The 56,444-nt window shown below is 42.5% G+C and carries 60 protein-coding genes and 2 pseudogenes (1 of these 62 running past the window's edge); 21 read left to right on the top strand and 41 right to left on the bottom strand.

The window, feature by feature from the left end:
• From ABMY41_RS06940 to bioH, 3 genes are all read right to left on the bottom strand, one after another.
• Positions 1-27, bottom strand: the start of a protein-coding gene (locus ABMY41_RS06940) for a putative metalloprotease CJM1_0395 family protein (protein WP_175083000.1). 840 nt of this gene lie to the left of the window's left edge; only the first 27 of its 867 coding nucleotides appear in the window; its start codon is at positions 25-27; the stop codon falls past the left edge of the window.
• A gap of 5 nt (positions 28-32) precedes the next feature.
• Entirely contained in the window at positions 33-341 is a 309-nt protein-coding gene (locus ABMY41_RS06935; RefSeq protein ID WP_054554434.1) for a hypothetical protein, read from the bottom strand.
• Between the two features lie 101 nt (positions 342-442).
• Positions 443-1,180, bottom strand: a complete 738-nt coding sequence (bioH, locus tag ABMY41_RS06930) for a pimeloyl-ACP methyl ester esterase BioH (protein WP_289097516.1) — start codon at positions 1,178-1,180, stop codon at positions 443-445.
• A gap of 58 nt (positions 1,181-1,238) precedes the next feature.
• On the opposite strand from bioH, the gene ABMY41_RS06925 reads away from it, so the two are divergent.
• Positions 1,239-1,955: a phosphoribosyltransferase family protein gene (locus ABMY41_RS06925; RefSeq protein ID WP_287243941.1), complete on the top strand. Its 717-nt coding sequence runs from the start codon at positions 1,239-1,241 to the stop codon at positions 1,953-1,955.
• 6 nt (positions 1,956-1,961) lie between these two features.
• Here the strand turns inward: ABMY41_RS06925 and ABMY41_RS06920 are convergent, their stop codons facing one another.
• Positions 1,962-4,514: a M14 metallopeptidase family protein gene (locus ABMY41_RS06920; protein WP_349274385.1), complete on the bottom strand. Its 2,553-nt coding sequence runs from the start codon at positions 4,512-4,514 to the stop codon at positions 1,962-1,964.
• A 144-nt stretch (positions 4,515-4,658) separates the two neighbouring features.
• On the opposite strand from ABMY41_RS06920, the gene nfuA reads away from it, so the two are divergent.
• Together nfuA and ABMY41_RS06910 are read left to right on the top strand one after the other, a co-directional pair.
• Positions 4,659-5,234 carry a Fe-S biogenesis protein NfuA gene (nfuA, locus tag ABMY41_RS06915; RefSeq protein ID WP_054554437.1) on the top strand — a complete coding sequence of 192 codons (576 nt, stop codon included), beginning with the start codon at positions 4,659-4,661 and terminating at the stop codon, positions 5,232-5,234.
• 14 nt (positions 5,235-5,248) lie between these two features.
• A complete protein-coding gene (locus ABMY41_RS06910; protein WP_251603595.1) occupies positions 5,249-5,518 on the top strand; it encodes a hypothetical protein in 270 nt (89 codons plus the stop codon).
• Between the two features lie 15 nt (positions 5,519-5,533).
• Here the strand turns inward: ABMY41_RS06910 and dinF are convergent, their stop codons facing one another.
• A complete protein-coding gene (gene dinF, locus ABMY41_RS06905; RefSeq protein WP_349274384.1) occupies positions 5,534-6,868 on the bottom strand; it encodes an MATE family efflux transporter DinF in 1,335 nt (444 codons plus the stop codon).
• Between dinF and ABMY41_RS06900 the strand changes: the two genes are divergently transcribed.
• On the top strand, positions 6,845-7,876 hold the full coding sequence (locus ABMY41_RS06900; protein ID WP_289097512.1) for a polysaccharide deacetylase family protein: 1,032 nt from the start codon (positions 6,845-6,847) through the stop codon (positions 7,874-7,876). The two genes, dinF and ABMY41_RS06900, sit on opposite strands and share 24 nt — an antisense overlap.
• On the opposite strand, the gene ABMY41_RS06895 is transcribed toward ABMY41_RS06900, so the two are convergent.
• From ABMY41_RS06895 to ABMY41_RS06835, 13 genes are all read right to left on the bottom strand, one after another.
• Positions 7,863-8,897 carry a chemotaxis response regulator protein-glutamate methylesterase gene (locus ABMY41_RS06895; RefSeq protein WP_289097510.1) on the bottom strand — a complete coding sequence of 345 codons (1,035 nt, stop codon included), beginning with the start codon at positions 8,895-8,897 and terminating at the stop codon, positions 7,863-7,865. The genes ABMY41_RS06900 and ABMY41_RS06895 overlap by 14 nt on opposite strands.
• An 8-nt stretch (positions 8,898-8,905) precedes the next feature.
• Entirely contained in the window at positions 8,906-9,523 is a 618-nt protein-coding gene (gene cheD / locus ABMY41_RS06890) for a chemoreceptor glutamine deamidase CheD (RefSeq protein WP_063702436.1), read from the bottom strand.
• Positions 9,520-10,338, bottom strand: coding sequence for a protein-glutamate O-methyltransferase CheR (locus ABMY41_RS06885; RefSeq protein WP_289097509.1), 819 nt, complete (start codon positions 10,336-10,338; stop codon positions 9,520-9,522). Before ABMY41_RS06885 ends, cheD begins: the two co-directional genes overlap by 4 nt.
• Positions 10,339-10,403: 65 nt before the next feature.
• Entirely contained in the window at positions 10,404-12,731 is a 2,328-nt protein-coding gene (locus tag ABMY41_RS06880) for a methyl-accepting chemotaxis protein (RefSeq protein ID WP_289097508.1), read from the bottom strand.
• Between the two features lie 29 nt (positions 12,732-12,760).
• Entirely contained in the window at positions 12,761-13,246 is a 486-nt protein-coding gene (locus ABMY41_RS06875) for a chemotaxis protein CheW (protein ID WP_054562868.1), read from the bottom strand.
• Complete coding sequence (locus ABMY41_RS06870) at positions 13,243-15,324, bottom strand: chemotaxis protein CheA (RefSeq protein ID WP_289097506.1); 2,082 nt, start codon at positions 15,322-15,324, stop codon at positions 13,243-13,245. The genes ABMY41_RS06875 and ABMY41_RS06870 overlap by 4 nt, the downstream gene beginning before the upstream one ends.
• Before the next feature lie 15 nt (positions 15,325-15,339).
• Positions 15,340-15,702 (bottom strand): response regulator, encoded by a 363-nt coding sequence (locus ABMY41_RS06865; protein WP_054562870.1) that lies wholly within the window; start codon positions 15,700-15,702, stop codon positions 15,340-15,342.
• Between the two features lie 9 nt (positions 15,703-15,711).
• Positions 15,712-15,984, bottom strand: a complete 273-nt coding sequence (locus ABMY41_RS06860; RefSeq protein WP_054562871.1) for an STAS domain-containing protein — start codon at positions 15,982-15,984, stop codon at positions 15,712-15,714.
• Between the two features lie 168 nt (positions 15,985-16,152).
• On the bottom strand, positions 16,153-16,770 hold the full coding sequence (locus ABMY41_RS06855; protein ID WP_239962335.1) for an SCO family protein: 618 nt from the start codon (positions 16,768-16,770) through the stop codon (positions 16,153-16,155).
• The gene (cyoE, locus tag ABMY41_RS06850) at positions 16,767-17,675 is read right to left on the bottom strand and encodes a heme o synthase (protein ID WP_175079384.1); all 909 of its coding nucleotides are present in this window, start codon (positions 17,673-17,675) and stop codon (positions 16,767-16,769) included. The genes ABMY41_RS06855 and cyoE overlap by 4 nt, the downstream gene beginning before the upstream one ends.
• Positions 17,676-17,684: 9 nt before the next feature.
• Positions 17,685-18,674 carry a COX15/CtaA family protein gene (locus ABMY41_RS06845; protein WP_054562874.1) on the bottom strand — a complete coding sequence of 330 codons (990 nt, stop codon included), beginning with the start codon at positions 18,672-18,674 and terminating at the stop codon, positions 17,685-17,687.
• A 20-nt stretch (positions 18,675-18,694) separates the two neighbouring features.
• Positions 18,695-19,189: a transmembrane cytochrome oxidase associated protein gene (locus ABMY41_RS06840; protein ID WP_287242762.1), complete on the bottom strand. Its 495-nt coding sequence runs from the start codon at positions 19,187-19,189 to the stop codon at positions 18,695-18,697.
• The gene (locus ABMY41_RS06835) at positions 19,170-19,919 is read right to left on the bottom strand and encodes an SURF1 family protein (RefSeq protein WP_063527545.1); all 750 of its coding nucleotides are present in this window, start codon (positions 19,917-19,919) and stop codon (positions 19,170-19,172) included. Before ABMY41_RS06835 ends, ABMY41_RS06840 begins: the two co-directional genes overlap by 20 nt.
• A 14-nt stretch (positions 19,920-19,933) precedes the next feature.
• Here ABMY41_RS06835 and ABMY41_RS06830 point away from each other — a divergent pair, with 14 nt between their 5' ends.
• The gene (locus ABMY41_RS06830; RefSeq protein ID WP_349274383.1) at positions 19,934-20,245 is read left to right on the top strand and encodes a DUF2909 domain-containing protein; all 312 of its coding nucleotides are present in this window, start codon (positions 19,934-19,936) and stop codon (positions 20,243-20,245) included.
• Here ABMY41_RS06830 and ABMY41_RS06825 read toward each other — a convergent pair.
• The 5 genes from ABMY41_RS06825 to lexA form a co-directional block, all read right to left on the bottom strand.
• Positions 20,145-21,020 carry a cytochrome c oxidase subunit 3 gene (locus tag ABMY41_RS06825; protein WP_054562877.1) on the bottom strand — a complete coding sequence of 292 codons (876 nt, stop codon included), beginning with the start codon at positions 21,018-21,020 and terminating at the stop codon, positions 20,145-20,147. The two genes, ABMY41_RS06830 and ABMY41_RS06825, sit on opposite strands and share 101 nt — an antisense overlap.
• Before the next feature lie 36 nt (positions 21,021-21,056).
• Positions 21,057-21,587: a cytochrome c oxidase assembly protein gene (locus ABMY41_RS06820; protein WP_287242765.1), complete on the bottom strand. Its 531-nt coding sequence runs from the start codon at positions 21,585-21,587 to the stop codon at positions 21,057-21,059.
• Complete coding sequence (gene ctaD / locus ABMY41_RS06815; protein WP_054554455.1) at positions 21,587-23,182, bottom strand: cytochrome c oxidase subunit I; 1,596 nt, start codon at positions 23,180-23,182, stop codon at positions 21,587-21,589. The genes ABMY41_RS06820 and ctaD overlap by 1 nt, the downstream gene beginning before the upstream one ends.
• The gene (gene coxB, locus ABMY41_RS06810) at positions 23,182-24,324 is read right to left on the bottom strand and encodes a cytochrome c oxidase subunit II (protein WP_054562878.1); all 1,143 of its coding nucleotides are present in this window, start codon (positions 24,322-24,324) and stop codon (positions 23,182-23,184) included. The genes ctaD and coxB overlap by 1 nt, the downstream gene beginning before the upstream one ends.
• A 437-nt stretch (positions 24,325-24,761) precedes the next feature.
• On the bottom strand, positions 24,762-25,379 hold the full coding sequence (lexA, locus tag ABMY41_RS06805; protein WP_054554457.1) for a transcriptional repressor LexA: 618 nt from the start codon (positions 25,377-25,379) through the stop codon (positions 24,762-24,764).
• Positions 25,380-25,540: 161 nt separating this feature from the next.
• Here lexA and ABMY41_RS06800 point away from each other — a divergent pair, with 161 nt between their 5' ends.
• Positions 25,541-25,978 carry a hotdog fold thioesterase gene (locus ABMY41_RS06800; RefSeq protein ID WP_289097499.1) on the top strand — a complete coding sequence of 146 codons (438 nt, stop codon included), beginning with the start codon at positions 25,541-25,543 and terminating at the stop codon, positions 25,976-25,978.
• A gap of 7 nt (positions 25,979-25,985) precedes the next feature.
• Here ABMY41_RS06800 and ABMY41_RS06795 read toward each other — a convergent pair whose 3' ends face one another.
• Positions 25,986-26,366, bottom strand: a complete 381-nt coding sequence (locus tag ABMY41_RS06795; protein WP_054554459.1) for a hypothetical protein — start codon at positions 26,364-26,366, stop codon at positions 25,986-25,988.
• 158 nt (positions 26,367-26,524) lie between these two features.
• Between ABMY41_RS06795 and ABMY41_RS06790 the strand changes: the two genes are divergently transcribed.
• Positions 26,525-27,250 (top strand): hypothetical protein, encoded by a 726-nt coding sequence (locus ABMY41_RS06790; protein WP_349274382.1) that lies wholly within the window; start codon positions 26,525-26,527, stop codon positions 27,248-27,250.
• Here ABMY41_RS06790 and ABMY41_RS06785 read toward each other — a convergent pair.
• Complete coding sequence (locus ABMY41_RS06785; RefSeq protein WP_349274381.1) at positions 27,225-27,578, bottom strand: VOC family protein; 354 nt, start codon at positions 27,576-27,578, stop codon at positions 27,225-27,227. The genes ABMY41_RS06790 and ABMY41_RS06785 overlap by 26 nt on opposite strands.
• 116 nt (positions 27,579-27,694) lie before the next feature.
• Between ABMY41_RS06785 and ABMY41_RS06780 the strand changes: the two genes are divergently transcribed.
• From ABMY41_RS06780 to ABMY41_RS06770, 3 genes are all read left to right on the top strand, one after another.
• A complete protein-coding gene (locus tag ABMY41_RS06780; RefSeq protein WP_287242770.1) occupies positions 27,695-28,348 on the top strand; it encodes an endonuclease in 654 nt (217 codons plus the stop codon).
• 100 nt (positions 28,349-28,448) lie between these two features.
• Positions 28,449-30,071, top strand: coding sequence for a S41 family peptidase (locus ABMY41_RS06775; protein ID WP_289097494.1), 1,623 nt, complete (start codon positions 28,449-28,451; stop codon positions 30,069-30,071).
• Entirely contained in the window at positions 30,064-30,438 is a 375-nt protein-coding gene (locus ABMY41_RS06770; RefSeq protein WP_289097492.1) for a hypothetical protein, read from the top strand. Before ABMY41_RS06775 ends, ABMY41_RS06770 begins: the two co-directional genes overlap by 8 nt.
• 33 nt (positions 30,439-30,471) lie before the next feature.
• Here ABMY41_RS06770 and hmpA read toward each other — a convergent pair whose 3' ends face one another.
• Together hmpA and ABMY41_RS06760 are read right to left on the bottom strand one after the other, a co-directional pair.
• The gene (gene hmpA / locus ABMY41_RS06765; protein ID WP_349274380.1) at positions 30,472-31,635 is read right to left on the bottom strand and encodes an NO-inducible flavohemoprotein; all 1,164 of its coding nucleotides are present in this window, start codon (positions 31,633-31,635) and stop codon (positions 30,472-30,474) included.
• 20 nt (positions 31,636-31,655) lie between these two features.
• Positions 31,656-32,888: an NnrS family protein gene (locus ABMY41_RS06760; RefSeq protein WP_289097488.1), complete on the bottom strand. Its 1,233-nt coding sequence runs from the start codon at positions 32,886-32,888 to the stop codon at positions 31,656-31,658.
• A 156-nt stretch (positions 32,889-33,044) separates the two neighbouring features.
• Here ABMY41_RS06760 and norR point away from each other — a divergent pair, with 156 nt between their 5' ends.
• Positions 33,045-34,607, top strand: a complete 1,563-nt coding sequence (norR, locus tag ABMY41_RS06755) for a nitric oxide reductase transcriptional regulator NorR (protein ID WP_289097486.1) — start codon at positions 33,045-33,047, stop codon at positions 34,605-34,607.
• Here norR and ABMY41_RS06750 read toward each other — a convergent pair.
• Entirely contained in the window at positions 34,604-35,497 is an 894-nt protein-coding gene (locus tag ABMY41_RS06750; RefSeq protein WP_054562888.1) for a LysR family transcriptional regulator, read from the bottom strand. The two genes, norR and ABMY41_RS06750, sit on opposite strands and share 4 nt — an antisense overlap.
• Positions 35,498-35,627: 130 nt before the next feature.
• Here ABMY41_RS06750 and ABMY41_RS06745 point away from each other — a divergent pair, with 130 nt between their 5' ends.
• Positions 35,628-36,197 carry an NAD(P)H-dependent oxidoreductase gene (locus ABMY41_RS06745; protein WP_054562889.1) on the top strand — a complete coding sequence of 190 codons (570 nt, stop codon included), beginning with the start codon at positions 35,628-35,630 and terminating at the stop codon, positions 36,195-36,197.
• 23 nt (positions 36,198-36,220) lie between these two features.
• On the opposite strand, the gene ABMY41_RS06740 is transcribed toward ABMY41_RS06745, so the two are convergent.
• Positions 36,221-36,667, bottom strand: coding sequence for a TerB family tellurite resistance protein (locus ABMY41_RS06740; protein ID WP_055198598.1), 447 nt, complete (start codon positions 36,665-36,667; stop codon positions 36,221-36,223).
• Between the two features lie 127 nt (positions 36,668-36,794).
• Here ABMY41_RS06740 and ABMY41_RS06735 point away from each other — a divergent pair, with 127 nt between their 5' ends.
• Positions 36,795-37,160 (top strand): hypothetical protein, encoded by a 366-nt coding sequence (locus tag ABMY41_RS06735; protein WP_055198597.1) that lies wholly within the window; start codon positions 36,795-36,797, stop codon positions 37,158-37,160.
• Between the two features lie 2 nt (positions 37,161-37,162).
• On the opposite strand, the gene ABMY41_RS06730 is transcribed toward ABMY41_RS06735, so the two are convergent.
• The 7 genes from ABMY41_RS06730 to fabR form a co-directional block, all read right to left on the bottom strand.
• Complete coding sequence (locus ABMY41_RS06730; protein WP_349274379.1) at positions 37,163-37,756, bottom strand: hypothetical protein; 594 nt, start codon at positions 37,754-37,756, stop codon at positions 37,163-37,165.
• Between the two features lie 90 nt (positions 37,757-37,846).
• Positions 37,847-38,833, bottom strand: coding sequence for an SRPBCC family protein (locus tag ABMY41_RS06725; protein WP_287242780.1), 987 nt, complete (start codon positions 38,831-38,833; stop codon positions 37,847-37,849).
• Between the two features lie 109 nt (positions 38,834-38,942).
• A complete protein-coding gene (leuD, locus tag ABMY41_RS06720; protein ID WP_054562894.1) occupies positions 38,943-39,542 on the bottom strand; it encodes a 3-isopropylmalate dehydratase small subunit in 600 nt (199 codons plus the stop codon).
• A complete protein-coding gene (leuC, locus tag ABMY41_RS06715) occupies positions 39,542-40,942 on the bottom strand; it encodes a 3-isopropylmalate dehydratase large subunit (RefSeq protein ID WP_063702498.1) in 1,401 nt (466 codons plus the stop codon). Before leuC ends, leuD begins: the two co-directional genes overlap by 1 nt.
• A 58-nt stretch (positions 40,943-41,000) precedes the next feature.
• Positions 41,001-42,077 (bottom strand): 3-isopropylmalate dehydrogenase, encoded by a 1,077-nt coding sequence (gene leuB, locus ABMY41_RS06710; RefSeq protein ID WP_289097482.1) that lies wholly within the window; start codon positions 42,075-42,077, stop codon positions 41,001-41,003.
• The gene (gene leuA, locus ABMY41_RS06705) at positions 42,074-43,621 is read right to left on the bottom strand and encodes a 2-isopropylmalate synthase (protein ID WP_063528590.1); all 1,548 of its coding nucleotides are present in this window, start codon (positions 43,619-43,621) and stop codon (positions 42,074-42,076) included. The genes leuB and leuA overlap by 4 nt, the downstream gene beginning before the upstream one ends.
• Positions 43,622-43,978: 357 nt before the next feature.
• Positions 43,979-44,608 (bottom strand): HTH-type transcriptional repressor FabR, encoded by a 630-nt coding sequence (fabR, locus tag ABMY41_RS06700; RefSeq protein WP_054562898.1) that lies wholly within the window; start codon positions 44,606-44,608, stop codon positions 43,979-43,981.
• A 116-nt stretch (positions 44,609-44,724) separates the two neighbouring features.
• On the opposite strand from fabR, the gene ABMY41_RS06695 reads away from it, so the two are divergent.
• Both ABMY41_RS06695 and sthA read left to right on the top strand, forming a co-directional pair.
• Positions 44,725-45,858, top strand: a complete 1,134-nt coding sequence (locus ABMY41_RS06695) for a fatty acid desaturase (protein ID WP_058586121.1) — start codon at positions 44,725-44,727, stop codon at positions 45,856-45,858.
• Positions 45,859-45,871: 13 nt separating this feature from the next.
• Entirely contained in the window at positions 45,872-47,302 is a 1,431-nt protein-coding gene (gene sthA / locus ABMY41_RS06690) for a Si-specific NAD(P)(+) transhydrogenase (protein WP_175079399.1), read from the top strand.
• 321 nt (positions 47,303-47,623) lie between these two features.
• On the opposite strand, the gene hemE is transcribed toward sthA, so the two are convergent.
• Positions 47,624-48,688 carry a uroporphyrinogen decarboxylase gene (gene hemE / locus ABMY41_RS06685; RefSeq protein ID WP_287244466.1) on the bottom strand — a complete coding sequence of 355 codons (1,065 nt, stop codon included), beginning with the start codon at positions 48,686-48,688 and terminating at the stop codon, positions 47,624-47,626.
• A gap of 612 nt (positions 48,689-49,300) precedes the next feature.
• On the opposite strand from hemE, the gene ABMY41_RS06680 reads away from it, so the two are divergent.
• A complete protein-coding gene (locus ABMY41_RS06680) occupies positions 49,301-49,771 on the top strand; it encodes an Rsd/AlgQ family anti-sigma factor (protein ID WP_054562902.1) in 471 nt (156 codons plus the stop codon).
• A gap of 141 nt (positions 49,772-49,912) precedes the next feature.
• Positions 49,913-50,959, top strand: a complete 1,047-nt coding sequence (locus ABMY41_RS06675) for an LD-carboxypeptidase (RefSeq protein WP_349274378.1) — start codon at positions 49,913-49,915, stop codon at positions 50,957-50,959.
• Between the two features lie 54 nt (positions 50,960-51,013).
• Here ABMY41_RS06675 and fkpA read toward each other — a convergent pair whose 3' ends face one another.
• Positions 51,014-51,769, bottom strand: coding sequence for an FKBP-type peptidyl-prolyl cis-trans isomerase (gene fkpA / locus ABMY41_RS06670; RefSeq protein ID WP_054562904.1), 756 nt, complete (start codon positions 51,767-51,769; stop codon positions 51,014-51,016).
• Between the two features lie 200 nt (positions 51,770-51,969).
• Between fkpA and ABMY41_RS06665 the strand changes: the two genes are divergently transcribed.
• Together ABMY41_RS06665 and ABMY41_RS06660 are read left to right on the top strand one after the other, a co-directional pair.
• Positions 51,970-52,968 carry a hypothetical protein gene (locus tag ABMY41_RS06665; protein ID WP_063529198.1) on the top strand — a complete coding sequence of 333 codons (999 nt, stop codon included), beginning with the start codon at positions 51,970-51,972 and terminating at the stop codon, positions 52,966-52,968.
• Positions 52,955-53,167, top strand: a complete 213-nt coding sequence (locus tag ABMY41_RS06660; RefSeq protein ID WP_054554490.1) for a SlyX family protein — start codon at positions 52,955-52,957, stop codon at positions 53,165-53,167. Before ABMY41_RS06665 ends, ABMY41_RS06660 begins: the two co-directional genes overlap by 14 nt.
• A 42-nt stretch (positions 53,168-53,209) precedes the next feature.
• On the opposite strand, the gene ABMY41_RS06655 is transcribed toward ABMY41_RS06660, so the two are convergent.
• Positions 53,210-53,413 carry a YheV family putative zinc ribbon protein gene (locus ABMY41_RS06655; protein WP_054562906.1) on the bottom strand — a complete coding sequence of 68 codons (204 nt, stop codon included), beginning with the start codon at positions 53,411-53,413 and terminating at the stop codon, positions 53,210-53,212.
• Positions 53,414-53,542: 129 nt separating this feature from the next.
• On the opposite strand from ABMY41_RS06655, the gene ABMY41_RS06650 reads away from it, so the two are divergent.
• Both ABMY41_RS06650 and ABMY41_RS06645 read left to right on the top strand, forming a co-directional pair.
• Positions 53,543-55,462: an ATP-binding cassette domain-containing protein gene (locus ABMY41_RS06650; RefSeq protein ID WP_289097475.1), complete on the top strand. Its 1,920-nt coding sequence runs from the start codon at positions 53,543-53,545 to the stop codon at positions 55,460-55,462.
• Positions 55,449-55,865, top strand: coding sequence for a TIGR02444 family protein (locus ABMY41_RS06645; RefSeq protein WP_287244473.1), 417 nt, complete (start codon positions 55,449-55,451; stop codon positions 55,863-55,865). Before ABMY41_RS06650 ends, ABMY41_RS06645 begins: the two co-directional genes overlap by 14 nt.
• A 284-nt stretch (positions 55,866-56,149) precedes the next feature.
• On the opposite strand, the pseudogene ABMY41_RS06640 reads toward ABMY41_RS06645, so the two are convergent.
• Both ABMY41_RS06640 and ABMY41_RS06635 read right to left on the bottom strand, forming a co-directional pair.
• A pseudogene (locus tag ABMY41_RS06640) lies at positions 56,150-56,236 on the bottom strand (elongation factor Tu); the annotation flags it as partial.
• Positions 56,237-56,357: 121 nt separating this feature from the next.
• Positions 56,358-56,444 (bottom strand): annotated as a pseudogene (locus tag ABMY41_RS06635) (elongation factor Tu); the annotation flags it as partial.

Below are 56,444 nucleotides of genomic sequence, written 5' to 3'. Positions count from 1 at the left end.
CGAAGGAAACGGAGTGACGATATTCATAAGTACTAAACTTTAATATCTATTAATGTACCCAGCACTTCATCAGCAGTCTGAATCGTGTTGATATTAGCTTTTGCATTAAACTCTTCAACTTTTAAATTAACAAGCGACTCATCGATTGGGGCAGGTTGTGAAACTGGCGGAGTTACAGCTTCATTTGGAGTTGCCGCTTGTAATTGGCGTTGTTGAGCTAATTGGGCATCATCTTGCTGATCAATTGAGGCACGGCTAATCTCAGCGCTCGCCTTTTCGATACCTTGGCTTGCACGGTTATAACCTTCTACCGCATTATTAAAAACAGAACTGATTGGCATAACACCCTCCAACAGTGAGATCTACCCGTTAAGTATCGCTCATAAAACGAGCAAAATAAAGCTAAATCCCGCTATTTTTCTGGCCTCTCAGCGAGTTTTGCTTAACACATTGATTTCAGTGCTGATATAAATGCCGCTTTATGTGAAATAAAAGGCGCGTGTGAGGCCTTATCTAAAACTTCATATTCAAACTGAGGTTGTAAGGCATGCATTTTTTCAATCGCTCGATAAGGTACTAATGAATCTAAGCGACCGAAAATACCACGCACAGGTACGCTAAGGTTAGCGAATAGCTCACGTAAATCATCCTGCTGTAAAATGTCTAAGCCCGCACTTAAAGCTTGCTCTTGAGGCGCTGGGTATTGGTTCAAAAGTGCTTTTAATTGCTTAATGTCATCTCGCGCTGATTCACTGCCCATCGCTTGTATCGCCAAAAACCGTTCTATCGTTTTTTCTCTATGGCTAACCAGCTGATCTTTAAATGCATTTAATACGTCAGGTTTGATACCCGGCCATTCATCGGTTTGCGCAAAAAAGGGGGTTGAGGCAACCAATACAACCTTTGCGACTTTGTCAGGCCAATGTGCTGCAATATACAAGGCAAAAAGCCCGCCCAACGACCAGCCAACAAGAATAGACTTTTCATTTAGCTGTGTACTTAGTTGCTCAGCTGCATCGTGCAAAGTGTAAGGTGTGGGAATAGACTGTGCGTTACCAAAGCCAGGTAAATCGAGGCAACGGACTTCACCATCATGAAAAAACTCAAGCTCAGGTTTGATCACTTGCCAAACCCCTTGGTTCATTCCCCAGCCATGTAATAGCACCATCTCATTTTGCATATTTTGTATTTCCCAACCACACTTAGCGCTCATAATAGCGTTTAAAGGAATGAATGCAATGTCTCACTTACCTCACACCTTAAAACTAGGGCTAGACGCACTATTCCCCAACTTTTGCATTAGCTGCCAGAATCACATACAGGCTGATCAAGCTTTGTGTCAGTATTGTTTAGATGACCTCAATTTATTTGACCTTACACACCATCCAAACCTGTTACATCGACCTGATATCTGTGATGCATTTCCTGATAGTAATTTTGATCATCTAATTGCCTGTGCTTGGTATCAAGCGCCTTTTAAACTTTGGCTCAAGCAATTGAAGTTTAATGACCAGCAATATTTTCGTGTGGCGCTACAACAAGTAATACAGAGGCAGCTGCAGTTAGCTCATCAAGTTAATTCAAGTTGGCCCGATCTTTTTATTGTGCTACCACTGCATAATCAACGCTTTTTAGCGCGCGGCTTTAATCAGGTAAGCCAAACTTGGCTGCCTGTTTTGAAAAACCAGCAATGTACTGTTAGCTCAGCTCTTTACAAGCAAAAAGCAACCAAAGCGCAATCACAGTTAAGTAAAGCGAAAAGAGTTAAAAATCTACAAAATGCCTTTGTTTGTCAGCAAGATTTAACAGGAAAAACCGTGGCGATTATTGATGATGTGATGACCTCTGGCGCAACCATAAATGCTGCGACAGAAGCCATAAAACATGCAGGGGCAAAGCAAGTATGGGCTATGCTCACTTGCCTAACGGGGTTAGGCAATCTGCATTATGATTAATTGTGATTACTTATCACCAGAGGCATGAAAGGCATTACCAAAAAATAAGGCATTGCTTAGTAATCGACTCGTGCCGTACCAGTAACCACGGAATACAGGGTTATCTGTCATGCCTATCACACTGCCTTTGCCATATGAATGCGCAATGAGGCCTGCCGCGCCCGCGACTTGCTCTACATTTACGTCATCAGTAAAGCCAGCTAGAAGCGGTTTATCTGTGTAAGTAAGCACATTAACAAATGGGGCATCTGACTTCTCAAGTAGCCAAGTGCTATTCTTAAATACAGGTAATGTATTACGGTTAATCGAATACGTAAGTGGATGAGATAAATCCACTGAGGTATTAAAAATTGCACCGGCAATACGCTGACGACCTGCTAAGTCATCTTTATCAGCATAAGTAAGTCCTGTTGTATCAAAGGCACTGGCTACATCGCGACGAGATAAGTAGTTTGCTTTTAGTAGCTGCTGATCAGCTAAGAACTTAGCACCACCTTTATGACCCCAAATAACACCGCCTTTACGAACCCACGACTTAATAGCCACTTTAGTCGCATCATCAAGGCGATTGAAATTTCCGTGCGCTAAAATAATATGGCTGTAGTTCTCAAGGTCGATGTTACCTAAGCGCTCCATTTCGATAATGCTTGGCGCGGTGCCAACAAAACGATCTAAGTAATACCACACTTCACCAAGCTCATACTGGCTAGTTCCTTGACCACCCACGAGTAATACTTTAGGCGCTTTCACAACCGCCATTGCACGAGAACCTAAATCAGCACCTTTAACCGTTAAGCCCGAACTAATTGGCGTAATTTCAATGCCAAACTCATTCTGTGCTTGGTTTAAATAACTAACCCAGTTGCTATCAGTTTGCAGACCAGCAGGAACAAGAATACTACCTGGTTCAAACGCTATTTCACCTGATGGCGTTTTTGCTGTAAGTGGGCTTAATGCCACGCGTGCTTTCACACCTTGTTCAAGCAAGCTATTAAGCATTTTTGGCGCTAGGTAATCATCCCATTTAAATGCATAGGCATAGCTTTGCGGTAATGCTGCAAAGCTTGACTTAACACTTTGTTGCCAAGGCATTTTAGCCACATTTAAGCCCCAGTTGCTGCTTACCTTTGCAAATTCTAAATTAAAGGCATGAGCAAGTGTCCAGCCAGATACATCATAAAAGGTATTATCAACAAAACGCTGTTGCTCACTGAAAATTGCTTTAATTAAACGAAATTGTGGCTGTGCTAATGGCACATAATAGCTCTGCTCAGAAAAGCTTTGCCCGTTTACTTTTAGCGGCTCTTCTAACATGTACGCATTGATTTGATGTTGTCTAAGTAAATCAAGGAAGTATTGCATGCGGCTTTGATCAGCGCCGCCTTTAACTACATAACCTTTAAAGTCTTCATCACCAGCAAGATCAACTGCTTTGTTGTAAAATTTTGCTTGATAATCAAGTAAGTCTGTACGGTTATCAATCGCCGCTTGGAACGTCGATAAGCTTGTTAATAACTGATTTTTAATCGTAAACGGGAAGCTTAACGGGCCGTTAATAGTTTCTTGTAAGTGACCACGCGAACTCGCTTGTTCAAATAAGATGCCTACACCGCCATTTACGTCTGGGTAAGTTGAGCCTTTACCATAGTAAAAGTCATCAAAGCTTTCTTCTGTGAAGTAAAGTGCATTGTGCTCATCAAGTGTTTTTGCATGATAGTTTGCAATGGCTTTTGTCAGCGTGACATTTTCTTCAGGCGTAATTGGGTGCTTACGAGTTGGGATCCCTGGTTGGAAAAAGTAAGTGCTGTTTGGGCCCATCTCATGAAAGTCAGTTAGGATATTCGGTTTCCATTGGTGAAACTGTGCAATGCGCGCACGCGATTCAGGGTGCTGCAGTAACAACCAGTCACGGTTTAAATCAAACAAGTAATGGTTAGTACGACTACTTGGCCAACTTTCGATATGCTCGCGAGTTTGTGGATCTGATGATAACTTCATGCCACGGTTGCTGTTTGCCCAATTTGCAAAACGCGCTAAGCCATCTGGGTTTAATGATGGGTCTAGTAAAATAACCGTGTTGTTAAGTAAGGCGTCGATTTCTGGCCCCTGTGCGGCTGCAAGGTAATACGCAACGAGAAGCGATGCGTTGCTGCCTGATGATTCATTACCGTGAACACTGTAACCCATCCAAACAACCGCAGGCTGTTTGCTTGAGTCACTTTCCCCACCATTTAGGCGAGCTAAATGCGCCTTGCGGATTTGCTCAACTTGGCCAAGTTTGTCGGACGCTGTAACCGTTAGCATCACCAGTGGACGCTGCTCATGAGTGCGACCGATTACTTTAAAATTCATTCGGTCACTTTTTTCAGCAAGAATTTGCATATATTGCACAAGTTGATCGTGACGTACATGCCACTCACCCACTTCGTAGCCTAACACCTGCTGAGGAGTCGGAATACTTGGGTCAAATTTCACATCTTGTTCAAAGTAATAAGAAAGAGGTTTTGCTAATGCGCTAACGCTCACTAGCATGGTTAATATTGTTATTATGAAACGCATAGATAGCACCCGTAATTATTTGATGTTTTAACGCTACCATTCGATAAAATAGATGCAACTTTTTACGCTCAACACTGGCGACAACACGATGAGCGGAGTATGATACACAGTATCCGAGTAATTTAGTCAAGTATAGTCCGTTTTATGATCTCTATTTCTGAATCTGCACAATCTCATTTTGCTAAACTTTTAGCAGACCAAGCTGAACAAACAAACATTCGTGTGTTTGTAGTAAACCCAGGTACTTCGCAGGCTGAGTGTGGTGTTTCTTACTGCCCAGAAGACGCCGTTGAAGCGACTGATATTCGTCTACCATTCAATGGTTTTGATGCCGTTGTTGATGCAGAAAGCGCCCCTTTCTTAGAAGAAGCTGAAATCGATTTTGTAACTGACAAAATGGGTACTCAGTTAACGCTTAAAGCACCTAATGCAAAAGCACGTAAACTTAGCGATGATGCATCACTACAAGAGCGTGTTCAACACATGCTTGAAACCGAAGTTAATCCTCAGCTCGCTAACCACGGCGGTCAAGTAAGCCTAGTAGAAATTACTGCTGACGGTATCGCGGTACTGCAATTTGGCGGTGGCTGTAACGGTTGTTCAATGATTGACGTCACACTTAAAGAAGGCATCGAGAAAGAAATGATCGCCAAGTTTGACGAAATCAACGGTGTAAGAGACATTACTGATCACCAATCTGGTGAACACTCTTACTACTAACCGGTATCTAAAGCATGCTTAAAAAATGGGTATTTCGCTTAGGCAGCGATCCCAAGTTAAGCTTAAAACGCTTTCTTCGCGGCCTAGCACTGTTTGTGCTAGCCGTGATTTTTATTGCCATAGGTTACTATGGACCCGCACTATTTCAATTAATTGGCCTAGTCATACTAGCTGTGGCTTTATTCTTTGCTGGTTGGGGCTACTTAGGTATTTTTGCCAACCGTTTTGCACAAGTTTTAGAGCGCTCATCCCCAAAAGATCACGACCCCGATCTTTGGAAATAAATCTTCAGCGATAATTTACTCTAATAATTGCTGGTTGTTGACAATTTTACGGTAGCGAAACCACAGCGTTAATCCGCGTATCAGCATAAAGCTGGTCATCGCAAACCATAAACCATGATTTTGCCAGCTACTCACTACCCAAAACAGTCCAAAAAAGCCCACTAGAGCACTAAATAGCATAGTATTACGCATGTCTTTAGCACGGGTTAAACCGACAAATACGCCATCAAATAAAAAGCAGCCCATCGCCGCAATAGGCAATATAATCACCCAAGGAAGATAAACCGTTGCAAGGCTGATAACTTCAGGCACATCGGTAAGTAAGCGAATAATTGCCTCACCAAATAATAAAAATATAAGGCTATAAAACAACGCAAATAACCCGCCCCAAAACAAGCTCAAATTAACCCATAACTTAATCTGCTTAGCGCTGTGCTCACCTTTCGCTTTACCGACCTTTGCCTCACTTGCATAAGCAATACCATCAAGCGCAAAGCTCACCAACATTAAAAAGTTTAGTAACACGGCATTAGCCGCTAAGGTTGTTTCGCCGATACGTGCGCCATAAAAAGTCATAAAGCTAAAACATAGCTGGAGTGCTAATGAGCGAATAAAAATATCGCGATTTAAGCTTACTAAATCAAGTAACTTAGCAACACTTAACCAGGCTTTCACAGCAAGGTTAACACCTTGTTTTTTAGCGAGCTGTGCAACTAACAGAAGTGCAAAAGCAAGGGCGATATAATCAGCGATTAAAGACGCCCACGCAGCTCCAGCCACACCCCAATCAAGAAACACCACAAAATAAATATCAAGCACAATATTGGTTATATTGGTGATAAGTAATAAATAAAACGGCCCTCGACCATAATGAACACCTAGCATCCAACCAAGTAAAACCAAGTTACACAAAGCAGCGGGTGCACTAAAAATACGAATCGAAACATAGCTATTTGCTTGTTCTAAAACAGCTTCATTCGCATTTGATAAATATGCCATTAAGGATTGAATAGGTATACTCAGCGCTATTAATAACAGCGCTACCGCTGTTGCTAGTAACAAGCTGCGCTTTAATAGCTCAGCAAGTAAGGTGTGATCGCTTTTACCATAGGCCTGGGCAACTAATCCTGTGGTGCTCATGCGCAAAAAGCCTGCTAGCCAAAATAATAACGAGATAACTGCTGAACCGAGCGCTATACCAGCTAAATAGTGAGCGCTTCCTAAGTGGCCGATTACAGCAGTATCAACTAAACCTAACATTGGCACGGTAATATTTGATAAAATCATCGGACCGGCTAATAACAGTAAACTTTTATGGTGTGCCTTATGACGTTTAAGAAAATGTTTCATTTAGTATTTGCAGTCCTGTTAGGTTTATCTTTGCGTGCCCATGGCGCAGTCATTCTACAGTATCACCACGTCAGTGAAAGCCTTCCTGCGGTAACCAGTGTCAGCAGCGAAACATTCACTGAACACATGCAATATTTAAAAGATAATAACTTCAACGTTATTCCACTAGATGAACTCATTACCTCGTTACAAGCAGGCCAACCGCTAACAGATAAAACCGTCGCAATAACCTTCGATGATGGCTACAAAAATAACTATGAAGAAGCTGCGCCCATCTTAGAAAAATTTGACTATCCGTACACTATTTTCGTAAATCCCGAGCTAATTGATGAAGGCAAAAGCTATGTGATGACATGGCAGCAATTAAAAGAGCTAGCAAATAAAGGGGCGTTAATTAGCAACCACACGCAAATTCATAATTACTTGCATCGCAAACAGCCAGGCGAAAGTGAAGAAGCATGGCTTGCACGTACTAAAGAAGACATTTTATCTGCCCAGCAGCGCATTAAAGAAGAAATTGGCCATGATTACAAATACCTTGCTTACCCTTATGGCGAGTTTAATAATTCACTGCAACAACTAGTAAAATCGCTAGGATTTGTTGGTATAGGTCAGCACTCAGGGGCTGTAGGTATCCATTCTGACTTTACCCGGTTACCACGCTTTCCGGCATCGGGCTTTTATTCAAAGCTTGATACGCTTGCCACTAAACTCGACTCTCAAGCATTCACTATCAAACAGCTCACCTATTCAGATAGCGTGACGGACGAAAACCCGCCAAGTTTAAGCATTCAATTTGATATGCAGGACTTTCATAAAAGCCAGTTTGCTTGTTATGTATCAGGTATTGGTCAAGCTGATTTAACCTGGCTTAGTAAAGATACGGTGAAGATCACATCACCTGAAAAGCTGAAAAAGGGCCGCTCTCGCTTTAACTGCACGGCCCCTTCTATCGCGAAGAAAGGCAGCTATTATTGGTTCTCTCAACCTTGGGTTATTGTACCTTAACGGCTTGTTTTAGCATTTGCGCTGTGACTTTATCTAGGCGAACCACTTCATTAGCCGCATTAAGCTCTACAGCAGCTTTTGGCATGCCCCATACCACAGACGATAATTCATCTTGCGCTATGGTGTAGGCTCCTGCTTGATTTAATGCTAATAAGCCTTGCGCGCCATCACTGCCCATACCGGTCAATAACGCCGCTACTGTCGCTTTAGGGCAAGCAACAACGAGGGAGTTAAATAGCACATCAACTGCTGGACGATGGCGATTAACCAGCTCGCTCGAATCAAGCTGGCAAAACAAGCCGCCTGCTTTTTTTACAACACTCAAATGCTGATCGCCCGGTGCAATATACGCCCAGCCTGGTTGTAGCTTATCGCCATGCTCAGCTTCTTTTACGTTGATTTTGCACGTTCTATCCATGCGCATTGCAAACGAGGTACTAAAGACCGGCGGAATATGCTGTGTAATAACAATCGGTGGGCAGCTTTCTGGCATGCGCACGAGTACTTCTTTAATTGCCTCGGTGCCACCCGTTGAAGCCCCAATGGCTAGTACGCTATTGGCCTTAAATTGCAATGTAGCTAAGGCGCTGTCGTCTTCAACTTTTGTTTCTTTAAAAGCTCGCACTCTTGCACCAGCTGCAGTACGCACTTTTTGATGTAATAAATGGGCATAACGCTGAAGATTTTCAGTGACATTGATAGTTGGCTTAGCAATAAAGTCAACAGCACCAATTTCGAGGGCTTCCAGTGTGATTGGTGAACCTTTTTGAGTTAATGTTGAAATCATTACCACTGGCATAGGTCGCAGGCGCATCAAGTTTTTCAAAAAACTTAACCCATCCATTTTCGGCATTTCGATATCTAATGTTAAGACATCGGGATTAAGGCGCTTAATTAAATCTCGGGCTTGATAAGGGTCTTCTGCCGCACCAACGACTTGAATGTCTTGCGCTTGCTCGAGAACTTCCTTGAGTAAACCACGGATCAGAGCAGAATCATCAACTATGAGTACTTTGATCATATGCTCTCCTAAAATAATTCAATATCCGTTTCTGCATCTTGCTGCTCAATATCGTGTAAGTATTTAATTTCACGTTTTTCGAGTTTATCAGAGTGCAATTCACGCATTTTTTTGACCTGAGCCTTGCCTGTTTGCGGATCAAACATCACCTTACGTGGCCAAGGTCCGCCAACATCATGGGATACTAAATCCAAACCCTCTTCAAGTACATAGGCATTTGCAAAACGAATGTTGCCAACACCAATATCTGTCATTGAACGGATTATTTTCCCGCCGCCAAACAGCTTTACTTTGAGGTTGCGTCTAGAAGCACCATTTTTTAGGATTTCATTGATCAAGTATTCCATTGCCCAGTTGCCATAACGACAGTTAAGGCTGTGTGCGTTGCTCGGATCAACGCCTTTTTCTGCTGGCAGCATAAAGTGATTCATCCCACCAATGCCTAATCCTTCATCGTAAATGCATGCAGCAATACACGAACCTAACACAGTTGTGATCAATTCATCAGACTTAGACACATAAAATTCGCCTGGTAATACTTTAGCAACCACTTTATGGCGCTTGCCATCCCAAAACCGCTTAACGTGATCAAAACCGGGAAGTACAGGTTTAAAATGACTACTCATAGACCACCTTTTTGATAGATAGTTTGGCCTAAATTCTTAAACTCTTTATGGTCCTTACCCAGTGTTTCGGAATGCCCCAAGAATAAATGACCTGAATCGGTCAACAAATCGTAATAACGTTTAAATAGAGTATCTTTCGTCGGCTTATCGAAGTAGATAACTACATTGCGACAAAAAATAACATCAAACGGCCCTTTCATAGGCCAGCTTTGTAATAAGTTTAGACGTTTAAAGAAAATATTCTTTTGTAGTTCGGGTTTTACTTTATATAACTGACCGTCATGGCTTTTTAGAAACCAGCGCTTAAGTTGGCTTTTGTCTAAACCATTCACATTGGCAGCGGTATAGGTGCCAGCCTGTGCTTTAGCAAGCACATTTGAGTCTAAGTCAGTAGCTAGGATTTTCACATCCCAGCCAGATGGAAATAGACTGCTTAAGGTCATAGCAATGGTATAAGGCTCTTCGCCGGTCGAGCAACCAGCAGACCACACCCTTACACGCTTTTGTTTAGCATTACTAATCAGCAGTTTGGGGACTATGGTATTTTTTAGATAACTAAAGTGATGTGGCTCACGAAAGAAAGAAGTCAGATTAGTGGTTATGGCATTAATAAACTCACTAAACTCTTGCTCTTTATTCTCTTCAAGAAAGTCTAAATATTCTTTAAAGTTCTTAAGCTTATGTTGGCGAATACGTCTTGCTAAACGCGAGTAAACCATCTCGCGTTTGTGTTCTGCTAAGACAATGCCGCAAGCATCGTACACTTGTGACGAAATAGCTTTAAAATCACTATCCGTTAATAAAAACTCTTTCATGAGCCTGACCCTGCAGCTGTAACATTAGATGCAATTAACTAGTTAGAATTTAGTTGGGAAGAGTTTTAAAACTCTTCCCACTCATCACTAGGGTCAACAAAGTTATTGCCTTTTGGCGCTGAACGCACAGGTGAGCTTGGCGTTTTAGGAGCTGGGGCTGAACTTGCGCGGCTTGTAATATCCATCTCGTTATTTGATAACGAGAAGAAGTTTAATAAGCGGCTCATATCATTCGCTTGCTCAGCCATTGATTCACCTGCGGCAGATGCTTGCTCAACTAAAGCAGCATTTTGCTGAGTCATTTCATCCATTTGAGCAATGGCTTTATTAACTTGTTCAATACCAGAGCTTTGCTCTTCAGAAGCTTGAGCAATATCAGAAATCATTGCTGTAACTCTTTGCACCGCCGTAACAATTTCTTGTAATGTTGAACCCGATTCATTAACCAGTAATGTACCATCCTCAACTTTGCCAACACTGTCTCGGATCAATTCTTTGATTTCTTTTGCTGCAGCAGCTGAACGTTGCGCTAAATTACGAACCTCACCAGCAACAACCGCGAAACCTCGGCCTTGTTCACCTGCTCGTGCAGCTTCGACAGCGGCATTCAGCGCAAGTAGATTTGTTTGGAAAGCAATTTCATCAATGACACTGATGATGTCTGCAATCTTCTTACTTGATTCATTAATTGCTGACATACTGATTACAGCGCGATTTACAACTTCGCCACCTTTTTGTGCTTTAGTACGTGTTTCTTCAGCAAGTTCATTTACTTCTTTAGCATTATCAGCATTTTGACGAACTGTACTGGTCATCTCTTCCATGCTTGATGCTGTTTCTTCAAGTGATGAAGCCTGCTCTTCTGTACGTTGACTTAAATCAGCATTACCTTGCGAGATTTCTTCTGCACCACTAGCAACCAGCGTTGCTGAGGTATTAATGCGATTAATCACTTCAGTAAGCTTATCAGCCGTGGCATTTGCATCACGTTTTAACTTATCGAATGAACCTTGATAGTCTTGCTCAATACGTTTTGATAAGTCACCGTTCGCCATAGCATCAAGCATATTGCCTGTATCTTTTACTGCATCATCAACAATGCTGACAAGGCTATTTAAGCCCTGTGCCAGGCGTAAGAAGAAACCTTGTTTACCCGCTTCTTCTACACGGGCTTCTAAGTCACCACTCCCCGCAGCAGCAACCAGACCCGCAATTTCTTTTTCAATCGCCACTTCAGCAGTTCTGTCTTCCCACTCCACAACCGTACCAATACGTTCGTTTTCTGGGGTGAAAATAGGGTTTGCAACCAAGCCAAAAGTACGACCGCCAACTTGAATTTCCGTGCTGTAAGTATCACTTAACTTAGCCAGCATGTTGCGCTGATGTGCTGGATTTTTATGGAACACATCGATATTTTGACCCACTAGATTATTACTATTGAAGTTAGGTAAGTCTTTACGTAAATCACTTTCAGCAATTTTCATCATGCTCAGAACAGCGTCGTTCATATAAATAATGTTGTTGTTAGAGTCAGCAATCATGGTATTAGTTGCCACACGGTCTAACGCGCGTCGAACACGAAGATTCTCTTCAGCTTCACGTTTTTCCGCTTCAGCTTTATTTACGCTATCAGTAATATCTTGCCACTCAACAATAGTACCTAAACGCTTACCCGAAGCGCTCACCCAAGGAGTCGCAATCAAGCTAAAAATAAGCCCCGCCAAACGCAATGTGGTTTTGTATGGTTCAGATAATGTTTTGAGTAATTCACGTTGGTGTGATGGTTGTTTATGAAAATCATCAACACACGTACCCACTAAATTCGCCACAGAGAAGCCAGGTAGCACTGTTTGTAACGCTGATTCGCGAGCTTGCAGCATTTGCTTTACTTGCTCATTAACGAAAACAATTTTTAAATCATTATCGGCAATCATCACATTTGCTTGGCAAACACGCAGCGCATTTGATAAATCGGCATCTCGTTTTGACTGACGTTCAAGTTCTTTTTGCGGTGTAATGTCAGTCGCAAATTTGATAACTTTAGTGACATTGCCATTGCTATCAATAATTGGGTTATAGGTACCTTGGATCCAAACTTGTTTGCCATTTTTACCGAAACGCTTAAATTCATCAACAAAGAACTCACCGCTGCGTAATCGCTGCCAAAACTGTTGATACTCTGGGCTTTGCGACTCTTGTTCAGCAACAAACATAGAGTGGTGTTGCCCTTGGATCTCTTCGAGTCGGTAACCCATGGTGTTTAAGAAATTAGCATTGGCAGTTATGATCTGCCCCGACGGTTGAAACTCAATCATCGCTTGCGACTTTTTAAGCGCCGCAATAACTAAATCACTTTCCGACTCAACATTTTTAGGACTGCTAAACCATCCCATACCCTTCACCTTCTTGTTAATCTACCCAGTTAAATGTCCATTGTTTTTTGTAGGTCAAGTAATGCGACCATTTTCTCACCCACATTGACTAAACCCGCAACAAATTGCGCGTTGTCTGAGTCAGACAAATGTGGCACTGCCTTCGCTTCATGCTCAGCAATGCTATAGACATCCGAGACGGCATCAACGGCGATGCCCATAATTTTACATGTATTTTCAAGCTGTACTTTTAGAACAATCACAACGGTTAACGGCCCGTATTCGATGGCTGAAATACCAAAACGAAGCCTTAAATCAATAATAGGCACTATAGTGCCGCGCAGGTTGATAACCCCTTTGACGAAATCTGGTGAATTAGGGATCACCGTAATTTCTTCCCAACTGCGAATTTCTTGCACCGTTAAAATATCAACACCATACTCTTCTTCAGCCATGAAGAAGGTTAAAAACTGTTTTACATCTTGATCTTGTTCAAGGTTTAGCTTGTTATGCAGGTCGTCGTGCTGTGCAATCATGACGCCTCCAAATTCGCTTTTGATTCAATAATCAATTCTTGGCTCCCAGGCTTTCTAAGCCCAGATAATTTAATCAAACCACTAATATCAACAATCAAAGAAACACGACCATCCCCTAGAATTGTCGCCCCCGAGACACCATCAACTTTTTTATAATTGGCCTCTAAGCTTTTGATTACCACTTGCTGTTGCGACAATAAGTCATCAACTAATAAACCTACTTTTTGGTTGTCACTCTCAACGACAACCAACAAGGTTTTATCAAGCGTTTCAATCGCCCCTTTATGATTGAAAATATTATAAAGCCTTAAGATTGGAATATATTCATCACGTAAGCGCAGCACATCTAAGTCTTTGCCTACCCGACTCACTTTACTAATATCGATTTGCAATGATTCAATTATCGAAATCAGCGGGATGATGTAAGTATGCTCAGCAATTCGGACTAACTGCCCATCTAAGATAGCCAGCGTTAGCGGTAAGCGAATTGTAAATGTCGAACCTACGCCTGGTGCAGAAGCCACTTCAACAGAGCCACTAAGTGCTTCGATATTTCGCCTTACTACATCCATACCAACGCCACGACCTGATAAGTCGCTGACTTGATCGGCTGTAGAAAATCCTGGTAAGAAAATAAGCTCGTTGATTTCGTTATCAGACAACTCATCGGTTTCTGAAATTAGGCCGTTTTTAATTGCCTTTTCACGAATTTTAGTGGTATTCAGGCCCTGACCATCGTCCATAATTTCGATAACGATATTGCCACCTTGATGAAACGCATTGAGCGTTACAGTACCAACAGGGTCTTTTCCCGCTGCAACGCGTTTATCAACGGTTTCTAAACCATGATCTAAGGAATTTCTCACTAGATGCACCATAGGATCAGAAAGCTTCTCCATCACCGTTTTATCTAGTTCGGTTTGTTCACCAAGTAATTTAAGCTCAACTTGTTTATCAAGCTTTTGCGAGATATCGCGTACTAAGCGAGGAAAGCGACTAAACACAAAGCTGATAGGCAACATGCGAATACGCATGACATTTTCTTGTAAGTCACGGGTATTATGTGCCAGTTGTGCTAAGCCCTCTTGTAATGAGGCTATAGTTGCTTCAGTGATCTCTTGCTCACCCAATTGACTTAACATCGCTTGGGTAATCACTAATTCACCCACCATGTTGATCAATGAATCAACTTTGTCGATACCAACCCTGATTGAGGTTGATTCTGCATTGGCTGTGGTTGCTTTAACTGGCGCTGGCTTTTTCGTATCAGTGATTGGTTTAACTGCTGCTGGTTCAGCCTCTTGCGCTGGCGCAGCCTCTTCAGCAACAGTTTCAACAGCGGCAACCTCTTCATCACCAAACAAACCACCACATAGCGTAATAGTGATATCAGCATCATCTTCAACCCACTCGAAAATTTCTTCGATGCAGCTTTGCTCTTTGTCTGTGGTTAAGAAAAAGCGCCACGACAAAAAACAATCTTCAGGGGCAAGGTTAGTAATATCGGGCACATCATCTTGAAAGGCTTGTGTTTCAAGTTCTCCCAATTCCGCTAATTCACTGATCATGTACAGTGGTTCATTACCGGTTTTAAATAAATGATGGTGTGGTTTGAAATCGATTTGATAGGTGTTAAAGCTGCTTTCGCTAACAGCTTCTTGCGTTGGCTCTGGTGCTTTACTTGTAGCACGCATACCAAGAATTTCTTCAAATTTAATACGCAATTCATCAGCTTCAGTTAGATCTGGCTGCTGCTCAGCTTGTAAAGTTCTGAGTAAAGCCCGTAAACAGTCAACTGATTTTAAAAGTAAATTTACATGCTCAGCAGTAAGATCTCGTGAACCTTCACGAATTTGATCTAAAAGGGTTTCGAGAACATGAGTAAAGTCTGCAACAGCACTAAAACCAAAGGTACCGCTGCCTCCTTTTATTGAATGCGCAGCGCGAAAAATTGTATTTATGGTCTCTAAGTCTTCTTCGCCAGGCACTAAGTTTAATAACTCAGCCTCCATAGCGTCGAGTCCTTCGAAGCTTTCTTCGAAGAATACTTCAAAAAATTGGCTTAGATCTATACTCATGCCCCGCTCCTATTATTAGCGAATCACTTTTTTCAATACCGCTAACAATTGCTCAGGATTAAATGGCTTAACAATCCAACCAGTTGCACCAGCAGCTTTACCTTCAGACTTTTTATCAAGACCCGACTCTGTGGTCAGCATCAGTAAAGGTGTGAACTTATAATTAGGTAAGCTACGTAATTCACGAATAAGGGTAATACCATCCATTACCGGCATATTCACATCAGAAATAACAGCATCAAAGCCTTGTTGTTTTGCGATATTTAAAGCTTCGCTGCCGTCTTTCGCTTCTGTCACATCAAAGCCAGCTTTTTTAAGCGTAAAACCAACCATTTGGCGCATAGATGCAGAATCGTCTACTGCTAAAATTCTTTTCATAAAAACCTCTTAATTGGCATTCTCAAGCACAAGATAATGGCTTAAGCCCAAACTATTAATTGCCTGTTGCAACGGCTTACTCTCGCCAACCCAAATAATTTTGTGTTGCACCGAAAGCAAATGCTTCTGTAATGCACATAAAAGCTGAATTGATGCTGTGTCAGCACGGGTCACTTCACTGATATCCAAACAGATATCATCATTTGCTGATAACTCTTGGAGCAAATCTTGATGGAGTGTTTCAACCTGACTAATAGCTAATTCTGTAGGGAGCTTTAACATTACTTATACCTTCCCTGCTTTAAACAATTCATAACAAAAGCTTAGACTGACTAAATAAAAATGCCATAATTTGAATCAAAAAATAGTAAAATTTTTTAGTAGCTTAGACATTTATATCAAAAAAGGAAGCTTTTCTTTTGCGGAAAATGACTCCTTAACCAAGAAAGTTTACTTTGCGTAATAATCTGCTATTTTTTTGAACTCTTCAGTCAAAGTTGTGGCGTTTATTAATGGCACGCTGCCTTGTTTAAATTCAGGCTTAAAAATCGCACGTACCGAGCCATCGCCATCAACCATCACTACCGACGCGCTATGATCAACGGCATACTCTTGCTCATCACTATCGTTAATTGCGTAAATTAAGCCAAGCTCTCTAACAAATGGAAAAAGTTGCTTGTGCGGACCTGACACAGCAAGAAAGTCGGGATTGAAGTAATCAATGTAGGCTTTGCGCTTTTCGGTTGTATCACGTTTTGGATCTACGGCAACAAACCATACTTGCACTTTGTAATCTTGGCTTAGCTGCTTTTGCACTGCAGTTAACTTCGCCAGTGTCATTGGACATATATCAGGGCAACTGGTATAGCCTAAAAAGACCAAATTCCAATGCCCCATAAACTGACTGTTATCAGCGGGCGCACCATGTTGATCGGTTAATAAAAACGGACTAATCGGCTTTGCCTGCTCATAAACCAGTGCTTCGACTTCAGGTGCGCTGTTGTTTTTACCACAACCGGTTACAAACAATACCGCACTGAAACATAAAAAAGCGACGATTCGCGTCATAAAACTAACCATTTATCAATGAATAAGGCGATAAAGAGTAGCATTAAATGCACGATTGAAAAACGAAATAAGTCCATTGCTGTATCATCTTTTGGGGCAATTTTTAGTTTTAACGCTTTATAAATGAATATCGCGTTTAAAACGCTTGCACCTAATAAGTAAATTAGCCCTGACATGCCAATTAAATAAGGCAGCACACATACCAAAGCAAGCAAAATGCTGTAGCCAACAACGCAAGTTTTACAAAATTCGATACCGTGAGTAACAGGCAACATAGGAATTTTTGCCCGCTCATAATCGCTTTTACGTGCAATCGCTAATGCCCAAAAATGTGGTGGGGTCCAAGTAAATATAATCATCACTAACAGCCAAGGAGCCGCAGCCATATGGCCTGTTTCAGACACCCACCCTAACAGGGGGGGCATAGCACCAGCCAAACCACCAATAACAATATTTTGCGGTGTAGCACGCTTTAAAAATGAGGTGTAAATAAAGGCATAGCCGACAAGCGCAAACAAAGTAAGAATGGCTGTGAGTGTATTCGCCCATACCATAAGCATAACAAAACCTAGCACACCAATAGTCGCTGCAAAGCTCAAAGCATGTTGTTTACTGAGCCGACCTTTTGCCACAGGACGATGACGTGTACGTGCCATTTTACTATCGATTTCACTATCAACAACATGATTGATCACGGCAGCAGCAGCCGACAGCAAGCCAATGCCTAGCAAACTTGCAAGCTGCACAAATATCCCTCGCCCAACATCGGGAGCTAATGCCAAACCAACCCAAGCAGTGAGTACAAGCATAGCAACTACTTTAAACTTACTGATAGCTAAGTAATCTTTAAGTAACTCTGAGCTTTGAATAAATAATGATTTTTCTGAGCTTAGTAATAATGCCATCACAGCCTCCTAGGTTCTTATTTTTAAGTGGAAGCATAGTCTTACCATGCTAAGCAGTAACAATGCGGCCATTAGGTTGTGCGCAAGCGCAACACTTAATGGGAAGTGCCAGTGCACAACAGCTAGGCCTAAACAGATTTGGCACAACAAAGCGATTAACACAGTGACTGTGCAGTGCTTAATTTTTCGTGAGTAACAGCGTGAATATATGCGCCACATGATCAGTGCTAACACCACACAAGTAACCAGCGCCCAAATGCGATGCAGTAAGTGAATAGACATACGCGCTTGCTGCGATAAAACGCCATATTCATAGGTACTGTGCTCAAGCGGTAGCTGAAACACACTCTTCAAAGAAAACGGTTGTCCGTAGCTACACAGCGGTAAGCCATTACAATGCGGAGCGGCGTAATTTGCTGCAAGCCAGCCACCCAACGCAATTTGCAGTATTAGTACCACCAAGCCCACCAGCGCTAACTGATAATATGGCTTTGCGCCGCTATCACTGCTAGCAACAGGGTCAGTCTTTAAACGTAGATACAATAAAAACAGCAACGACAAGATACTAAAACCGCCGAGCAAATGCCCCATAACAACCAAAGGCTGTAGGTTCATAGTGACAGTCCACATGCCCAATACGGCTTGGAATACCACCAATAATAATAGTGCTAATGGCAGTTTAACCGGCGTATTTGGATATTGGCGTTTTAACCAGGCAAAAACAAACAAGGCTAAAATAAGTAAACCAAGGGCACCGGCAAAATAGCGATGGATCATTTCTTTCCATGCTTTCGCTGCTTCAAACATCATATCAGGGTAGTTTTGTTCAACATGTAACAGAGCAGTTTCATGTTTTGGCACAGTTAAAAATCCATAGCAACCAGGCCAGTCAGGGCAACCAAGCCCAGCATCACTCAGCCGTGTATAGGCACCAAGCCCAACAACTAAGATAGAGAAGAAAACCGTAATTAAGACTAAATATTTATAATTTTTATACATCTTTATCCCCTTAATGAGGTTTAACTTGAACGCGCATAGTTAAGTAGTTTCTTTAAGTCTTTAAGTAAGCCTTTTTGAATCAGTCTGTTTTGTTCTGGCTCAGCCGTGTAGGGGTAATGCAATACCACTAAGCCCATGTGATCAACCAAGTATAAGTCTCCCGCTTTGAGCGCTGGACTTACTGCTAATTGACGCCAATTTGCCGATACCAGCTGTTGATTTGTCAGTACCGCCACATCCACTTTTTGCTGATTTTTACCTAAAGCGACATATAGGTTATCTAGACTGGCTAATTGGTTTGCACAAACTTCACTGCACTCTTTTGGATAATTAAGCGCAATTGTCCATTGTTTAGGATCGCCTTGTTGCCAATCAGCTAATTTAACTTCTTCGCTTAAAAGCTCACCATGATTACTCGAACCACTCGGTAACCACTCAAGCTTTAATGCTGCATAAGCAAGTGCCAGCGGCACAAAACAGCATAAAACGAATAAACTAAGCGGGTTTATTTTCATAACCTCTCCTTCTCATCGCAAAATAAGCAATAACAACACACGCTAAGCCGATTAATAACCACTGCACGGCATAGGCGTAATGTTTATCTGGCCCCATCACGACACTCTGGTAATGCGGGGTTGCAATACCATCTGCTTCATTGCGATAACCAATAAAGTCTTGTAAGGGCTTTGCTAATTGAGCACTAAAAATTGCTAAGTCGATGCCTTGAATACGCTTAGGCCAGCCTTGCTCTGCACCAATCTCATCGGCAAGTGTGAAGCCTTGTAAGTTGCCTTGTTTCAATTGCACAGTAGCCGTAAAGCTTGTTGATTCTGGCCACACAACGGTTGGCAACTGGCTACGGTTTGTTGGAGCTTTTAGCCAACCAAAGTTAACGATTAAAGGCACGCTTTCACCTGCAATTGTCATCGCTACTAGTAAGTCATAGCCCACTTGCCCCTGATAAATTTGATTATCAAGCAGCCAGTAATGTTGTTTATTTACCTCGCCAGAGACTTTGACTTGCAAGCCCGTTTTGTTCAGCTCACTAGGTAAATTTTGCAGTTCTTGCCAGCTCAAAACGCCTTGCTCTTTCGAAACGGCTAACTGGCTTAGTTGCTGCTGCTTTTGCTCGCCTCGCTGGTATTGCCAAACGCTTAGTCGCAAACAAATAAGCACTGCAAGTATCACAACGCAAATTGCGATAATTGAGCTAAGCTTTTGTTTACGCCATAAAATTAACTGCATTTGGAATACCTAATATGATTAAAATCATTATTGTTTTGTTATTACTTTATATTCTGTTCAACCTATTTAGAGCGCTGTTTGTGATGATGTCAGCAAAAGAGCACTCGAAACCTATGTCGCATTACTTAGGTCGTCGAGTGCTGTTTTCAGGTATTGTGCTGGTGCTCATCATTGCCGCAATGAAATTGGGCTTTATTCACACCAACCCGTCGCCGCTTCACAAAACTACAGCACGTACACAAACACAAATAAACACAACCACACCACATCAACAAAGTGCCAATACCAAGCAGCTGCTTGAAAGGCAAAATGCTTTTCACTCGTGAAGTGGCCTTTAAAAATTCTCAGCAGCACCACAAATAAAATAATGGTACCTAGTGTCACGTGCATACCGTGAAAGCCCGTTAACAAGAAAAAGGTATTCCCATAAACGCCCGCATCTAAGGTCAAACCTAAATCTTGGTAAGCATGCATATACTCGTAAACTTGTAAGCCAAGGAAAATCACACCTAATAGCACGGTTAAAGATAAAAATACCTTTAGGGCGCCGCGCTTATTGTTTTCTATCGCAACATGAGCAAAGTGAATTGTGACCGATGAGGTAAGCAGAATAAGCGTGTTGATCAGAGGTAGACCTTGCCAGCCCATAGCCTGCGTGGTCTCGCCCGCTGGCGTAGTTAATAGCGGCCATACGGCTTCAAAGGTTGGCCAGAGCACTTCATTGGTCATAGCGTTATTACCAGCGCCACCAAGCCAAGGCACCGAAATCATACGTGCGTAAAAAAGAGCGCCAAAAAACGCCATAAAGAACATAACCTCAGAGAATATGAACCAGCTCATACCTTGTCTGAATGAGCGGTCCATTTGTGCTGAGTAAAGCCCTTTATGAGACTCTTCAATAACGTTTCTAAACCAGCTAAAAACCATATAAATTAATATGGCAATGCCTAGATACAAGACATATTGGCCACTACTGCCCTCACCACTTACTTGCATCACAGTTAAACCAGCACCAACAGCAATTAAAAACATCGCGATGGCACCAACTATTGGCCAAGGACTCTCGGCTGGAACATAGTATTTTTCATAATTTTGATTCATTTGTTTGCTCCCAATTAGCAATTAGCTTGGCGGCTTTTAATCGTTTTTAGCCACAACATGCCCGCTAATATCAAACACGGTATACGACAACGTCAGTTCCTCAACATCGTCGGGTAACTCAGTATCAACATAAAACAACAAGGTAAATTCCATTTCTTCACCGGCTTTCATTGGCTGCTGATCAAAGCAAAAACAGGCTATTTTATGTAAGTACTTTGCCGCTTTTCCCGGTGATACTGATGGAATTGCTTGCATGACTTTGTCTTCATTACTGGTGTTCTTTGCTGAGAATTTAACTTCACGCATGGCACCTGGTTGTACCGCCACGCTGTATTGCTCAGACTGCACCTTAAATGGCGCGCCGCTTTGGGCGTGAGTGGTAAAGCTGACATCAACTTGGCGCTGTGTATTTATTGATTCACTCACGCTCGCTTTTTCTAATGATGGCTTACCATTCAACCCTGTAACGTCGCAAAACACGTCGTAAAGCGGCACCATTGCAAAAGCAAATGCGAACATGAGCAAGCATGTAATCAGCAGTTTTTTTAGCAAAGGTGCATGGTTCATTACTTAATCTCCGGCGGTGTTTCAAAGGTGTGATAAGGCGCTGGAGAATCGACTTCCCACTCTAAACCTTCAGCTCCATCCCATACTTTGGCAGGTGCCTTTTCGCCACCTCGAGCGCATTTAAATACCACCAATACAAACAACAGTTGCGATAAGCCAAATGCAAAACCACCAATACTGATAATGGCGTTAAAGTCAGCGAATTGCAGAGCATAGTCAGGAATACGACGCGGCATACCAGCAAGGCCAACAAAGTGCATAGGGAAGAACAACACGTTGACACTGATTAGCGATAACCAAAAATGCCATTTTGCCAGCGTTTCGTTGTACATGTTGCCAGTCCATTTCGGTAGCCAATAATAGGCTCCCGCCATAATTGAGAACACAGCCCCCGTCACAAGCACATAATGGAAGTGAGCCACCACAAAATAGGTATCGTGATACTGAAAATCTGCTGGTGTAATCGCAAGCATCAAGCCAGAGAAACCACCTAAGGTGAATAACACTATAAAGGCGATGGCAAACATCATCGGAATTTCGAAGCTAATCGAACCTCGCCACATGGTGGCCACCCAGTTAAACACTTTAACGCCCGTTGGTACCGAGATAAGCATGGTGGCGTACATAAAAAACAACTCGCCTGCCACAGGCATCCCTGTGGTAAACATATGATGTGCCCAAACGATAAAACTTAGCAGCGCAATCGATGAAGTTGCATACACCATAGACGCATAGCCAAATAGCTTTTTGCGCGAGAAGGTCGGTACGATAGTCGATATAATGCCAAAGGCCGGCAAAATCATGATGTACACTTCGGGGTGACCGAAGAACCAGAAAATGTGCTGGAACATCACAGGGTCGCCCCCACCGGCTGCATCAAAAAAGCTGGTTGCAAAGTATTTATCGGTCAACACCATAGTGACTGCCCCTGCTAGAACAGGCATAACAGCAATTAACAAAAATGCAGTGATTAACCATGTCCATACAAATAGCGGCAGCTTCATCCACGTCATACCTGGCGCTCTTAGGTTGACGATAGTCACGATAACGTTAATCGCCCCCATAATTGAGCTGATACCCATGATATGTACGGCAAACACAAAAAGTGCAGTGTTATCGTTGCTGTAAGTTGTTGATAGTGGTGCGTAGAAAGTCCAACCAAACGCAGGACCACCACCAGGCATAAGTAACGAAGCCAATAGAATTAAAAATGCGAACGGCAATATCCAAAAGCTCCAGTTATTCATACGTGGTAAGGCCATATCAGGCGCGCCTATCATCATAGGTACCATCCAGTTTGCAAGCCCAGTAAATGCGGGCATAACGGCACCAAACACCATGATCAAACCATGTACGGTAGTCATTTGGTTAAAAAAGTGCGGATCAACTAACTGTAATCCAGGCTGAAACAGTTCAGCGCGGATCACCATTGCCATCGCTCCACCAATTAAAAACATGGTGAGTGAAAAAATCAGGTATAAACTACCAATGTCTTTATGATTGGTGGTGTAAAGCCAACGCTTAAAACCTTTAGCTGGATGATGATGGTCGTGATGCGCATGCCCTGTTGCTTGCTCATTAATAACATTACTCATTAGTTCGCCTCCGCTGCTGCATCAATCGCGGCTTGAATTTGACTCGGTTGGATAACATCGCCGGTATCATTACCCCACGCGTTTCGCTTATAAGTAATAACCGCAGCAAGTTGCTTAATTGAAAGCTGTTTATCAAACGCTTGCATTGCTGTGCCAGGCTTACCGTGTAACACGATATCTATGTGATCTTTTACATCACCTAATACAATCGGGCTGCCTTTAAGTGCTGGAAAAACGCCTGGTAAGCCCATACCGGTAGGTTGGTGACATGCAGCACAGCTTGCCATATACACTTGCTCACCTAAGACCATAAGCTCTTCTTTCGGTAATGTTTGATCAAGCAAAGCAGCATCTGCTGCGGCCGCATTGGCTTTTTCTTGCTTGGCATCTGCAAGCCAATTAGCAAATTCATCTTCAGGTAAGGCTTTCACCACAACAGGCATAAAGCCATGATCTTTACCGCATAACTCAGCACATTGACCACGGTATACTCCTGGCTCGTTAATACGTGTCCACGCTTCATTGATAAACCCAGGATTTGCATCCTTTTTAACCGCAAAATCAGGCACCCACCATGAATGAATTACATCGTCTGAGGTCATTAAAAAGCGAACTTTCTTATTGATAGGAAGTACTAGCGGTTTATCTACTTCAAGCAAATAATGCTCAGTTTTCTCTGCTTGGTTGTCTATTTGATCTTTAGGAGTAGATAGAATCGAGTAATAAGCAATGTCTTCACCCATGTACTCGTAATGCCACTTCCATTGTGAGCCAGTCACTTTAATGGTGATATCGGCTTTAGAGGCATCTTCCATGGCAATTAAGGTTTTTGTGGCAGGCACAGCCATGGCGATTAAGATGACAAATGGAATGGCAGTCCAAAGTATTTCAACTTTTGTACTTTCATGAAATTGGGCAGGCTTGGCCCCTTTGGATTTACGGTGGTGTATTAAAGCCCAAAACATCACCGCAAATACGATGATGCCGATTACACAGCAGATAATAAATATCGTCATGTGTAACTCATAAACATTATTACTTATATCGGTCACCCCTTTACGCATATTGTATTGGCTATTTGCCAATGCAAGCTCAGGAAGTGCAAACAATATAAGCCACAAGGCGTAACGCAGTTTACCCATGTGACGGCTCCTTTAGATGCTATTGCAAGACGCAAAGCGAAAAGGCGATACAACAAGGTGCCCATTCGTTTTTCTTATTGTTCAGAGCGACTACGTATCATTTTGACCCACTTATGATACCGACCCCATGACTAACACCTCGCACATTTTTGTGTCTTTTTATTAATTAGGTGTTAATACAGTGTATTAACCAATTAGTTAAAAAATAACCAATAAGCAAGTTTTAATGATAATAAATGTTTATTTTGGTGCATAAATAACAACTATAATCAGCGCGTTATTTAATGTTTAGGAGTAAGAACGAAATATAAAAAAAGAGGAAAACTGCGCCATATAAGGCTTTAAATGAAGAGTAAGGATTCACAAATCCTAATTAAGTAGTAAAATTTCAGCGGCGCACCAAATTGAGTCAATTTAATGCACCAAATTGGGAGCATTTACATCCAGTCAGCGTTACGAATAACACCTACCGCTAACCCCTCGATGTTGAACGACTCATGCTCAAGGTCAACCTCAATAGGCGAAAACTCTTCGTTCTCAGCGTGTAAAAGTACTTTGCGACCCGCTTTTTCTAGACGCTTAACTGTTACATCTTCATCGACTCGAGCTACAACTACTTGCCCGTTTTCAGCAACTTGTGTTCTGTGTACTGCAAGCAAATCGCCATCCATAATACCAATGTCTTTCATACTCATACCATTTACACGCAGTAAGAAATCGGCAGCAGGTTTAAATAATGAAGGATCAACTTGGCAGTGACTTTCAACATGCTCTTGCGCCAAAATAGGTTCACCAGCTGCAACACGGCCAATTAAAGGTAAGCCTAGTTGCTCTGGCTCATCTTCTTCAATTAACTGAATACCGCGACTCGCCCCAGGCTTCATTTTGATCATGCCTTTTTTTGCCAGTGCTTTTAGGTGTTCTTCAGCAGCGTTGGCACTTTTAAAACCCAATGTTTGAGCTATTTCAGCACGCGTAGGTGGCATGCCTGTATCTTTAATAAAGACTTTAATTAGTTCTAAAATTTGCGATTGGCGTTTAGTTAATGGGCGCATACAACTGGTTTTCCATACAGTACATTTAACTGTGAGTATATACAGTTATTTGAAAATCGCAAATTTAAATTAACCCCATCATATTGCTACAAAACTAACATTGAACCACACCGAAAGATGCCATAAGGTATTATCTTTAATTAGCAGGCTAAGGAAACACAATGAGTATTTGGCACCAACCAATCACGTTAGAGCTTTGCAAAGAGCTGGAACAAGGGATTACCGGTCAAGGCACTTTAATGAAAACTATGGGCATTGAGGTAACTGAAATTGGCGATGATTATTTAATCGCAACCATGCCTGCTATTCCTGAGCATCATAACCCTATGGGCATGGTCCATGGCGGAGCAAACGTTGTATTAGCAGAGACAGTGGCAAGCTATGCAGCCAATTTCGTGGTTGATTTCAATAAGTTTTATGCTGTTGGCCAAGAAATTAATGCCAACCACATGAAAGCGTCACGCAAAGGAACGTTAACAGCAACTGCGAGACCGCTGCATTTAGGTAAGCGAACTTCTGTTTGGGATATTAAAATTACCAATGCCGCAGGAGAGCTTTGCTGCGTATCAAGAATGACCGCAGCTGTTGTAGAGCGATAAATTATGGCTATTTTTCGACAGGATAAATAGTAATTTCAATCCCTGCGCCAATTGCAGAGATACGTAACAAGGTATCGGCATGCAGGGGTTGGTTAAAGCATTTAGGCGAATTACCTGATTCAAAGCCTATATCAAATGTACGCTTTGAGCACGATAACCACTGTTTTAATGCATTGCGCGAGCAAGACTCAATAAGCTCGCAAAGCTGGTTAATGGCTTTATCTGGAGAGCTGATATCTGCGGTTGCTTCAATACGTGCTAGTTGGCGGTATTCATCTTGGTCATAATGTAAAACCATGGCGTTTTTCTTCAAATCAGCAACAAGCGCACTAATATCGTGCTTTGACTCAAGCTCCAGATCTACATTTAAAAATTGAATTTCCGACATACTCTCGTTTTTACCCTCTATTTATATCGACTGAAACTTTAACTCAGTTTTGTATATATACCAAATCTAGAATACAGTTAATGCGACATTATGCCGCATTGGCAATCTAGCTAAACAACCTAAAATAGCGCCCACATAACAATAATAACGGGGTAATAATGAATAAACGCCTGTTTAAGTATGCTCGTAAAGGGCATAAATGGCTTGGCTACTTACTTGCTTTGCAGATCTTTTTTTGGCTCTTAGGTGGGCTGGTAATGAGCTCATTACCACTTGAAAAAGTGCATGGTAAGCATCTGGCTAATCGCAGTTTAAGTAGCCCATTTTTATTGTCGGACTACCCTGCTTCAATTGATAAAATAACAGCGCAATTCGAGCAAATCGAGCGTATTAAATATAGCCATTTTTTAAATACCCCGATTATAGAAGTTACATCCTCTAGCGGTACGTTTATTTTTGATGGCAGAACAGGTGCTAAAATGCCTGCACCGAGTAAAGCGCAAATCATAGAAAATGCGCAAGCTCACCTGCTTATTGACGCAAAAATAACGCAAGCGCAGTTATTAACAAAAGGGCCTAGAGAAGTCGGTCACAAAGCCAATGTTTGGCAAATTAGCTTCGATGATTGGTTAACAACAACCTTATATTTAGATAGCCAAACCGGTAAAGTTATAACTGTGCGCAGCACTCTGTGGCGTATTTTCGACTTTTTCTGGATGCTACACATTATGGATTATGATGAGCGTGAGAACTTTAACAATCCACTACTCATCAGCTTCTCAGCCAGCAGCGTACTATTTTGTATTACAGGAGTTCTCTTGTTACTACAAAACGTTCGAATTAAACGTAAAAAGCCAGCTACACGTGTTGGTCAATCAAAGTAGGATTGCCATCTGGGTCGGTGATAATAAAACTCGCGTCACCGGCCTTTTGTATTTCTAATCCTTGTTGCTGAAATTGTGCAGCTAATTGCTCAAAGGTTGAAAATTCATCCAAAGCTTCGGCATTTTGATCCCACCCAGGATTAAAGGTCAGCATGGTTTTATCAAACATACCTTGAAACAAACCAATCAAATGTTCACCGTTTTTCATAATTAGCCAATACTGTTCTATCTCCCCAGCAAACTCTTTGAAACCTAGCTTTTCATAAAACTGCTTTGAAGCACGAATATCTTTTACATTTAGACTTACAGAAAAAGCACCTAATAACATGGTTGTAATTCCTTTAATAAAAACGGCCTAACAACTATAGCTGAGTTGAAAAACTTTTCCTTTTTAGAATAGTCGCTCTAGAATAGCTGTTCCTGTAGTTCACTGATGTGATGGATATGCGTTTATTTCTATACTTAGCCCTTTGTTTTATTTTCACTTTTCCTATATCCGCTAAAGAATTTTCGAGCTTTTACAGTGCCAAAAAGCATTTAATTAAGAATCTACCAAGCAATACTAAAAGCTTATATTGTGGTTGCGATATCAAGCGCCAAGGTAAAAAACTTGTGCCAGACCCTAATGCGTGTGGTTATATTCCTAGAAACTCTGTCACCCGCTCAGGAAAAGAGAATGCTCGGGCAAAAAGAATAGAGTGGGAGCACATTGTGCCTGCCTGGGAGTTTGGCCATCAATTACAATGCTGGCAGGATGGCGGTCGCAAAAACTGTAAAAAAGTCAGTGAAAAGTTTCGTCAAATGGAAGCCGACATTAATAACCTTGCACCTGCTATAGGCGAGATCAATGCTGACCGCTCAAACTTTCGCTATGGCATGGTGTCAACATCAAGTGCAAGTTACGGAGCATGCCCTGTAAAAGTTGACTTTAAGCAACGCGTATTTGAGCCACCCATTTATGCAAGAAAGCAAATAGCCGATACCTATTTTTATATGCAAAAAACCTATGGCTTAAAAATATCTGATAAACAACGTAAATTATTTGAATCGTGGCAAAAGCTTGAAATAGCTGAAATTAGCAATCGAAAGTCTTTATAACTAGCAGCACATTCGTTTACATTTTAGACACTATAATTTATTGCTTTCATAGCAGGTAATTGCTAGTTTTTAGTCAATTACTATCGCAAAGGAAGCATTCATGTTTAAAAATAACAAGCTCGCTTTAGCTGTCTTCTTAGCGGCTTCAGGCATGTCTCTATCTGGCTGTGGCGGCGGTGGCTCATCAAGTAATACCGATACGACTAATCCGCCACCAACAACTTCAGAACCCACTTGGACGGCTGGTGTTTTTGAGCCATCGAGCGAATTTAAAGATCAGTGCGCTGTACCACGTACAGGCAATGATCCATATAACAATAATCAACCTTACCCTGATACAGCTGGCTCTGAATTTACTGAGAAGATGTGGCTACGTTCATGGAGTGACGAAACCTACCTTTGGTACGATGAAATAGAAGACAACAATCCTGATAACTTCAGCTCTGTCGCCGCTTACTTTGATCAGTTAAAGACCTTCGAAAAAACAGATTCTGGTGCTTATAAAGATCAGTTCCATTTCAGCAGGCCGACAGAAGAGTATTATCAGGAGTCGCAATCAGGTGTGGTTTCTGGCTATGGTATCAATTGGGCATTTATCAGTAATGTTCCACCAAGAGAGCTACGTGTTGCCTATTTAGAGAGTGACTCACCAGCTGCAAATGCAGGCTTACAACGCGGTGATACTATTTTAATGGTCGACGACGTCAGCATTGACACTAATACCCAAGAAGGCGTAGATATTCTAAATGAAGCGCTATTTGGACCAACAGCTGGCGACTCGCACAATTTTGTTGTACGCAGTAATGATGGCACCGAAAAATCGTTTACTCTAGTCGCAGGTAATATTACCCAAACACCTGTACAGAATGTTGATACTATCACCACAGAAGATGGCACTAAAGTTGGCTATATGCAGTTTAACAGCCATATAAGTATTGCTCAGCCAGAGCTGATAAGTGCTGTGAATAAGTTCAAAACCGACAATATTGACGAGCTTGTGATCGACCTTAGATACAATGGCGGTGGTTTATTAGCTCTTTCATCTCAACTTGCCTATATGATTGCAGGTCCAGCTAATACGAGTGACTATTTTTACTATCAAGTCATTGAAAATGACAAACAGCCCGAGAGTGATCCATACCCATTCTTTGATTTTGAAATCGACTATTCTACTTTCGAGGGAACAGGTAACACACTCCCTGACTTAAATTTATCGAAAGTCTACGTACTAAGTACGGCAAACACTTGCTCGGCATCAGAAGCACTTATCAATGGCTTAAAAGGCATAGATACTGAAGTTGTTTTAATAGGTGGTAAAACCTGCGGTAAACCATATGGTTTTACCCCAACGCATAACTGTGCAACCACTTACTACACCATTCAGCTAACGGGTGTGAATTACAAAGGCTTTGGCGAATACTCTGACGGCTTAGTACCAACTCCTTCACCGCAATTCGATGCAGATGTAAAAGGCTGTGAACTGGATGACGACTTTAACCACCAGTTAGGTGATAGTGATGAAACACTTCTGAGTGCAGCGCTTTATCATATTGAGAATGATAGTTGCCCAGTGGTAACGCAAAGTGTCACAGCTAAGCAGGCGAAAACCTCATCTTATGCTGCTGATGAAGCTGGTATTGCGCTAAAAGCTAATACTACACTTTACAAAAATAATATGGATTTAACCCGTCCGCTACCAGCTAAGGAAGGTAATTATGAATAAAGCACTGTTCTTAACCTGCATCTTACTGGCAAGCATAGCAGGCTGTAAAAGTACTCAAGCAGAGCAACCGCAAGATGCTACGCTTGTTCGGGTAAACCCGGGAGTGATTACTGATATACAGCAGGCTATTCAGTCTGCTAAAGGCGGTGCACTGGTCACCTTAGCCGATGATGTGTTTACTAAAAGCGCAGAGTTACTGATTGATCACGGCACCAACAAAGGGCCTGATGGTCTGCCAATTATGGGTGCCCACTCAATTCCTTCTGAGAAGTTTGTGTTGCAAAAAGCAGGTGAGCAATGCCTGCTTTACTACCCCAAAAAAGAGCTCCGTATTCCACTTCCTAATGTAGAATGCGAAGTTAACTAACAAAAAGGCGCAGCTCAAGCTGCGCCTTTTACATCATAGGCTTTGGTGAGGCCCAAACACCTCGTAGTGAATGCGTTCACTTGCAACCCCAATACTTAGCAGTTGCTCTTTTATCATTGCCATAAAGGCGATTGGGCCACACAGGTAAAAGTCACCTTTGCTTATTGGTAAGCTTTCAGCGATGTGGTTTACATCCATTAAGCCCGCAAAATCGCCCCCCTTACCATCTTTAAACCAGGTAACACAATGTAATGAAGCGTGCGCTTGCTGTTGCTTAAATAAGTGCTCTTTAAAGGCAAACTGCGTCTCACTGTCGCAAGCATGTAGATAATGGATTGGCTGATTAGGTTGATTACTTAATAGTGTTTCGAGCATCGCCATCATCGGGGTTTGACCAACTCCCGCTGAAATCAACACGACAGGCGAGTCAATTTCGCGAAGCACAAAGTCGCCTGCGGGTGGGTAAATTTCTACCTCATCCCCCTCAGTTAAGCTGTGCAGGTAGTTAGATACCAAGCCTTCTTTTTTCACGCTAATACGGTAATTACGACCATTACTTTGCTGCGATAAAGAGTATTGCCTCGCTTGCGTTAAATCACTGTTTGCAGGCGTTACTTTAATCCCTAAATATTGGCCCGGTAAATACGCCACAACAGGCTTTGCATCGGCAGGCGTTAATGTGAAACTACAAATTTGCGATGACTCCATACGTTTTTCTGTAATAGTGAAAGTACGGGTACCAAACCATCCTCCCGGCGCCTTTTTGGTTTTTTGATATAGCGACATCTCCTCGTTGATACATACATCCGCTAATAATGAATAAGCTTCACGCCATGCATACTCAACCTCAGGGGTAAATTGTTCTGGCAATAACTCTTTTAAAGTCGCAATCAAATGTCCACCAACAATAGGATAATGCTCTGGCAAAATATGGTAACTGGTGTGTTTATGATTAATGCGCGCAAGCGCACCTTTTAACACTGCCAAGTTATCAATATTTGCCGCGTAGGCAGCTAAGGCATTAAACAGCGCAAATTGCTGAGAGCCCGATTGCTGATGTGTCATATTAAAAATATTTTTAAGCTCAGGGTTGTAGCTAAACATACGATCATAAAAATACTCAGTCACTTGAGGGCCTGCTTGTGCAAGCAACGGCAAAGTACTTTTAACAATCTGGATCGTTTTTTCAGATAACATAGTTTTTCCTATTGGAGAGATTAACCGCGGCGACCATCAACACGACGATTCACTAAGATGGGCGCACAATGAAATAAAAATAAGCTAAAGCCAGCAACCCACAGCAACGCACTTAACTGCCATGCAAGGTGATGACCTAAATAAACGGGAAGTAACGAACGTACAATGGCAGCTATCACAATGAGTACAAATGCCAAACTAATGTACGCAGGGGCTTGTAATACGCGCCCAGTGTGACCATGAGAGACACGTACCATCATGGCGATGATCATCACACCTATGGTGCCAACAGTGATCAGATGAAGCGCATCTTTGAATAAGATAATAGGGCTGAAATAGCTCAGCGCGACGAGTATTAAACCAACCGATAAAGCCCAATAAGCCACATGTAATGACCATAGCAAAGGCACTTTTAGAATGCCTTTATGCCACCACAAAACACACCGGGCTGAATGTAAACAAGCAAGCCAAGCAAAAACCCAACCGGTGCTCATTGCGCTAAAAAATAGCTGACTCATAAAAAACCACGCAATGGCGAAAAATGAGCTAAATACGACTAATTTATCGAGCTTGGGGGTTCTAACTTGTTCACTTAGGTTAAGGCCGCGCGCGGTAAAAAATGGCACAACTCGCCCAGCTACAACACCAACTAGCAGTGTCATGATAAGTACAGCGGTATCGACAACACCCAGTGCCAGCGACATTTTATTAAGTACAACTAAACTTAAAAAAATCACATTGAGCGCACAGAGCAAAGATGCGATGACAACAAATAAGTAGTTATGGCTGCTTTTGGCCTGTATCAGCATGTCAGCTAGAATAATAATTCCAGCTAGCCACCAAACGAGTTGTAGCGCACTAACAAGATAAAGGTTCAGCTGCTCGAACCCTGCAATCTCAATAAAAAAACTAAGCCTTGCAGCAAGCCAAATCATGCTAAGCAAAAACAACTTAATACCACTTACACTTGCCACACCTGTCCATGTTTGTGCAGCGGTGAGCAAAAAGCCCATAGCAACGACGCCTGCAAAGCCAAACAGCATTTCGTGAGCATGCCAAAGCGTTGCGGGCATTGTTAGGTGCCACTGTGCATAGCCCGCCAAAATTAAAAACCAGTAACTCATAGCAAATACAGCTAAGGCACCTGCCGTCAAGAAAAAAGGCCGAAATGCTAGTGCCCATAACGGCCACTGGCTGAGTTGATAAAATTTGATCTTAGTTGGCATAGGTTCAGTTAAATTAATGACTTTCATTCGTGCTCTCAGCGTTTAATTTCCCCAGCTATTGCACAGTTCAAGCCAAAAATAAAAATCATTAAATATCAATGCATTAAATTTGGACACTTGATAGATAAGTCAAAATGACACACCATTAAAAACATCAATAAAACACATTCAGGTCAAATTGACATGACGTTCAAAAAATCCCTTCTTGATATTGCACTTGCACTTACCAAAGCAAGCAGTGTTGATCATAATTTCAGTTATCTGTTGAGTTGCATTAATGATTGGCTTGAATGTGATGCAGTTGCCTTATTATTGAAACAAGGCGATGTGTTAAAGCCCGTAGCCCTTCATGGGTTGTCGGACGATACGTTAGGAAGGCGCTTTAAAATAGCAGAGCACCCTCGCTTATTTGAAATATGCCGTGGCAGTGAGCCGTTAAAATTTGCCAAAGATTGTGGCCTACCCGACCCCTACGATGGTTTATTACAAAGCCAGCATGGAGACTTTCCTGTTCATGCCTGCATGGGCGTGCCGCTGCTGAGTAGCAAAGATAACAACGAACTATTGGGTGTTTTGACCTTTGATAGTTTAGATGAACATGCCTTTGACGCTTTAGCAGTGAACGAGCTCAATCAACTAAAACAGCTAGCAGCAGGCTATGTTGAGCATGCCCTAACCTTGCAGCATCTTATGCAACACGCACAGCATAGCCATCAAGTTGCACAACAGCTTAACCTTGAGGCACTAACACGAGAAGGTGTCGAAATTATTGGTAATAGCCAAGCAATGCAGACCCTTAAAAATGATATCCAGCTCGTAGCTGCCTCAGAATTTAGTGTATTAATACAAGGTGATACAGGCGTCGGTAAAGAACTCGTTGCGCGTAATATCCATTTAAACTCAAAACGCCGTGACATGCCGTTGATCCACTTAAACTGCGCATCGTTACCAGAGAACTTAGCCGAAAGTGAATTTTTTGGTCACAGTAAAGGCGCATTTACTGGGGCACATACTGCGCGCCAGGGTAAGTTTCAACTCGCCGATGGTGGTACCCTGTTTTTAGATGAAATCGGCGAGCTTCCGCTTGCTATGCAAAGTAAGCTATTACGCGTATTACAAAGTGGTGAAGTACAAACCGTCGGGGAAGATCAAAGCCGTTATGTTGATGTCAGAGTGATTGCAGCAACCAACCGCGATTTAAAACAAGAAGTCGCTGCGGGGCGCTTTCGTGCAGATCTTTATCACCGATTAAGCGTTTACCCATTGCATGTTGCACCACTAAAAGAGCGCGATAACGATGTTATTTTATTGGCAGGCTTTTTTATTGAGCAAACATCTAAAAAATTGGCAATTAAGCAACTTAAGCTTAGTAGCGATACACAGTTACTACTGCGTCAATATGATTGGCCAGGCAATGTGAGAGAGCTTGAACATGTGATCAGCCGCGCAGCACTCAAAGCCAAGCAGCAGCAATGGCAACAAAGCATTGTCACAATCGAACCTGAGCATTGTGATATTGCTAAAACGGCCGTTGCTGCACCAAGCCCTGTTGCAGTTAACGAACAAAAAGCCACTCGCTTATCGCTGAAAGAGGCAACCGACGCTTTTAGTTATAAATTGATTATGCAACAACTTGAACTACACAACCTAAACTGGGCAGCCACAGCACGCAGCTTAAGTGTTGATAGAGCCAACCTTGTGCGCCTAGCCAAACGGCTAGGCATTAGCGTTAAAAAGTCTGTTTAAGCTTTTAAATCTTTAAAATAGGCTTTTAAAAGCTGACTAAATGCTTGGACTTTGGCTGTGCGATGCACCAAGTGATGCGTTACCAGCCAAAGATCCGTTGGCCAGTTTAGCTCTTTAGGAAGCACTGGCAGCAGATCAGGGTATTGGCTTGCCACTTCATGCTGTAAACCACCGATTCCTAAGCCTCTCACAATCGCCCTTGTAGCTTCTGATGTTTCAGACACCCGTAACTTAATTTGCGAAGGTTCAATATGTTGATCAACCCATGCAAAATAAGGCACTTTACCGTTATACCCAGCCACCCCAGAAACAAAACTATGCTGTTGCAACTGCTCAATATTCTTTGGCATGCCATACTTTTCAATATAACTTTTAGAGGCATAAAACCCTGACGAAAGTTCAGCTAAATGCTGGGCAATATAGTCGCCTTCATCAGGCCGAGGACCCGCTCGCACAGCAATGTGCGCCTGACCGTGATCAAGGCGTAAACGGTTTTGATCAAGAATAACTTCGAGTTGCACTTGCGGGTGCAGACTTTGAAACTGCTCACAGACATCACTAAGCACATCAATAAAACCACTAACCGTAGTTAATAATAAACTGCCTCGCAGTTGGCTATCAGCGGCAATAATATCGTTGTGAAGTTTTTCAAGTTCAGCGTTAATCGATTTTGCAGTCGCAAACAACTTAGCGCCTATTTCTGTCACTGTATAGCCACGGGCATGGCGGTGGAATAACCGCGCATCAAGGTTATCTTCTAAATTATTGATTCTTCTAAGCACTGTGCTGTGGTGAACACCTAACGATTCAGCAGCAGCGGTTAACGTGCCGAGTCTTGCCACCTCATAAGCGACTTTTACATCTTGCCAATCATCAAATTGAATCGCCATAACGGCTCCTTGTGTGCATATACGCACATAAGTTTTGCGTTTATTTGGCTTTTCTGCAAGCTGTTTTTTGCTACAGTGAGTATATCAACAGCGAGCATATCAATAGTGAAGCTTAAAAAAGGAAGCCATCATGACAGCACCTAAAATTATTGCCCTAGCAGGCAGCCTACGTAAAGACAGCTTTAATCAAAAACTGATTAATGAAGCTGCACGCTTCGCCCTCGAAAGTGGTGCTGAAGTAGAAGTGATTAAATTAAGTGATTTAGACTTACCTTTATTTGATGAAGATATTGAAGCACAAGGTACACCTGCTGGCGCACAATTATTAAAAGATAAGCTTCGCGCTGCTGATGGCATTTTATTAGCAAGCCCAGAATATAATGGCTCAATTACAGCGCCACTTAAAAACGCAATCGATTGGGCTTCTCGTACAGAGCAAGGCGCAGTACCTGCATTTCGTAATAAAGTGACTGCACTTTATGCATCTTCACCGGGTGGTTTAGGTGGCTTACGTGGTTTAAATCACGTGCGTGATATTTTATCGGGTATTGGTAGTTTAGTACTTGCAGATCAACTCGCAGTGCCTGCTATCCACACTAAATTAGATGAGCAAGGCCGCATCAGCGATGCTGATACAGCCGAGCAAGTTGCCAGCCTTGCCCAGCAACTTGTGAGCGTAGCGAGCAAATTAAATAAGTAATTGCTAGCCTAGTTTTATCGCTACTAACTAAGCTTTGTCGCTGCTAGCTTAGCAGCGATAAAGTCTTCATGAGTTACATACAGCAAGCTTGCGACGCGGCGAATAACCATTTCTTCATGCTTATCTAAATTGCCATCTGCGTAGGCTAAACGCCACAACAGCTCGATGATTTCAATACGCTGCTCGGCACTGCACTGGGCATTAACTTGTTTTGAAAACTGAAAATAATCTATTGCATCATCTAAGCTTTGCGATGCACTTGCAACTAACTCTTGAACTTCTTCCTCGTTGAGCGAGAAATACTTCTTTAAGGTCTCATTCAGGGTCTGTTGCTCATCATCTTGTAACTCATTATCTGCACGCATAACCTCAATTAATAACGCAGCAACGGCGGTTTTTAGGTCATGCTCAGCAATGTTAGATTGGGTATCATTCAGCGCTGAAAACAGCTGTTTTATTTTATTGAGCATCACATTTTCCCTTTTTGGGTGTTAGACTACATGTAAGACGTAACGTTACCTTAGTTTGACTATGGATGCTAACTCAGGTTCAACATCACGATGAAACAAGGTATTAATCACATGGAGTTAAGTGTTTATGAGTGAAGTGAGAAGTACACAAGCACTATTAATTAGCGCCGTTTTAATGTTAGCGGGGTGCAGTAATGCGCAGGCAGCAAAAGGCGAAACCGAAAAGCTCTATGACTTCGACGAAAAAGTCCACTACTACCAAACTAAATTGGCCGACGGCCGCTACCACCTCGAAATTCAGTCTGACGACTACAAGCACTTTCGCAATCAAAGCGTATTCTTACTGCGCCATGCAAGTCGCTTATGCAGAGACAAACCATTTATGCTAAGAGTGACTGATGGGGTGCAGGAGTATGAACGCTTTCCAACTAAACCACGCGCCTATCAGCCACCTTTAACGGTTGTTTTACAGTGTGAAGACGAAGCTAAATAGCACTAGTCTTCATATCCCCACGGCGCGCTTGGCGGTGTGATAGGTTTAGTTAAGTCAAAATCAACACGAAATTCACGCCCTTCACGCACTAAGCGATACGTAAATTGCTTAGGATAAATATACATTTGCCACGTGTTACCCATTGATTGGGGAATACCTTGGCTCACAAACAACTCTTTTGAGTACTGATCAGCCGGGAACGACTGCGCGTTAGCAAAACCCGCATCAAGAGTATGCCCACCATACATGGTTGATTTATCATCGCTGCCATCTTTATGACGATGGTCATGCTTTAAACTCAAACCACTGCCCGTTTTTGTGATGATCCAAGTACGAGATGCATCATCACCAACATGAAATGGCACTTGTAACTCACGCTCGTTACAACGACGTACATGCATTACTAACTTTTTGCCCGCAAATGAGCTCGGGCCAGCAGCGTTATCAACGCTCACTTTACCTTCGTAAGCTTTACCGCAATGGGCAGCAATATTATCAAAAAAGCCATCATGGCTTGGAATTGACACTAATGGTGCCGGTCGTGCAGCTGCTACTGATGATGCTGCCACGAGCATCGATGCTAATAAGTATTTCATGGTGTGTTCCCTAAATAAAATTTCAGTCTAGGCTAATGGTTTAAGGGCCATAAAGAAAACAATTACGATAAGCTGCTAGACAGCGAGTGGTCATCCTGTTTTTAAAACTAATTTGTTGTCATTTTCAGCGCGATCTTTCATTAGCTTGAGAAGTGCTCGATGAAAATCCTGAAATATCACTTCCCCCCATACTCGCGAATAAATGCCAAAGTTAGTGTTATCAAGTACAGTCGTTTTAAGGCTTAACAGCGTTTGATTATTACCACTTGCAACTAACTCATAACCACCATGCAGTGGCGAAAAATATTCACCACCTAATTTCACATGCTGATCAAGTGCATGATCAGGAATTAACTCTGGGTCAATCTCAAAGTTATAAAGCATTTTCTCATTCGGCAGCCACTCGGTTATCACTTCTTTAAATACAACATTTTTCTGCCACTGGCTGGTTCTAATTGCACCTACCCCACCACCACTCATATCAGCTCGAATTGGCCTAGGAATACCAATTAATTGCGAAAATGAACTTGGATATTCGCCCTCATGAATTTGGCTAACATTAGCTAATTGTTGCCACACAACATCAACAGGCGCATTGATAACAATTGTATTTTTAACTTCGTAAGTTTTCGATAAGTGTAAAAAGTTGAGCTCTAAAGGAGAAAGGATCAACGGCAACAAAGCTACCGACATCACCGCTTTGTTGCTTTTCTTTTCCCAAAGGCGATGACATAGCCCTGCTAACATACCGCCAATACTAGCAAAAAACATAAATGCAGGGAGAGCCATTGCAACGCAGATACTTCCTTCTAAAAGAGTTACTACGCTGACAAATAAGAACACAAAAATAGGTTGCCAAGCGACTACCGCCATTCTTCCATATGTCATCGGCGATAGTTGATTGTACTCAAAATGTACCCGTATAAACCCAATAGCAACAGGCACTAAAAACATAAACGAAATAGTAACAAGGCTACCGAAATTAAAGGTTCCGCTAACTTCAAGAAAGATGCGCATGCTGATGCCATAAAGCACACCCATCAAGATGCCGATAGATTTAGGAGAAAGAGGCCACATAGTTATTTGTTGTTTTCATTATTTTACCAACCAAATTAGCAACTTTCTTTTTTAGAAACAAATAAAAACGCGGCCTTGGCCGCGTTTAGGTTCACATGGAAAAAACAGGTTATTGCCAAGGGCGTTCTGCTGCAAGTTGCTGCTCAAAGGCATCAATTTGGCTGTTAAGTGTTTCAGTCACACCGATAAAGTCTAAGCCGCTTAATAAACGCTCTTTAATGTCATGGCGAATATCAAAGTGAATAGTGTCAAACTTATCGCTACGAAGTTGTTGGTTTTCTAAATCAACTTCGATATGAATATCGTCATGCTGTTCACTCAGCACAAATAATTGCTCAAGCGTTTCTGCTGGTAATGCGATAGCAAGCATTTGGTTATTGCCGCAGTTATTAAAGAAAATATCGGCAAAGCTTTCCGCTAAGATCACTTCAAAACCATATTGCTTTAATGCCCATGGCGCGTGCTCACGCGATGAACCACAACCAAAGTTGTCGCGAGTTAAAAGAATTTGCGCACCTTGGTAACAAGGGCGATTCAAAATAAACTCAGGGTTTGGCTCGCCGTTATCTAAATAACGCCAATCGTAAAAAAGCGCCGCATCAAAACCATCACGGCTGGTCGACGTTAAAAATTGCTTTGGAATAATTTGGTCAGTATCAACATTGTTTTTATCTAACGGGGCCATTAAACCACTAAAAAATACGCTCATTAGGCTTCTCCTCTGATATCAACAAAACGACCATGAATTGCCGCTGCTGCAGCCATTGCAGGGCTCACTAAGTGAGTGCGGCCACCGCGACCTTGGCGACCTTCAAAGTTACGATTAGAGGTCGACGCACAGCGTTTACCGGCTTCTAATCTATCGTCATTCATTGCTAAGCACATTGAACAACCTGGCTCACGCCATTCAAAGCCAGCTGCTTTGAAGATATCTGCAAGGCCTTCGTCTTCGGCTTGTTTTTTGACAAGGCCAGAACCAGGAACAATCAGCGCTTCAACACCCGCTGCAACTTGCTTACCTTCAACTATTTGTGCCGCAGCACGTAAATCTTCAATTCGGCTATTTGTACATGAGCCAATAAACACGGTATCAACAGTTGCTGAAGACAATTTATCGCCTGCTTTTAAGCCCATATATTTTAGTGCGCTACGGATTGCATCAGCTTTGATTAGATCTGGCTCTTGCTCAGGATCAGGAATACATTCATCTACGCCAATCACTTGCTCAGGGCTGGTACCCCACGTAATTTGCGGTTGAATATCAGCAGCCTCTAATTCAACAACATGATCAAACTCTGCGCCTTCATCAGTTTTTAATGTTTGCCAATAGGCAACGGCACTATCAAAGTCAGCACCTTGTGGTGCAAATGGGCGACCTTTTAAATAATCATAAGTTGTTTGATCTGGTGCGATTAAACCCGCTTTTGCGCCCATTTCAATACTCATATTACAAAGCGTCATACGCGCTTCCATAGACAGCGCTTCGATCCCTTCGCCACAAAATTCAGCAACATAGCCAGTACCACCCGCAGTGCCTAATTTACCGATCACCGCCATGATTAAATCTTTGGCAGTAACGGTTGGGCGCAGGCGACCATTTATTTGAATTTTTAATGACTTGGCTTTTTTCTGCTGTAGCGTTTGAGTGGCTAGAACATGCTCAACTTCTGAAGTACCAATACCGTGCGCTAGTGCGCCAAATGCACCGTGGGTAGAGGTATGGCTGTCACCACACACTATGGTTGTGCCCGGTAAGGTAATACCCTGCTCAGGCCCCATTACATGCACAATACCTTGATTAATCGAATTTAAATCATAAAGTTGAATACCAAACTCTTTACAGTTTGCATCCAGTGCCATTAATTGATTTTTCGACACTTCACTCGCAGCATCTAATGAGCGACTTTTTGTTGAAACATTATGGTCCATGGTCGCAAAGGTTTTTTCTGGGCAACGTACTTTGCGGTTTTTCTCACGTAAACCAGCAAAGGCTTGCGGCGATGTAACTTCATGAACTAGGTGACGGTCGATATAAAGTAAATCGGTTTGATCATTTATGCTGGCGACTACATGAGCTTGCCAAATTTTATCGTATAAGGTTTGGGCCACTTGCTATTCCCTCATTTTAGTTACGCTGAGTGACGAGCTCAGCGCAAACAATTTTTAATTAAATACGTGCCACAATTGCCGCAGCAACATCACTGGTGGTGTACCCTGCATTTGGGTAGATATCTGGCGTACCGACACCGGCTTCAACCGCTTCTGCTACCGCTTTTTCAATCGTACGAGCCGCTTCATCTTGCCCTAGTGAGTAACGCAACATAAGCGCAGCACTTAAAATTTGTGCGATTGGGTTTGCAACCCCTTTACCAGCGATATCAGGTGCTGAGCCACCAGCTGGTTCATACAAACCAAAGCCAGACTGATTTAAACTCGCTGATGGTAATAAGCCCATAGAGCCTGTGATCATCGCGCACTCATCAGACAAAATGTCGCCAAACAAGTTATCGCAAAGTAATACATCAAACTGACTTGGCTGTTTTACTAACTGCATTGCCGCGTTATCAACATAAATGTAGTCAAGGCTTACCTCTGGGTAGTCTTTGCTCACTTCAGAGACAACTTCACGCCAAAGTACGCTGGTCGCCAACACATTCGCTTTATCAACCGAGGTAACATGATTACTACGCAGCTTAGCGGCTTCAAATGCAAAGCGTGCGATGCGCTCAATTTCTTTACGTGAGTATGTTTGGGTATCGAAAGCAGCTTCTTGCTCCCCTTCGCCACTGCGGCCTTTTTCACCGAAATAAATACCACCGGTTAACTCGCGCACACATAAGATATCAAAGCCTTGTGCACTGATATCTGCACGCAGCGGTGATGCAGCACTTAGTGCTGGTAATAATTGTGCTGGGCGTAAATTACAGAACAAACCAAAATGCTTACGCAGTGGCAACAGTGAAGCTCGCTCTGGTTGCTCGTTCGGTGGTAAGTTTTCCCACTTAGGGCCGCCTACCGAGCCAAATAAAATCGCATCGGCATTTTCACAAGCACTAAGAGTGCTTTGCGGCAGTGCCTGACCAAACTGATCAATGGCAGCACCACCAATCGCGTGGTGATGACGAGTCAAAGTAAAACCAAACTTTTCGCTTACAGCATCCAAGACGGTTTCTGCTGCTGCCATAACTTCTGGACCAATCCCGTCGCCTGCTAATACTGCGATACTGTAATTCGATTGACTCATCCTGCTTTCCTCTGTTGTTTTAAATCAGACACTTTTTGTGCACGATAAATTAAGTTATAAACGCGGATCATAGCGCGTACCGACGCTTCAACCACATCCGCTGCAATGCCCGCGCCGTGATATGGGCGACCATCGTATTTAGCGATAATATTCACTTGTCCTAGCGAGCTGGCACCTTGGCCTGTTGCTTCTAGGTTGTATTCAATCATCTCAACCGACATACCCGTTAAGCGCTCAATTGCTAAGAATGATGCTTCGACAGGGCCGTTACCTGTTGCTGCTTCTTGCTTAGACTCGCCATCAATTGTCATGCCGATTGTTGAGCTCGCCACTGATTGTGAGTTAGACGTAGAGTTAACAAATTCAAGCTGGTACTTTTCGTCTTTATCTTTGATTTGATTAAAGTAAATCATCGCTTCTAAGTCGTAGTCATACACAGTACCTTTTTGGTCTGCTAATGCTAAGAAGCTGCTGTATAAGCTATCCATATCGTAATCAGATTTTTGATAGCCTAACTCTTCTAAACGATGCTCAATTACATGACGACCTGAACGCGAAGTCATGTTTAATTGGTTATTTGGTACACCAACACTTTCTGGCGACATAATTTCGTAAGTGTTTTGGGCTTTTAATACGCCGTCTTGGTGGATCCCTGAGCTGTGTGCAAAGGCATTTTCACCAACAATTGCTTTGTTTGGTTGCACTGGCATATTACAAATCTTCGCGACTTGACGCGAAGCACGGTAAATTTCTTCACTACGAATATCGGTATGCACTTTTAAGTGGTCTTCACGCATCTTCATGATCATCGCCACTTCTTCAAGCGAACAGTTACCTGCGCGCTCACCAATACCATTAATCGTACATTCGATTTGGCGAGCACCGGCTTGTACCGCTGCGATTGAGTTAGCAACCGCTAAACCTAAATCGTTATGGCAATGCACGCTTAAACGCGCCTTGTCGATATTTGGCACATTGTTCATTAAGTGATGGATCATCGCAGCATATTCGTCTGGCGTTACATAGCCTACGGTGTCAGGTAAGTTGATAGTTGATGCACCCGCATCAATAGCGCTTTCAACGATACGGCATAAATCCCAATGCGGTGTACGACCTGCATCTTCACACGAAAACTCAACGTCATCGGTGTAGTTACGCGCAAGTTTAATCGACTTAACAGCCATTGCCGTTGCATCGTCTAAGCTCATACGTAATTTGTGTTCAAGGTGTAATGGACTGGTTGCAATAAATGTATGAATACGGCCCTGCTCTGCCGGGCGAAGTGCTTCACCACATGCTTCAATATCTTTTGCAACAGCACGTGCTAAGCCACAAATAATCGGCCCTTTTACTTCAGTCGCAATGCGCTGTACAGAGCGAAAATCTGCCGGGCTAGATACCGGAAAACCCACTTCCATTACATCCACATTTAAGCGGCTAATGGTATGCGCAAGTTGAATTTTGTCGTCTTCGGTTAGGCTTGCTTTTAATGCTTGCTCACCATCACGTAACGTTGTGTCAAAAATCCAAACCTTATCTTTCATAAACTGTCCTCGTTCCCAATGACCCATTAGCGAGATAAAAAAAACCCCGCGGTTGCGGGGTTTTTTAATGTTCTACAAATGCAAATACACTAAGCCCCGCTCACTGATTTAAGCAGTAAGAGGTTTAGTTTTAATGTAATTGAATGTGTAATTTGCATCTTAATTTACTAAATGTGTGTTCAGTGGCTGTATTTTTAACATTCAAAAAACTTGCTTGCAAGCATAATTTTTCCACAAAAGCGATTTTTAAATCGCCTTAATGAAATTAAAAATCCACAAAAATGCATTTTTAAGGTTAATTAACCCTCACTGAGTGTGTTGAACGTTTAAAGTTTCGGAAGGTAAAGCCTCTATTGCTTAGATTAACTTTTGCGATTGGTTACTATCACGCACGTATAAAGTGGCACCGCGAGCAATATAACGTAATTGCCAGATTAAACGTTCAACCAGCTCTTCGCGTTGTGTCCCTTCAATATCGAGGGCTTCGGCACCGGCATTAAATACTAAAGTCACCATGGCTTCGGCTTGAATGTATGCATGAGTTGGGTCGCATGGTGTTTCGCTTTCAAGGTAATGCGCAAGCTCTAAAATGAAATGTTTAATTTCACGAGCAACCGCGGCACGAAATGCTTTTGAAGTTCCTGAGCGCTCACGCAATAACAATCTAAATTGGTTGCTCGAGTTATCGATAAACTCCATAAAGGTAACGATTGATGTCGTGATCACACTTCCACCACTCTCAATACGGCGACGCGCTTGGCGCATAAGCTGGCGAAGTGTTAAACCAGCTTCATCAACCATGGTCAAACCGAGCTCATTCATGTCTTTAAAGTGGCGGTAAAAAGAGGTGGGGGCAATCCCTGCTTCACGGGCAACTTCACGCAAGCTTAAATTAGAAAAACTATGATCGGCACTCAATTGATTGAATGCAGCCTCGATTAGTGCTTGTCGTGTTTTTTGTTTCTGTTGCGCTCTAACACCCGACATGGAAACTCCCAGCGTGAACTTTTAATGATTTTTCGGTTAATGAGACAGTCTAATACTTGACGCGGAGAGAATGAAACACTATTTTAGCGTACAACTGTACGCCGAGATTTATTCAGATGAAAAAACCACCGATTATTTGGACCAATGTGCTATTTTTTAGCCTTACATTTTTGGCCGCGATCACCCTTGTTCCTTGGTATGGCTTTAGCTACGGATACACCAGTACACAGTGGATAGCCTTTGTTGGCTGTATGTTCTACGCCGGACTTTCTATTACTGCAGGTTATCACCGTTTATGGGCACACAAAGCCTATGATGTGCACCCTGTTATTGAAGTGATTTTTGCCTTAGGTGGTGCTTTTGCACTACAAAATAGTGCCTTGCACTGGAGTAGCGATCACCGTATTCACCATGGTCAAGTCGATGATCCAATCAAAGACCCTTACGCCGCTACTAATGGCTTTTGGTATAGCCACATAGGTTGGATGCTGCGCGATTATCAAGGCGAGCAATACGGTAACTACAGTAACTGCCGTGACTTACAAAAAAACAAAGTTGTTATGTGGCAACACCGTCACTATATGAAGTTAGTCGTCGCGACTAATTTTGGTATTCCTTTACTACTTGGTTTAATGCTTGGCGATGTATGGGGCATGTTATTACTGGTTGGTTTACTACGCTTAGTATTGAGCCAACATTTTACCTTTTTTATCAACTCGCTGGCGCATATCTGGGGTTCACGTCCATACACAGAAAAAAACACCGCCCGTGATAATGGCTTTTTAGCGCTATTCACCTACGGTGAAGGCTATCATAACTTCCACCATATTTTTGCTAGCGACTATCGCAATGGCATTAAGTGGTATCACTATGATCCAACTAAGTGGATGATCCGCTCTTTAGCGGCAATCGGTCTTGCTTCAAAATTAAAGCGCACACCGATTGAGCGAATCGAAAAAGCCAAAGCAGAAACCTTAATGAATAAGACTCAAGGTCGCCTTGCAAAATTGCCTTTAGCGCAAGATAAGCTTACATTATTACAATCTGAGTACGATTTACTGCTGAAAAAACTGCAACACTTCTGTGCCTTGCAAAAACGCGTGTTAGAAATCAAACGCAATAAAATGATGAAACAATGCGAAAAGTCAGCATTAATGACACAATATCACGAGCTTGAAGCCGCTTGGGAAAACCAAAAGCAGGCTTGGCTTGCACTAAATGCGAGGTTGTTAAAAGCCTCTTTTAGTTAACATAGGAGCGGCTGTGGCCAAACAACAAGTAAAGCAAAAAGATACTCCATCTTATCAATATGATGCGATCATCATAGGTACAGGTCCTGGCGGTGAAGGTACCGCCATGAACCTGTCTAAAAGTAACAAGAAAGTCGCTGTCATTGAGCGCCAAGAAGCGGTAGGTGGCGGTTGTGTGCACTGGGGTACTATCCCGTCAAAAGCATTACGTCATTCTGTAAGCCGTTATATTGAATATAAAGCAAATCCGCTTTTTAATATTAGTGAACGCCCTAACCGCTTAACTTTCCCAGATATTTTGCACCACGCAAGTAACGTCATTTCAAAGCAATCTAATTTACGCAGCAGCTTTTATGAGCGTAACCGCATTCATATGTATCAAGGTGATGCTGAGTTTATTGATAACCACACTATCAAAGTGACGCACCTAGACGGTTCGTTTGAAACTCTTACTGCACAAACAATCGTTATTGCTACTGGCTCGCGCCCTTACCGTCCACCGGGTGTAGACTTTAAACATCCACGTATTTACGACAGCGATACGATTTTAGGCCTTGAAGATGACCCTCATCGTGTGCTGATTTATGGTGCCGGTGTAATTGGTTGTGAGTATGCCTCTATTTTTAAAGGCTTAGGTGCCAAGGTTGACCTGGTAAATACCCGTGACCGCCTACTTGCTTTCATGGATGCGGAAATTTCAGATGCTCTAAGCTATCACTTCTGGAATAGCGGCATTGTTATTCGCCATAATGAAGAGTTTGATCGCGTAGAAACTCGCGATGATTGTGTGGTAATGCACTTAAAATCAGGTAAGCGCGTAAAAGCTGACTGTATTTTATTTGCCAATGGTCGTACTGGTAACACAGACACATTAAACCTTGAAGCTGTAGGCCTAAAAGCGGATGGTCGTGGCCAGCTTAGAGTGAATGAAACATACCAAACAGAAGTCGACAACATTTATGCTGTAGGTGATGTCATTGGTTACCCAAGCCTTGCAAGTGCGGCATTTGACCAAGGCCGTATTGCAGCCGATGCGATTGCAAGTGGTAACTGTGATGAGAAGCTGATCATTGATATTCCAGCAGGTATTTATACCATCCCTGAAATGAGCTCAGTGGGTAAAACAGAGCAAGAATTAACTGCTGCAAAAGTCCCTTACGAGGTAGGCCGTGCTCAATTTAAGCATTTAGCGCGAGCGCAAATTGCTGGCACCGAGGTGGGTAGCTTAAAGATTTTATTCCATGTTGATACCAAAGAAGTACTGGGTGTGCACTGCTTTGGTGAGCGTGCCTCTGAAATCGTTCACATCGGCCAAGCGATTATGGAGCAAAAGAACGGCGGCAATAACATTGATTACTTTGTAAATACAACGTTCAACTATCCGACCATGGCTGAAGCCTATCGCGTAGCTGCATTAAATGGCTTAAACCGTTTGTTTAAGTAACGAAGTGAATATAATACCCAAACCACCTCAAGATGCGAGTTTCAGTTGGAATTAAAAGCGATTTAGGCAAGGCATTGATTGCAAGTAATAGTGGTTCTATTGTTAAAATCAATAACGCAGTATAAATCGCTTTTAAACCAACCCTTTGGGCGTTTCACAGGCACTTACTCTCATCGTTGTTACTTCTTAAAAGGGACTGCCATTCTTGCAAAGTAACGCCTTGATATTAAGCACCTGTGAAACGCTGAATTCTGCATATTGAGGAGGCTTGGGTATAAAAAAAGCCCGCTTAATGCGGGCTTTTTTACGATTAGCTTTTGCTTATTTGTGGTATTTACCACTGAATTCATGAACCGCGTTGATAAACACACCTGCGTTTTCTGGGTCTACATCTGGTGTAATACCGTGACCTAGGTTGAATACATGGCCAGAGCCTGTGCCAAAGTCTTCTAGGATCGTGGCAACTTCTTGGCGAATACGCTCAGGCGTGCCATGCAGCATTGCTGGGTCCATGTTACCTTGCAGCGCTACTTTATCGCCAACACGACGCTTTGCATCACCGATGTTAATAGTCCAGTCTAGACCTACTGCATCACAGCCTGTTGCTGCAATTGCTTCAATCCACTGACCACCATTTTTAGTAAATAACGTCACTGGTACTTTACGGCCATCATGTTCGCGAATTAAGCCATCAACAATCTTGTGCATGTATTGTAATGAAAACTCATTGTAGTCACGTGGGCTTAATACACCGCCCCATGAGTCAAATACCATTAACGATTGCGCGCCCGCTTTAACTTGCGCGTTTAAATAGTCGATTACTGAGTCAGCTAATTTATCAAGTAATAGGTGCAGTGTTTGTGGCTCTGAAAAGGCCATTTTCTTGATTTTACCGAATGTTTTGCTGCTACCACCTTCAACCATGTAAGTGGCAAGTGTCCAAGGTGAACCAGAGAAACCAATTAGCGGTACTTCACCTTTTAATTCGCGACGAATCGTACTTACCGCATTCATCACATAACCAAGCTCATCAGTTGGATCGATATTTGGGATTTTTTTAACATCTGCTAATGAAGAAATCGGACGTTCAAATTTTGGACCTTCACCTGTTTCGAAGTAAAGACCTAAGCCCATAGCATCAGGAATAGTTAAAATATCACTGAATAGAATTGCAGCATCAAGCGGATAACGACGTAATGGCTGTAACGTTACTTCACAAGCAAGTTCAGCGTTTTTACATAAACTCATAAAGTCGCCTGCTTGGGCACGTGTAGCACGGTATTCAGGTAAATAACGGCCAGCTTGGCGCATCATCCATACCGGTGTGACATCAACAGGTTGCTTTTGTAGTGCACGTAAATAACGATCGTTTTTTAATTCGCTCATGCGTATAGAATCCTAGAACTGAATGAAATTGAGCAGATTGTATCACCATATTGCGCGTCTCACTATGGATAGATAATCAAGGCTAGATATAGATCATGTTTTTTCAGCCAACCTAAGCCTAATGTGCGTTTTTTGAGCGAAAACAAAATAAATTTAAAACTTTCTATTAATAAATTTGCAACATACAAAAAAGCTTGGTATAACTTACCCCGCGTTAACAAAAACAATAATAAAAATCTTATAACAATAAGAACAACAATCTTCCCATAATAATAAGAACGCTTGTTTTAACAAGTCTAAGAAAAAGAATTAAACCACCAATTTTGGTGGTTTTTTCTTTTCTAAATCAGCAAATTATAACTCCTCCGCTTAGATAAAAATCGCAAAATTAATACTAGTAGTTTTGAATCAATTCCCATACACTGCAATGAGAGCAAAAAAAGTCCACTCTAAAAACAAGGTCATTTTTTGGCCTATTCAATTCTGAAAAGTATTTCTTTAGAATGACTTTTACAATCTGTTGCAATTAGACACTAAGAATTTAGTTGATCTTTGTGTCATATTTCCTTTTTATATATACAAAGGAAAACCTACTCAGCGAGGAGATGAAATATGCTGACGCGTTTGGAAAAAGCTCAACAAAAATGGGGTGGTAGTCACTCTGTAATCGACAAATGGCTCACAGAACGTCAAGAGCTGCTTGTGTTGTTCTGCCGTATTGCAGGCTTTTCACCGTACGAAAAGAAAGATCATGCCCTTCCTGATCAGCTGCAAATTCAAAACTTTTGCCAAATTCTGATGGATTACCTTTCTGCTGGCCATTTCGAAATTTACGACGACATTGCCAAAGCGTGTGAAGAAAAAGGTCCTGAGAGCCAAAAGCTGGCAAATGCCTTATACCCGCGCATTTCTGAAACCACAGATGTAGCACTCGACTTTAACGACAAATACGCAGAAGTTGACAAAGATGACTTGCTTGATGAGTTTGATAAAGACCTATCAATCTTAGGCGAAGCACTTGAACTGCGCTTTGAGCTAGAAGATGAGTTAATCGACAACTTATATTCTAATCACACCAGCTAACAGCTTAGTTACACAGCAGAGAAACACTCTCTGCTGAAGTGTTTTGCCTTGCCAAAAAGAATCATCTATTCCATTTCGTAACAAATATTTGAAATATTTTTTTCAATGCGATACTCATACTATAAAAACATGAGGCTCGCTATGAATAAACGGTCATTTTTAAAGTCACTTTCAATTCTTGCCGTTGGCGCAAGTCTGACATCAGCTCCTTTAATGGCGGCACAAAATGCTAGTACCCAAACATTAATTAAGCCAAAAGCGCTGGCAAAAGGCGGCACAATTGGGATATGTAGCCCGTCAGCTGCCACTGCTGAGCAGGCTGATATTTTATTAGCACAAGGCGTTATAGAAGCACTGGGTTACAAGGCTAAGCTTGCACCAAACATTTTAGCAAGACGTGGGCATTTAGCTGGCACTGATGCAATGCGAGCCGGCGACTTAAATAGTTTATTCAGCGACAAAGAGGTTGATGCCATTTTGTGTTTACGTGGCGGTTCAGGCGCTGCCCGTATTTTACCTTTGCTCGACTACGCAATGATCCGTAACAACCCAAAACCTCTAATGGGCTATTCAGATATTACCGCTCTTCACAATGCATTACTGTCTCAAGCTGGGTTAATCAGCTTTCATGGCCCAAATGCATCGAGTGACTGGAACCCGTTTCATGTCGCGCAATTTAAGAACATGTTCGAAGCGCGTAAGTTGATGCATTTCCAAAACTTACCAAAAGCCGATGATGAGCTTGTTAACACTCAGTACCTGACCCAAACGATCACATCAGGTAAAGCCTCTGGACGATTAATCGGCGGTAACTTAACAGTACTGACAGCCCTAGCAGGCTCGAATTATTTACCTGACTTTAATGGCGCAATTTTATTTTTAGAAGATATCGACGAAGCGCCATATCGAATTGACAGGATGATGAGCACACTAAAACTTATGGGCGCACTGGATAAGATTGCAGGCTTTGTATTTGGCGATTGTAATGACTGTAAGCCAGGCCGTGGTTATGGATCGTTAACCCTTGACGATATTTTTGCAGATTATATAAAACCACTGGGGATCCCTGCCTATCGTGGGGCTATGATTGGCCATATTAAGCGCCAATTTATCCTGCCTGTTGGCACTGTGGTTGAGCTTAATGCAGATAGTGGCACATTAAAAATGAAAGAAGCGGCATTTAGTTAATAAACTTAGCGCATAAAAAAAGGGCTAAAAAGCCCTTTTTTATTGAGTTAAATATTACTCAGCTGGTACAGCTTTGTCATCGCTTTGGATTTCAAGTAATTCTACTTCAAAAACAAGCGTTGAGTTTGCTGGGATCTTACCAAGATCACGCTCACCGTATGCAAGTTCAGATGGAATAGTGAACTTGTACTTAGAGCCAACTGGCATTAATTGTAAACCTTCAGTCCAACCTGGGATCACACGGTTAAGTGGGAAAGTAGTTGGTTCGTTACGTGAGTAAGAGCTATCGAACTCAGTACCGTCTAATAAAGTGCCTTTGTAGTGTACTTTAACAACGTCAGTTGCTACTGGCTTTTCGCCTTCACCTTCAGTGATCACTTCGTACTGTAGGCCAGACTCAGTTACTGTAACGCCTTCTTTTTTCGCGTTTTCAGCTAGGTATTTTTCGCCTTCAGCTTTGCTCTTTTCAGATTCTACTTTCGCTTTTTCTTGTTGTTTAGTGCGAATGCTTTGATCAAGCGCCGTTAACACTTCACGAATTTTTTCGTCATCAAGTTTAGCGTTACCCGCTAGTGCGTCTTCAAAACCACGCTTAAGAAGTGCTTCGTCTAGTTCAACACCTAGCGCTTTTTTATCAGCAAGGTCTTGGTTTAAGAAATTACCAACAGATGCACCAATACCGTATGCTTGTTGTTGAGCTTCAGTCTCTAGTTTAACTTCAGCTTGCTGTTCTTTTTTTGCTTCCTGATTACAAGCTGTAAGCGCTAAAACTGACGCTGCAATCAATGACAATTTAATCGTCTTTCTCATTTTATATCTCCGACACACTTTGCAGTTGTCAATTATTGTATTATTACTAGTTAAAGATTAACGACCTACATGGTAGGCTGCTTGTCTAATAACTAACGTCATGCTTATGCATGATCAGCGATTAGACTAACAACCTAGGCCTTCAACGAGACCTAGTCTAACCTCTCAATCACTAAGAGTTAAGGGGAAATACTCGTAATATGTCGATATTTCGTACTTTTTTGTATCTGCTCAGCCTTTGCTTAGTTGTAGCCTGCTCTGAGCAACATGAGCAATCAACTGCACGCTATGAGCATGCGGCTAAAGGTGCCTTCGCCAGTGCGCTGTCACACGATGGCAAATACAGCTTAATCTCATCAATACACCATGGGGTCGCACTGTGGGATAATCAACAACAGGTGCTAAAATACCAATGGTTTCAACAACAAAATCAAGATAGCTTGGTTCATACTGTTGCTATCTCTTACGACAATAGCCATGCAGTTACCGCTGAGAAGTCCACCTTTGCAGTGTGGGACATTGCCACGGGCAACAACACGGGTTATTACAAAATACACGCCTCAACAATTCGAGATATCGCGATAAGTAACCAAGGGCGCAGTGTGTTATATGGCCGCGCCGACGGTGTAGTCGTTTACCTCGACTTAGAGAGTGGCAGGCGCATAGAGTTCCTTGGCCACCAAGAAAAAGTCAATGTTGTTGATCTATCGCCTAACGGTCACTACGCCATTAGCGGCTCAAATGATTATGTTGCTTACTTTTGGGATACTCGCACAGGGCAAGTGATTCACCGCTTTAATCACCCAAGTCGCGTTACTCAAGTCGCCCTTGATCCACAAGGTCGTTACGCATTTACCGCAGACAGTATGAAGCAAGCAAATGTATGGCAACTGACTACAGGTGATCTTGTTAGCAAACTGGCGTATATTGCGCGTCAGAAAATTTTTACCGCCGTCCGTTTTAATGATGAAGGCACTTTAATTGCTACCGGTTCACCCAATCGATTGGTTGATTTATGGCAGCTAGAGTCAGGTAAAAAATTACAAACGTGGCAAGTGATTCCTCGTGAAGGAAGCCGCCCGAAATCAGCCGTGGTGTTAGATGTTGCGTTTACTGATAACAACCAAGCGTTATTAACCGAAAGCTCCAGCGGATTCGCTGAAAGTTTTAATCTAAGAGAATCAAATGAATACAATTGAAGATCGTCTAATGGAACTTGAAGCGAAAGTCGCTTTTCAAGATGAAACAATTGAAATATTAAACGATGAGCTTAAAGCGCACCAACAGCAGCTGGCTAAAATGAAACGCCAGACAGAGTTACTTGCAGAAAAGATCAAAGAAGCGCAGCAGCCATCTTTAATGTCACAAATGCAAGAGCCGCCACCGCCGCACTATTAATTAGGTAGTGATAGAGTAATTAGGTAGTGATAGAGCCGGGAATTAATCGCCCGGCTTAAATACACCAATCACTTGCTCAAATTGGCGTGTTGAGGCTTGCACTGCCTGCTCTGGTTGCGTCATTTTGTGGCCACACTGTACGCACTCCACTTTTTCCACATCATGTTCTTTATAAAGCATCATGGTATCCATGGCCTTACACTCAGGGCATGATGCGCCAGCAATAAAGCGTTTCTTTTGTCTCATAGATGATCTCCCGTGGCATGTAGGCGGCTATTTTAGCCTAATAATTCTCTGTTTGATACGATTGCGAAGGCTAATGTGATCCGTGTTATGATAGCGACAATTAAATCAATGCTGTGCAAGTAAACATTCATGATCCAAATTTCAGACATCGAACTTCTACGTGGTGGTAACGCCTTACTAAAAGGGGCCTCTGCAACCTTATTCCCAGAGCATAAAGTCGGCCTTGTTGGCGCTAATGGCTGTGGTAAATCAACGCTGTTCGCGCTATTAAAGTCTGAATTGCAACTCGATGCTGGTGAATGCCAAGTTCCTAAAGACTGGTCAATTGCTTCTGTGAAGCAAGAAACACCCGCGCTCGAAATCAGTGCCCTCGATTATGTATTACAAGGTCACCCTGAATATTACGCGCTAAGAATTGCGCTACGCGAAGCTGAGCAAAATAACGACGGCGATGCGCAGGCAAAAGCACATATTGGCCTAGAACATATTCAAGGCTATAGCATTGAGGCAAAAGCAGGTGAGCTATTACACGGTTTAGGTTTTAGTAATGAGCAAATAGACAACCCAGTGAGCGCCTTTTCTGGTGGCTGGCGTATGCGCTTAAACTTAGCACAAGCACTGATCCGTGATGCCGATTTATTACTGCTGGATGAGCCAACCAACCACTTAGATCTCGATGCGGTTTACTGGTTAGAACGCTTTTTACGTGCCTACACAGGCACTCTAGTGCTTATTTCACATGACCGAGAGTTCTTAGATGCCGTTGTTGACCAAATTTGGCACATAGACGCACAAAAAATAAATGTTTATAAAGGCAATTACTCGCAATTCGAACGCCAAAAAGCAGAGCGCTTATTACAACAACAAGCGATGTTCGAAAAGCAACAAGAGCAAATTGCTCACCTAGAAAAATTCATTACACGCTTCAAAGCAAAAGCCAGTAAGGCTAAGCAAGCACAAAGCCGCGTAAAAGCCCTAGAGCGTATGGAAAAGCTGGCCCCAGCCCATGTTGACTCACCCTTTGATTTTGAATTTGCTGAGCCAACAGCACTGCCAAACCCATTAATGACTCTCGACCAAGCCAAAGCAGGCTATGGCGACACCACCATTTTGCATAGCATCAAGCTAAACCTAGTGCCGGGTAGCCGTATTGCGCTGCTTGGCCGAAATGGTGCGGGTAAATCAACACTGATTAAATTATTAGCTGGCGATTTACAGCCTCAAGCAGGTGAAGTATTTCAGCATCAGGGCTTAAATATTGGTTACTTTGCGCAGCATCAACTCGAGTCACTCGATTTAAAAGCCAGTGCAGTGACCCATTTACAACGTTTAAATCCGCAAGCTCCAGAGCAATCATTGCGTGACTTTTTAGGTGGCTTTGCATTCTTTGGCGATAAAGCACTTGAGCCAGTTGCGCCATTTTCTGGCGGTGAAAAAGCACGTTTAGTACTAGCAATGCTGGTGTACCAAAAGCCAAACCTACTGTTACTGGATGAGCCAACCAACCACCTCGATTTAGAAATGCGCCATGCTTTAGTTATGGCGCTGCAAGGCTTTGAAGGCGCTATGGTGACTGTATCGCACGACCGTCATATGCTTAAAAATACCGCTGATGAGTATTACCTCGTTGATAACGGCGAAGTAACACAATTTGGTTATGACCTTGATGCCTATTACCAATGGCTACTCAATGCCAATAAAGAAGCCGCTAAAAGCCCTGAAGACAATGCCCCTAAAGCACATTCAAGCGTTAACCGCAAAGAGCAAAAGCGCTTAGAAGCTGAGTTCAGAAAGTCAGTGCAGCCGTTGAAAAAGCAAATCGAAAAGCTTGAAAAGCAACTTGATAAGTACTCTACAGAGCTTGGAGAAATCGAAAACGCACTTGCCGACAATGACTTATACTGTGATGAAAATAAAGCCAAACTGACAGAGCTACTCACTAAGCAAGCAAGCGTAACACCCAAGCTTAATGACGTTGAAGAAGAGCTGCTCATGGCACTTGAAGAGCTTGAAGAAAAAGAGCAGGCCTTTGCCGATGAAACCGCTTAACAGCGAACAGTTTTGGCAGTTTGCATGCAAGCTTTACAGCAAAGACGGCATGCAAACCAAGCTACTAGGCTATCAAGACCAGCAAGGCAAAAATGTTAACCTTTGCCTGCTGCTTTATTATCTTGATTCTTTAGAGCTGTCTGTAACCCCCTCTCAACTGAGTGAGCTTGAGTCATGCATTGCCGAATTTGACCAACAAGCTTTACAGCCCCTACGAGCCACTCGCGCCTACCTTAAAACCATTCAAAACGAGGTTTCAGACTATCCCACTATTCGCAAAGAGCTACTTAGTGCAGAACTAAAACTAGAAAAACAACAGCAACAATTACTGATAAACACAGCGAATACTATGATATTTACTCAATGTGAGAATACGGAGAATTTAAAAATTTATATTAGCTAGTTAGAGAGGATAAAGTTTAAAGGGGCGAGGTCAAGCCTATTTGCAGAATGGCTATTTGAGTTCATAAAAGAAAAGGTTTACATGGATTGTGTTGGGTTTCGCTTCGCTCAAACCAACCTACCCGAAGAATGAACAGGCCGAATGCTGAGCGAGACACCACACTAAACAACCCCACCGATCGAATCTGACGTCTGAAAGCTGACAGCTGATAGCTTTTTCACCCATAAAAAAAACCCGAGACTAAGCTCGGGTTTTCTTAATGCTTGATGCATTACTATAGTTGATTACTCAACGATAGTTGCAACAACACCAGCACCAACTGTACGGCCACCTTCACGGATAGCGAAGCGTAAACCTTCGTCCATTGGGAGTTTGAAGGCGGCAGATTAGCCTTTCACTCTAAGCTACTAAAAGCTTCCAGCTTTCTTACAGGCATTAAAAAAGGCCGCCTAGGCGACCTTTTTATAAGCTGTGAAGCTCTATCTGTTGATATTACTCAACGATAGTTGCAACAACACCAGCACCAACTGTACGGCCACCTTCACGGATAGCGAAGCGTAAACCTTCGTCCATCGCGAT

This window comes from Pseudoalteromonas sp. BZA4 (assembly GCF_040104395.1).
Lineage (GTDB): Bacteria > Pseudomonadota > Gammaproteobacteria > Enterobacterales > Alteromonadaceae > Pseudoalteromonas.
Note: the sequence above shows the minus strand (reverse complement) of the source record. Positions and strands in the feature narration are given on the sequence as shown.

Excerpts from the sequence above, each read along its gene's own strand:
- ABMY41_RS06935 (WP_054554434.1), bottom strand. The coding sequence starts at position 341 with ATGCCAATCAGTTCTGTTTTTAATAATGCGGTAGAAGGTTATAACCGT.
- bioH (WP_289097516.1), bottom strand. The coding sequence starts at position 1,180 with ATGCAAAATGAGATGGTGCTATTACATGGCTGGGGAATGAACCAAGGG.
- ABMY41_RS06925 (WP_287243941.1), top strand. The coding sequence starts at position 1,239 with ATGTCTCACTTACCTCACACCTTAAAACTAGGGCTAGACGCACTATTC.
- ABMY41_RS06920 (WP_349274385.1), bottom strand. The coding sequence starts at position 4,514 with ATGCGTTTCATAATAACAATATTAACCATGCTAGTGAGCGTTAGCGCA.
- nfuA (WP_054554437.1), top strand. The coding sequence starts at position 4,659 with ATGATCTCTATTTCTGAATCTGCACAATCTCATTTTGCTAAACTTTTA.
- ABMY41_RS06910 (WP_251603595.1), top strand. The coding sequence starts at position 5,249 with ATGCTTAAAAAATGGGTATTTCGCTTAGGCAGCGATCCCAAGTTAAGC.
- ABMY41_RS06900 (WP_289097512.1), top strand. The coding sequence starts at position 6,845 with ATGACGTTTAAGAAAATGTTTCATTTAGTATTTGCAGTCCTGTTAGGT.
- dinF (WP_349274384.1), bottom strand. The coding sequence starts at position 6,868 with ATGAAACATTTTCTTAAACGTCATAAGGCACACCATAAAAGTTTACTG.
- ABMY41_RS06895 (WP_289097510.1), bottom strand. The coding sequence starts at position 8,897 with ATGATCAAAGTACTCATAGTTGATGATTCTGCTCTGATCCGTGGTTTA.
- cheD (WP_063702436.1), bottom strand. The coding sequence starts at position 9,523 with ATGAGTAGTCATTTTAAACCTGTACTTCCCGGTTTTGATCACGTTAAG.
- ABMY41_RS06885 (WP_289097509.1), bottom strand. The coding sequence starts at position 10,338 with ATGAAAGAGTTTTTATTAACGGATAGTGATTTTAAAGCTATTTCGTCA.
- ABMY41_RS06880 (WP_289097508.1), bottom strand. The coding sequence starts at position 12,731 with ATGGGATGGTTTAGCAGTCCTAAAAATGTTGAGTCGGAAAGTGATTTA.
- ABMY41_RS06875 (WP_054562868.1), bottom strand. The coding sequence starts at position 13,246 with ATGATTGCACAGCACGACGACCTGCATAACAAGCTAAACCTTGAACAA.
- ABMY41_RS06870 (WP_289097506.1), bottom strand. The coding sequence starts at position 15,324 with ATGAGTATAGATCTAAGCCAATTTTTTGAAGTATTCTTCGAAGAAAGC.
- ABMY41_RS06865 (WP_054562870.1), bottom strand. The coding sequence starts at position 15,702 with ATGAAAAGAATTTTAGCAGTAGACGATTCTGCATCTATGCGCCAAATG.
- ABMY41_RS06860 (WP_054562871.1), bottom strand. The coding sequence starts at position 15,984 with ATGTTAAAGCTCCCTACAGAATTAGCTATTAGTCAGGTTGAAACACTC.
- ABMY41_RS06855 (WP_239962335.1), bottom strand. The coding sequence starts at position 16,770 with ATGACGCGAATCGTCGCTTTTTTATGTTTCAGTGCGGTATTGTTTGTA.
- cyoE (WP_175079384.1), bottom strand. The coding sequence starts at position 17,675 with ATGGCATTATTACTAAGCTCAGAAAAATCATTATTTATTCAAAGCTCA.
- ABMY41_RS06845 (WP_054562874.1), bottom strand. The coding sequence starts at position 18,674 with ATGTATAAAAATTATAAATATTTAGTCTTAATTACGGTTTTCTTCTCT.
- ABMY41_RS06840 (WP_287242762.1), bottom strand. The coding sequence starts at position 19,189 with ATGAAAATAAACCCGCTTAGTTTATTCGTTTTATGCTGTTTTGTGCCG.
- ABMY41_RS06835 (WP_063527545.1), bottom strand. The coding sequence starts at position 19,919 with ATGCAGTTAATTTTATGGCGTAAACAAAAGCTTAGCTCAATTATCGCA.
- ABMY41_RS06830 (WP_349274383.1), top strand. The coding sequence starts at position 19,934 with ATGATTAAAATCATTATTGTTTTGTTATTACTTTATATTCTGTTCAAC.
- ABMY41_RS06825 (WP_054562877.1), bottom strand. The coding sequence starts at position 21,020 with ATGAATCAAAATTATGAAAAATACTATGTTCCAGCCGAGAGTCCTTGG.
- ABMY41_RS06820 (WP_287242765.1), bottom strand. The coding sequence starts at position 21,587 with ATGAACCATGCACCTTTGCTAAAAAAACTGCTGATTACATGCTTGCTC.
- ctaD (WP_054554455.1), bottom strand. The coding sequence starts at position 23,182 with ATGAGTAATGTTATTAATGAGCAAGCAACAGGGCATGCGCATCACGAC.
- coxB (WP_054562878.1), bottom strand. The coding sequence starts at position 24,324 with ATGGGTAAACTGCGTTACGCCTTGTGGCTTATATTGTTTGCACTTCCT.
- lexA (WP_054554457.1), bottom strand. The coding sequence starts at position 25,379 with ATGCGCCCATTAACTAAACGCCAATCGCAAATTTTAGAACTAATTAAA.
- ABMY41_RS06800 (WP_289097499.1), top strand. The coding sequence starts at position 25,541 with ATGAGTATTTGGCACCAACCAATCACGTTAGAGCTTTGCAAAGAGCTG.
- ABMY41_RS06795 (WP_054554459.1), bottom strand. The coding sequence starts at position 26,366 with ATGTCGGAAATTCAATTTTTAAATGTAGATCTGGAGCTTGAGTCAAAG.
- ABMY41_RS06790 (WP_349274382.1), top strand. The coding sequence starts at position 26,525 with ATGAATAAACGCCTGTTTAAGTATGCTCGTAAAGGGCATAAATGGCTT.
- ABMY41_RS06785 (WP_349274381.1), bottom strand. The coding sequence starts at position 27,578 with ATGTTATTAGGTGCTTTTTCTGTAAGTCTAAATGTAAAAGATATTCGT.
- ABMY41_RS06780 (WP_287242770.1), top strand. The coding sequence starts at position 27,695 with ATGCGTTTATTTCTATACTTAGCCCTTTGTTTTATTTTCACTTTTCCT.
- ABMY41_RS06775 (WP_289097494.1), top strand. The coding sequence starts at position 28,449 with ATGTTTAAAAATAACAAGCTCGCTTTAGCTGTCTTCTTAGCGGCTTCA.
- ABMY41_RS06770 (WP_289097492.1), top strand. The coding sequence starts at position 30,064 with ATGAATAAAGCACTGTTCTTAACCTGCATCTTACTGGCAAGCATAGCA.
- hmpA (WP_349274380.1), bottom strand. The coding sequence starts at position 31,635 with ATGTTATCTGAAAAAACGATCCAGATTGTTAAAAGTACTTTGCCGTTG.
- ABMY41_RS06760 (WP_289097488.1), bottom strand. The coding sequence starts at position 32,888 with ATGAAAGTCATTAATTTAACTGAACCTATGCCAACTAAGATCAAATTT.
- norR (WP_289097486.1), top strand. The coding sequence starts at position 33,045 with ATGACGTTCAAAAAATCCCTTCTTGATATTGCACTTGCACTTACCAAA.
- ABMY41_RS06750 (WP_054562888.1), bottom strand. The coding sequence starts at position 35,497 with ATGGCGATTCAATTTGATGATTGGCAAGATGTAAAAGTCGCTTATGAG.
- ABMY41_RS06745 (WP_054562889.1), top strand. The coding sequence starts at position 35,628 with ATGACAGCACCTAAAATTATTGCCCTAGCAGGCAGCCTACGTAAAGAC.
- ABMY41_RS06740 (WP_055198598.1), bottom strand. The coding sequence starts at position 36,667 with ATGCTCAATAAAATAAAACAGCTGTTTTCAGCGCTGAATGATACCCAA.
- ABMY41_RS06735 (WP_055198597.1), top strand. The coding sequence starts at position 36,795 with ATGAGTGAAGTGAGAAGTACACAAGCACTATTAATTAGCGCCGTTTTA.
- ABMY41_RS06730 (WP_349274379.1), bottom strand. The coding sequence starts at position 37,756 with ATGAAATACTTATTAGCATCGATGCTCGTGGCAGCATCATCAGTAGCA.
- ABMY41_RS06725 (WP_287242780.1), bottom strand. The coding sequence starts at position 38,833 with ATGTGGCCTCTTTCTCCTAAATCTATCGGCATCTTGATGGGTGTGCTT.
- leuD (WP_054562894.1), bottom strand. The coding sequence starts at position 39,542 with ATGAGCGTATTTTTTAGTGGTTTAATGGCCCCGTTAGATAAAAACAAT.
- leuB (WP_289097482.1), bottom strand. The coding sequence starts at position 42,077 with ATGAGTCAATCGAATTACAGTATCGCAGTATTAGCAGGCGACGGGATT.
- leuA (WP_063528590.1), bottom strand. The coding sequence starts at position 43,621 with ATGAAAGATAAGGTTTGGATTTTTGACACAACGTTACGTGATGGTGAG.
- fabR (WP_054562898.1), bottom strand. The coding sequence starts at position 44,608 with ATGTCGGGTGTTAGAGCGCAACAGAAACAAAAAACACGACAAGCACTA.
- ABMY41_RS06695 (WP_058586121.1), top strand. The coding sequence starts at position 44,725 with ATGAAAAAACCACCGATTATTTGGACCAATGTGCTATTTTTTAGCCTT.
- hemE (WP_287244466.1), bottom strand. The coding sequence starts at position 48,688 with ATGAGCGAATTAAAAAACGATCGTTATTTACGTGCACTACAAAAGCAA.
- ABMY41_RS06680 (WP_054562902.1), top strand. The coding sequence starts at position 49,301 with ATGCTGACGCGTTTGGAAAAAGCTCAACAAAAATGGGGTGGTAGTCAC.
- ABMY41_RS06675 (WP_349274378.1), top strand. The coding sequence starts at position 49,913 with ATGAATAAACGGTCATTTTTAAAGTCACTTTCAATTCTTGCCGTTGGC.
- fkpA (WP_054562904.1), bottom strand. The coding sequence starts at position 51,769 with ATGAGAAAGACGATTAAATTGTCATTGATTGCAGCGTCAGTTTTAGCG.
- ABMY41_RS06665 (WP_063529198.1), top strand. The coding sequence starts at position 51,970 with ATGTCGATATTTCGTACTTTTTTGTATCTGCTCAGCCTTTGCTTAGTT.
- ABMY41_RS06660 (WP_054554490.1), top strand. The coding sequence starts at position 52,955 with ATGAATACAATTGAAGATCGTCTAATGGAACTTGAAGCGAAAGTCGCT.
- ABMY41_RS06655 (WP_054562906.1), bottom strand. The coding sequence starts at position 53,413 with ATGAGACAAAAGAAACGCTTTATTGCTGGCGCATCATGCCCTGAGTGT.
- ABMY41_RS06650 (WP_289097475.1), top strand. The coding sequence starts at position 53,543 with ATGATCCAAATTTCAGACATCGAACTTCTACGTGGTGGTAACGCCTTA.
- ABMY41_RS06645 (WP_287244473.1), top strand. The coding sequence starts at position 55,449 with ATGAAACCGCTTAACAGCGAACAGTTTTGGCAGTTTGCATGCAAGCTT.